Annotated in this window: 65 protein-coding genes and 1 pseudogene (2 of these 66 running past the window's edge); 52 read left to right on the forward strand and 14 right to left on the reverse strand. The window is 42.0% G+C overall.

Annotated elements, in window-relative coordinates; translation table 11 throughout:
* Together P0078_RS22245 and P0078_RS22250 are read left to right on the forward strand one after the other, a co-directional pair.
* Positions 1 to 18, forward strand: partial view of a serine/threonine protein kinase gene (locus P0078_RS22245; RefSeq protein WP_282932054.1) — the 3' portion only. It extends 909 nt beyond the left edge of the window; only the last 18 of its 927 coding nucleotides appear in the window; its start codon lies beyond the left edge, outside the window; its stop codon occupies positions 16 to 18.
* Positions 15 to 1,196, forward strand: coding sequence for a hypothetical protein (locus P0078_RS22250; protein WP_282932055.1), 1,182 nt, complete (start codon positions 15 to 17; stop codon positions 1,194 to 1,196). The genes P0078_RS22245 and P0078_RS22250 overlap by 4 nt, the downstream gene beginning before the upstream one ends.
* Here P0078_RS22250 and P0078_RS22255 read toward each other — a convergent pair.
* The 5 genes from P0078_RS22255 to P0078_RS22275 form a co-directional block, all read right to left on the reverse strand.
* Positions 1,193 to 1,867, reverse strand: a complete 675-nt coding sequence (locus P0078_RS22255; protein WP_282932056.1) for a hypothetical protein — start codon at positions 1,865 to 1,867, stop codon at positions 1,193 to 1,195. The two genes, P0078_RS22250 and P0078_RS22255, sit on opposite strands and share 4 nt — an antisense overlap.
* Positions 1,868 to 2,332: 465 nt before the next feature.
* Positions 2,333 to 2,716 (reverse strand): hypothetical protein, encoded by a 384-nt coding sequence (locus P0078_RS22260; RefSeq protein WP_282932057.1) that lies wholly within the window; start codon positions 2,714 to 2,716, stop codon positions 2,333 to 2,335.
* 338 nt (positions 2,717 to 3,054) lie between these two features.
* The gene (locus tag P0078_RS22265) at positions 3,055 to 3,840 is read right to left on the reverse strand and encodes a hypothetical protein (protein WP_282932058.1); all 786 of its coding nucleotides are present in this window, start codon (positions 3,838 to 3,840) and stop codon (positions 3,055 to 3,057) included.
* A gap of 660 nt (positions 3,841 to 4,500) precedes the next feature.
* Positions 4,501 to 4,722 carry a hypothetical protein gene (locus tag P0078_RS22270; protein ID WP_282932059.1) on the reverse strand — a complete coding sequence of 74 codons (222 nt, stop codon included), beginning with the start codon at positions 4,720 to 4,722 and terminating at the stop codon, positions 4,501 to 4,503.
* Between the two features lie 161 nt (positions 4,723 to 4,883).
* Positions 4,884 to 5,207: a hypothetical protein gene (locus P0078_RS22275; protein WP_282932060.1), complete on the reverse strand. Its 324-nt coding sequence runs from the start codon at positions 5,205 to 5,207 to the stop codon at positions 4,884 to 4,886.
* Between the two features lie 494 nt (positions 5,208 to 5,701).
* Here P0078_RS22275 and P0078_RS22280 point away from each other — a divergent pair, with 494 nt between their 5' ends.
* The 9 genes from P0078_RS22280 (at position 5,702) to P0078_RS22320 (ending at position 14,431) form a co-directional block, all read left to right on the forward strand.
* On the forward strand, positions 5,702 to 6,325 hold the full coding sequence (locus P0078_RS22280) for an IQM protein middle domain-containing protein (protein ID WP_282932061.1): 624 nt from the start codon (positions 5,702 to 5,704) through the stop codon (positions 6,323 to 6,325).
* A gap of 1,350 nt (positions 6,326 to 7,675) precedes the next feature.
* On the forward strand, positions 7,676 to 7,855 hold the full coding sequence (gene csrA / locus P0078_RS22285) for a carbon storage regulator CsrA (protein ID WP_282932062.1): 180 nt from the start codon (positions 7,676 to 7,678) through the stop codon (positions 7,853 to 7,855).
* Positions 7,856 to 9,010: 1,155 nt separating this feature from the next.
* Positions 9,011 to 9,313, forward strand: coding sequence for a hypothetical protein (locus P0078_RS22290; RefSeq protein ID WP_282932063.1), 303 nt, complete (start codon positions 9,011 to 9,013; stop codon positions 9,311 to 9,313).
* A gap of 104 nt (positions 9,314 to 9,417) precedes the next feature.
* Positions 9,418 to 9,825, forward strand: coding sequence for a hypothetical protein (locus P0078_RS22295; protein ID WP_282932064.1), 408 nt, complete (start codon positions 9,418 to 9,420; stop codon positions 9,823 to 9,825).
* A 114-nt stretch (positions 9,826 to 9,939) separates the two neighbouring features.
* Positions 9,940 to 10,458: a hypothetical protein gene (locus P0078_RS22300; protein ID WP_282932065.1), complete on the forward strand. Its 519-nt coding sequence runs from the start codon at positions 9,940 to 9,942 to the stop codon at positions 10,456 to 10,458.
* A 161-nt stretch (positions 10,459 to 10,619) separates the two neighbouring features.
* Entirely contained in the window at positions 10,620 to 10,910 is a 291-nt protein-coding gene (locus tag P0078_RS22305; protein WP_282932066.1) for a hypothetical protein, read from the forward strand.
* A 42-nt stretch (positions 10,911 to 10,952) separates the two neighbouring features.
* Positions 10,953 to 11,444: a hypothetical protein gene (locus P0078_RS22310; protein WP_282932067.1), complete on the forward strand. Its 492-nt coding sequence runs from the start codon at positions 10,953 to 10,955 to the stop codon at positions 11,442 to 11,444.
* Positions 11,445 to 13,382: 1,938 nt separating this feature from the next.
* A complete protein-coding gene (locus P0078_RS22315; protein WP_282932068.1) occupies positions 13,383 to 14,081 on the forward strand; it encodes a zinc metalloprotease in 699 nt (232 codons plus the stop codon).
* Between the two features lie 65 nt (positions 14,082 to 14,146).
* A complete protein-coding gene (locus P0078_RS22320; protein ID WP_282932069.1) occupies positions 14,147 to 14,431 on the forward strand; it encodes a hypothetical protein in 285 nt (94 codons plus the stop codon).
* 1,539 nt (positions 14,432 to 15,970) lie between these two features.
* Here P0078_RS22320 and ltrA read toward each other — a convergent pair.
* A complete protein-coding gene (ltrA, locus tag P0078_RS22325) occupies positions 15,971 to 17,269 on the reverse strand; it encodes a group II intron reverse transcriptase/maturase (RefSeq protein ID WP_282931929.1) in 1,299 nt (432 codons plus the stop codon).
* A 717-nt stretch (positions 17,270 to 17,986) separates the two neighbouring features.
* Between ltrA and csrA (P0078_RS22330) the strand changes: the two genes are divergently transcribed.
* From csrA (P0078_RS22330) to P0078_RS22500, 35 genes and pseudogenes are all read left to right on the forward strand, one after another.
* On the forward strand, positions 17,987 to 18,166 hold the full coding sequence (gene csrA, locus P0078_RS22330; protein WP_282932070.1) for a carbon storage regulator CsrA: 180 nt from the start codon (positions 17,987 to 17,989) through the stop codon (positions 18,164 to 18,166).
* Between the two features lie 1,149 nt (positions 18,167 to 19,315).
* Complete coding sequence (locus P0078_RS22335) at positions 19,316 to 19,813, forward strand: hypothetical protein (protein WP_282932071.1); 498 nt, start codon at positions 19,316 to 19,318, stop codon at positions 19,811 to 19,813.
* A gap of 188 nt (positions 19,814 to 20,001) precedes the next feature.
* Entirely contained in the window at positions 20,002 to 21,366 is a 1,365-nt protein-coding gene (locus tag P0078_RS22340; protein WP_502867289.1) for an IS4 family transposase, read from the forward strand.
* A gap of 391 nt (positions 21,367 to 21,757) precedes the next feature.
* On the forward strand, positions 21,758 to 22,012 hold the full coding sequence (locus P0078_RS22345) for a hypothetical protein (RefSeq protein ID WP_282932073.1): 255 nt from the start codon (positions 21,758 to 21,760) through the stop codon (positions 22,010 to 22,012).
* Between the two features lie 709 nt (positions 22,013 to 22,721).
* A complete protein-coding gene (locus tag P0078_RS22350; RefSeq protein WP_282932074.1) occupies positions 22,722 to 23,120 on the forward strand; it encodes an ankyrin repeat domain-containing protein in 399 nt (132 codons plus the stop codon).
* A 123-nt stretch (positions 23,121 to 23,243) separates the two neighbouring features.
* Positions 23,244 to 23,750 carry a DUF2199 domain-containing protein gene (locus P0078_RS22355; protein ID WP_282932075.1) on the forward strand — a complete coding sequence of 169 codons (507 nt, stop codon included), beginning with the start codon at positions 23,244 to 23,246 and terminating at the stop codon, positions 23,748 to 23,750.
* 83 nt (positions 23,751 to 23,833) lie between these two features.
* Positions 23,834 to 24,109 (forward strand): hypothetical protein, encoded by a 276-nt coding sequence (locus P0078_RS22360; protein ID WP_282932076.1) that lies wholly within the window; start codon positions 23,834 to 23,836, stop codon positions 24,107 to 24,109.
* A 102-nt stretch (positions 24,110 to 24,211) separates the two neighbouring features.
* Entirely contained in the window at positions 24,212 to 24,649 is a 438-nt protein-coding gene (locus tag P0078_RS22365; RefSeq protein ID WP_282932077.1) for a hypothetical protein, read from the forward strand.
* Between the two features lie 96 nt (positions 24,650 to 24,745).
* Positions 24,746 to 25,237: a YcxB family protein gene (locus P0078_RS22370; protein WP_282932078.1), complete on the forward strand. Its 492-nt coding sequence runs from the start codon at positions 24,746 to 24,748 to the stop codon at positions 25,235 to 25,237.
* A gap of 100 nt (positions 25,238 to 25,337) precedes the next feature.
* A complete protein-coding gene (locus P0078_RS22375; RefSeq protein ID WP_282932079.1) occupies positions 25,338 to 25,919 on the forward strand; it encodes a hypothetical protein in 582 nt (193 codons plus the stop codon).
* 429 nt (positions 25,920 to 26,348) lie between these two features.
* Positions 26,349 to 27,074, forward strand: coding sequence for a hypothetical protein (locus P0078_RS22380; protein WP_282932080.1), 726 nt, complete (start codon positions 26,349 to 26,351; stop codon positions 27,072 to 27,074).
* A 77-nt stretch (positions 27,075 to 27,151) separates the two neighbouring features.
* Entirely contained in the window at positions 27,152 to 27,496 is a 345-nt protein-coding gene (locus P0078_RS22385) for a hypothetical protein (RefSeq protein WP_282932081.1), read from the forward strand.
* An 803-nt stretch (positions 27,497 to 28,299) separates the two neighbouring features.
* Complete coding sequence (locus P0078_RS22390) at positions 28,300 to 28,644, forward strand: DUF1493 family protein (protein WP_282932082.1); 345 nt, start codon at positions 28,300 to 28,302, stop codon at positions 28,642 to 28,644.
* Positions 28,645 to 28,759: 115 nt separating this feature from the next.
* Positions 28,760 to 29,038 (forward strand): hypothetical protein, encoded by a 279-nt coding sequence (locus tag P0078_RS22395; protein ID WP_282932083.1) that lies wholly within the window; start codon positions 28,760 to 28,762, stop codon positions 29,036 to 29,038.
* 59 nt (positions 29,039 to 29,097) lie between these two features.
* Positions 29,098 to 29,487, forward strand: coding sequence for a hypothetical protein (locus tag P0078_RS22400; protein ID WP_282932084.1), 390 nt, complete (start codon positions 29,098 to 29,100; stop codon positions 29,485 to 29,487).
* A gap of 73 nt (positions 29,488 to 29,560) precedes the next feature.
* Complete coding sequence (locus P0078_RS22405) at positions 29,561 to 29,953, forward strand: hypothetical protein (RefSeq protein WP_282932085.1); 393 nt, start codon at positions 29,561 to 29,563, stop codon at positions 29,951 to 29,953.
* Between the two features lie 116 nt (positions 29,954 to 30,069).
* Positions 30,070 to 30,453 (forward strand): hypothetical protein, encoded by a 384-nt coding sequence (locus tag P0078_RS22410; RefSeq protein ID WP_282932086.1) that lies wholly within the window; start codon positions 30,070 to 30,072, stop codon positions 30,451 to 30,453.
* Positions 30,454 to 30,516: 63 nt separating this feature from the next.
* Positions 30,517 to 30,720 (forward strand): hypothetical protein, encoded by a 204-nt coding sequence (locus tag P0078_RS22415; RefSeq protein ID WP_282932087.1) that lies wholly within the window; start codon positions 30,517 to 30,519, stop codon positions 30,718 to 30,720.
* Between the two features lie 39 nt (positions 30,721 to 30,759).
* On the forward strand, positions 30,760 to 31,110 hold the full coding sequence (locus P0078_RS22420) for a hypothetical protein (RefSeq protein WP_282932088.1): 351 nt from the start codon (positions 30,760 to 30,762) through the stop codon (positions 31,108 to 31,110).
* A 119-nt stretch (positions 31,111 to 31,229) separates the two neighbouring features.
* Positions 31,230 to 31,727 (forward strand): barstar family protein, encoded by a 498-nt coding sequence (locus P0078_RS22425; protein ID WP_282932089.1) that lies wholly within the window; start codon positions 31,230 to 31,232, stop codon positions 31,725 to 31,727.
* A 426-nt stretch (positions 31,728 to 32,153) separates the two neighbouring features.
* Positions 32,154 to 32,579, forward strand: coding sequence for a hypothetical protein (locus P0078_RS22430; RefSeq protein WP_282932090.1), 426 nt, complete (start codon positions 32,154 to 32,156; stop codon positions 32,577 to 32,579).
* A 75-nt stretch (positions 32,580 to 32,654) separates the two neighbouring features.
* Positions 32,655 to 32,993, forward strand: coding sequence for a hypothetical protein (locus P0078_RS22435; protein ID WP_282932091.1), 339 nt, complete (start codon positions 32,655 to 32,657; stop codon positions 32,991 to 32,993).
* 92 nt (positions 32,994 to 33,085) lie between these two features.
* Complete coding sequence (locus tag P0078_RS22440; RefSeq protein WP_282932092.1) at positions 33,086 to 33,391, forward strand: hypothetical protein; 306 nt, start codon at positions 33,086 to 33,088, stop codon at positions 33,389 to 33,391.
* Positions 33,392 to 33,483: 92 nt separating this feature from the next.
* Positions 33,484 to 33,750, forward strand: a complete 267-nt coding sequence (locus P0078_RS22445; RefSeq protein ID WP_282932093.1) for a hypothetical protein — start codon at positions 33,484 to 33,486, stop codon at positions 33,748 to 33,750.
* A gap of 400 nt (positions 33,751 to 34,150) precedes the next feature.
* Positions 34,151 to 34,729: an HNH endonuclease gene (locus tag P0078_RS22450; RefSeq protein WP_282932094.1), complete on the forward strand. Its 579-nt coding sequence runs from the start codon at positions 34,151 to 34,153 to the stop codon at positions 34,727 to 34,729.
* Between the two features lie 702 nt (positions 34,730 to 35,431).
* Entirely contained in the window at positions 35,432 to 35,680 is a 249-nt protein-coding gene (locus tag P0078_RS22455; RefSeq protein ID WP_282932095.1) for a hypothetical protein, read from the forward strand.
* Between the two features lie 521 nt (positions 35,681 to 36,201).
* Positions 36,202 to 36,585, forward strand: coding sequence for a hypothetical protein (locus tag P0078_RS22460; RefSeq protein WP_282932096.1), 384 nt, complete (start codon positions 36,202 to 36,204; stop codon positions 36,583 to 36,585).
* Positions 36,586 to 36,690: 105 nt separating this feature from the next.
* Positions 36,691 to 36,993: a hypothetical protein gene (locus P0078_RS22465; RefSeq protein WP_282932097.1), complete on the forward strand. Its 303-nt coding sequence runs from the start codon at positions 36,691 to 36,693 to the stop codon at positions 36,991 to 36,993.
* Positions 36,994 to 37,268: 275 nt separating this feature from the next.
* Entirely contained in the window at positions 37,269 to 37,619 is a 351-nt protein-coding gene (locus tag P0078_RS22470) for a hypothetical protein (RefSeq protein WP_282932098.1), read from the forward strand.
* Positions 37,620 to 37,744: 125 nt separating this feature from the next.
* Positions 37,745 to 37,963, forward strand: a pseudogene (locus P0078_RS22475) (VF530 family protein); the annotation flags it as partial.
* A 159-nt stretch (positions 37,964 to 38,122) separates the two neighbouring features.
* Positions 38,123 to 38,425 carry a DUF6980 family protein gene (locus P0078_RS22480; RefSeq protein ID WP_444893327.1) on the forward strand — a complete coding sequence of 101 codons (303 nt, stop codon included), beginning with the start codon at positions 38,123 to 38,125 and terminating at the stop codon, positions 38,423 to 38,425.
* Between the two features lie 756 nt (positions 38,426 to 39,181).
* Positions 39,182 to 39,559 carry an SMI1/KNR4 family protein gene (locus P0078_RS22485; RefSeq protein ID WP_282932100.1) on the forward strand — a complete coding sequence of 126 codons (378 nt, stop codon included), beginning with the start codon at positions 39,182 to 39,184 and terminating at the stop codon, positions 39,557 to 39,559.
* Positions 39,560 to 39,640: 81 nt separating this feature from the next.
* Positions 39,641 to 40,039: a hypothetical protein gene (locus tag P0078_RS22490; protein ID WP_282932101.1), complete on the forward strand. Its 399-nt coding sequence runs from the start codon at positions 39,641 to 39,643 to the stop codon at positions 40,037 to 40,039.
* Between the two features lie 445 nt (positions 40,040 to 40,484).
* Positions 40,485 to 40,769 (forward strand): hypothetical protein, encoded by a 285-nt coding sequence (locus P0078_RS22495; RefSeq protein ID WP_282932102.1) that lies wholly within the window; start codon positions 40,485 to 40,487, stop codon positions 40,767 to 40,769.
* A gap of 967 nt (positions 40,770 to 41,736) precedes the next feature.
* Positions 41,737 to 42,054, forward strand: a complete 318-nt coding sequence (locus P0078_RS22500; RefSeq protein WP_282932103.1) for a hypothetical protein — start codon at positions 41,737 to 41,739, stop codon at positions 42,052 to 42,054.
* Between the two features lie 889 nt (positions 42,055 to 42,943).
* Here the strand turns inward: P0078_RS22500 and P0078_RS22505 are convergent.
* The 3 genes from P0078_RS22505 to P0078_RS22515 form a co-directional block, all read right to left on the reverse strand.
* Positions 42,944 to 44,026: a phytoene desaturase family protein gene (locus P0078_RS22505; RefSeq protein WP_282932104.1), complete on the reverse strand. Its 1,083-nt coding sequence runs from the start codon at positions 44,024 to 44,026 to the stop codon at positions 42,944 to 42,946.
* A 17-nt stretch (positions 44,027 to 44,043) separates the two neighbouring features.
* The gene (locus P0078_RS22510) at positions 44,044 to 44,364 is read right to left on the reverse strand and encodes a hypothetical protein (RefSeq protein ID WP_282932105.1); all 321 of its coding nucleotides are present in this window, start codon (positions 44,362 to 44,364) and stop codon (positions 44,044 to 44,046) included.
* Positions 44,365 to 44,438: 74 nt separating this feature from the next.
* Positions 44,439 to 44,519 (reverse strand): NAD(P)-binding protein, encoded by an 81-nt coding sequence (locus P0078_RS22515; protein WP_282934668.1) that lies wholly within the window; start codon positions 44,517 to 44,519, stop codon positions 44,439 to 44,441.
* A gap of 325 nt (positions 44,520 to 44,844) precedes the next feature.
* On the opposite strand from P0078_RS22515, the gene P0078_RS22520 reads away from it, so the two are divergent.
* Positions 44,845 to 45,201 (forward strand): hypothetical protein, encoded by a 357-nt coding sequence (locus P0078_RS22520; RefSeq protein ID WP_282932106.1) that lies wholly within the window; start codon positions 44,845 to 44,847, stop codon positions 45,199 to 45,201.
* Between the two features lie 150 nt (positions 45,202 to 45,351).
* On the opposite strand, the gene P0078_RS22525 is transcribed toward P0078_RS22520, so the two are convergent.
* Positions 45,352 to 47,385, reverse strand: a complete 2,034-nt coding sequence (locus P0078_RS22525) for a hypothetical protein (protein ID WP_282932107.1) — start codon at positions 47,383 to 47,385, stop codon at positions 45,352 to 45,354.
* A 575-nt stretch (positions 47,386 to 47,960) separates the two neighbouring features.
* On the opposite strand from P0078_RS22525, the gene P0078_RS22530 reads away from it, so the two are divergent.
* From P0078_RS22530 to P0078_RS22540, 3 genes are all read left to right on the forward strand, one after another.
* Positions 47,961 to 49,099 (forward strand): IS3 family transposase gene (locus P0078_RS22530; protein ID WP_282932108.1). Its coding sequence is split into 2 segments (ribosomal slippage): positions 47,961 to 48,210 and positions 48,210 to 49,099, totalling 1,140 coding nucleotides; the frame shifts between segments, so codons are not numbered across the junction.
* A 1,160-nt stretch (positions 49,100 to 50,259) separates the two neighbouring features.
* Positions 50,260 to 51,069, forward strand: a complete 810-nt coding sequence (locus tag P0078_RS22535) for a serine hydrolase domain-containing protein (protein WP_282932109.1) — start codon at positions 50,260 to 50,262, stop codon at positions 51,067 to 51,069.
* The gene (locus P0078_RS22540) at positions 51,066 to 51,491 is read left to right on the forward strand and encodes a serine hydrolase (protein WP_282932110.1); all 426 of its coding nucleotides are present in this window, start codon (positions 51,066 to 51,068) and stop codon (positions 51,489 to 51,491) included. Before P0078_RS22535 ends, P0078_RS22540 begins: the two co-directional genes overlap by 4 nt.
* A 213-nt stretch (positions 51,492 to 51,704) precedes the next feature.
* Here P0078_RS22540 and P0078_RS22545 read toward each other — a convergent pair whose 3' ends face one another.
* The 4 genes from P0078_RS22545 to P0078_RS22560 are packed head-to-tail and all read right to left on the reverse strand — an operon-like array spanning position 51,705 to position 54,309.
* Entirely contained in the window at positions 51,705 to 52,313 is a 609-nt protein-coding gene (locus P0078_RS22545; protein WP_282932111.1) for a DNA-3-methyladenine glycosylase I, read from the reverse strand.
* A gap of 1 nt (position 52,314) precedes the next feature.
* Positions 52,315 to 52,614: a YciI family protein gene (locus tag P0078_RS22550; RefSeq protein WP_282932112.1), complete on the reverse strand. Its 300-nt coding sequence runs from the start codon at positions 52,612 to 52,614 to the stop codon at positions 52,315 to 52,317.
* Positions 52,615 to 52,640: 26 nt separating this feature from the next.
* On the reverse strand, positions 52,641 to 53,213 hold the full coding sequence (locus tag P0078_RS22555; protein ID WP_282932113.1) for a TetR/AcrR family transcriptional regulator: 573 nt from the start codon (positions 53,211 to 53,213) through the stop codon (positions 52,641 to 52,643).
* A gap of 19 nt (positions 53,214 to 53,232) precedes the next feature.
* Positions 53,233 to 54,309, reverse strand: a complete 1,077-nt coding sequence (locus tag P0078_RS22560; protein ID WP_282932114.1) for an alkene reductase — start codon at positions 54,307 to 54,309, stop codon at positions 53,233 to 53,235.
* A gap of 172 nt (positions 54,310 to 54,481) precedes the next feature.
* On the opposite strand from P0078_RS22560, the gene P0078_RS22565 reads away from it, so the two are divergent.
* Both P0078_RS22565 and P0078_RS22570 read left to right on the forward strand, forming a co-directional pair.
* Complete coding sequence (locus P0078_RS22565; RefSeq protein ID WP_282932115.1) at positions 54,482 to 55,189, forward strand: alpha/beta fold hydrolase; 708 nt, start codon at positions 54,482 to 54,484, stop codon at positions 55,187 to 55,189.
* Between the two features lie 283 nt (positions 55,190 to 55,472).
* Positions 55,473 to 56,440, forward strand: the 5' portion of a protein-coding gene (locus tag P0078_RS22570; RefSeq protein WP_282934669.1) for a serine hydrolase domain-containing protein. Its footprint extends 202 nt past the window's final position; only the first 968 of its 1,170 coding nucleotides appear in the window; it begins with the start codon at positions 55,473 to 55,475; its stop codon lies beyond the right edge, outside the window.

Raw genomic sequence — 56,440 nt, forward strand, 5'->3', positions numbered from 1 at the left:
TTAAGGGAAATTTCATGACAATTAAGCTATATCATCAGGTTGGGCATAACGCAAATTGGAATATTGACTCTTTTCAGGATGATAATATTGGTGATGGCTTAATACTAAGCCCGGTACATCAGCCCATCAATCAAATCGAGAAATTGTCTTCTGAAACCAAAGGCTGTTCTTTCTTTGACCCTCAATTTTATTTACCTAATTCCCAAAAAAGTAAGCTTCAAACCTATGACTTCTTCCCGGAAGTGGTTAGTGGAGGTTTCTCAACAATTGATTTTTCGGCTAGTGCTCATGAATCTGCAGAGAGGTGTATAGCATTTCAGTTGGGACAAAATTTTGACCGTGTCATTATTCCTGCTCGATTTTATGATCAAATGATACCAAATTATGTAGAGCAGCAAGAAGCATATACGGTCTCCCCATTTCTACAGTGCTTGAAAGAAATTGATCTTAATAAACCTGTATATATGACCCTCCCAGTTACCGATCATATGATAAAAAATACAAGTTATAGAAGTATGATTTTGAATTGGGTCACAAGTCATCCGGAAGTTGATGGGGTATATGTATTTGTAGATATTGAAAGGCGTAGAAAGCAAATTCAGGATATCGATTCGATTTTCGAGATGTTACGGTTTTTAGCTGATTTAAAAAAGGCTGATCTTGATGTTGTTATTGGTTACTCTAATACAGAGAGTTTACTGTTTGGTCTGGTGGGAGAAATAAGTGTTACTTGCGGAACTTTTGAAAACACCCGCATGTTTTCAATTGATAAATTTTTGGAGTCTGATGACAGCCGAAGGGGGCCTAGGGCTAAGATGTACATCCCTGGGTTGTTGAATTGGGTTAGAATTAATGAGGCGAAAGAAATAAAGAGTGTTTCCTCGGCCTTATGGGCAGATATATATCAGCCAACTATATATGGGGATTTGGCGATGTCGGCTTCAAAAGAGCCCGCCTTTAATCAGCCAAATCTCTATAAGGATTATTTTATTAATTTTTCAAAGCAGATATGTGAGTTAAGTTCATGCAGCGAAATTGAACGATATGAATTACTTAGAAGTTGGCTGAAATCAGCTCAAGATTTTTATAATAAAATTGAAAGTGAAAGAATTGACTTAGATCTTCACAGTAATGGGGATCATATTAACCCATGGCTCTCTGCAATTAATAAGTATGCCAGAGAACATATTTCTTAAATGGCTTTATCAAGTGCTAGCTTCGTCAAGTTGGCACTTGCCTGCCAGGATGTAATATCGGATTTTGGGTCACGCATTTGTGGAGACCAAATTATATCAATTTTCCCACTTGTTGACATTGTTTTTAGACCAACGTTTAGGCGCTTAAACTCATTAAGATTGCGAAGTGCAGACGAGCTGTATTTTTCGTCGAGCAATACCCATGATTGATTTGCGTATTCTAAATACCTATACGCTTGCTTTAAGGCTCTTTGCCAGTTTTTGAGTTTTGCCTCAATTGCAACTATTTTTTTTGTGGGTCTAGTTGGTTGTTTAAATTTAACCCATAAATCTGACCTCCCAGTTACTTTTCGGCAGTAGCCAGCAGACTCATATTCTTTGAGTATTATCAACGCCGTCCTTTTGGTGGCCCCTGTTCTTTCAATAAAAAACTCTAAAGAAAATTGTTTTCTATATGGGAGGCTGAAGAGTGTAAATGCCCAGCGAGGAGCTATTCTTCCCAGTCCTGACTGTGCTTGCCAGTCTTTTCTGAGATTAAATAAGACTACATCAGCTATGCTACTTGCGCAGTCAAATTCTTGAGTCCAAGATTTAGTTTTGTCGTTCAGTTGAACAAGAGTCCCAGTATAGGTAGCAACTAAATCTTGTTCTGATTTGAAGCTACTGCCCATATTACTAGTCCTTAATCCATGATGCTGTGTGAAGATGGAATGCCTAGGCTGGCCGAATGTCCCTCACATAATTCTATGTATAATTCAGCTTTTTATCAATATAAAAGGCATCTTTTGTTTTCTTGATACTATTAGTTTTCTATGAAACTTTGCGGAAAACTAGAATGAGGATGATATTTTCTCCATACACTTATAGATTCTTTTATTGACTGGTAGCTGATCGTAAACAGTTGTTCCAGACATAGATAAGTATCTGAGGGAAGGTATAGTAAGGCGAGGGCATAATTCTGTTTGCATAAAGGAGTACTTTACGTTTGGCAAAGCAACCCTGGACACCCAAAGATTAGAGAGTGGGGTCAGCTGTTGCGTGACAGGCAGTCCATTAAGTACCCGCAGATCGGCCTGCGGAGTAGAAATGCTAAGAAATAAGTAAAATTTTTACGTCACCTTCCGGCAGATGGCATATCAATTCCGATACAGATGGAGATTCGGCGTAGATAGGCTGGGTTTGTGAATAATTGAGAAACAGGTGTGGAATACTGCCAGTCGCGCAATTGCTTTAGTGGTAGCTGAGAGGAAGCGCCGGCAGTCACCAATACCGTGTACCCAGCGTTTATTGAGGTGGCTACAGGCTTGCTGTACTACCTTCACTGATCCCACCAAGCCTTTAAAGCGACTTTCAAAATTCAGGTTGAGATAGAGCCAGTGCCTGGGTGAGATACCAAGCCGCTCCAGGATGGGAGGTGTGTTTTCGGCAATACAGCCTCGTTTTCTGGGATCTAAATGCCGGCCACTCCAGTCCACTAGCTCCAAATAGTGATCCAGCTGAAAAGGTAGCCCTTTCGGCATACTCAAACGCTCACCGCCGACAAACGGAAGTAGACTTTTGGACTGTTTACCTGAGGATACCGCACGAATACGCAGCTTCTTTTTTGCTGGGTGTCCAGAATTATCTCTATATATCTACACGACAGAAATGTCCCTCCTAAATAGTGAGGGCACAGCTAGGGACTTGCGTTAAAAGATATCTGGGTGCTTCACGGAAGAGTTATTGGCTACACAATATTCGTATGGATGATATACAGATTTTAGAGAGGTTGTGCTCTTTTGTTAATCGATATATTGACCTATATATTGTATTTGGAGGTTGTCCATAAATGCTGATCATGATTGCAAGCCCTATTATCTCATACTATTTGTTCTTCATTTTTTGGAGATGGGACCTTTTTCGGGGCGGGAAGGGGAGTTGCGTTGGTTGCTAGTTCAGTCTGGTACATAGTTAAAAAGTACCGTAATTCTTTTACCCTTTCGGGTGGAGCTGGAACTATGGATGCTATTTGATAGCATAGGTACCCTAGAATCCCGAGATAACTAATTGCAACAGCGGCTTGCTCAATAGTTGCTGTCTTTGCGATGGTGGCTAGTAAAGCTAATATCAAGGCGGCAAAATATTTAGCCAGAACTTTTCCATATACCCCTGATGAATCGGCCAGTTTTTCTCTAGCTTCGAGAGTATCCATAATGTTCTCAATATCCTCACGACTTATGTTCTCCTCTCTTAATTTTGAGCTGAATTTAAGATATCTGAGTATACCTTCGTCAAAGTTCTCTGGTCGTTCCTGAGGTGAGTTCAAAATTGATTGTGTTTTATTAATATAGTTCTCTTTCAGTACCTGTAGAACTATTATGGCTAAGAACTCAAATGATAATGTCAAAAATATGTAGAAACCGCCTGCATTTGGTAAACCGAAGTAAAAATTGGTTATTTCAAGGAGTGTTAGTATATATCCAGACAAGCTTAGCAAGAATAGTACAGAAAAAATGGTGAGTAGCGTGATGTAGCCTTTACCTGATGAGAGGATTATCTCCTTAAATATTTTTCTTCTCGTGCACTCCCTTGAGTGAGTCTTCCATATGAACTCCCAGGTTTTCATTTTATCTATTCCAGTGTTTTTAACCAATTCCTTCTCCAAAAACATACCATGAATTATTTACGCGATCGATCCATTTCTCTTTATTCTTGATATAACCAGATGCTTCCTTGGCATAATTGATACCCTCGCTCAGTTTAGCTGTAGAATAGCCATCGAGAGAGGCTCTGAATTGAGAGGCAATAAATTCACGTTTTCTTAGATAAGTAGTTATACGGGATTTAGCGTGCGAATATGCCAGCAATCCCGGACACCAAAAGATTAGAGAATGGAGTCAGTTGCGGGACAGGTAGCCCATTAAGCATCCGCAGATCAGCCCACGGAGTAGAAAACCAAGAAATGAATAAAATTTATACGTCATCATTAGGCAGATGGCACACTAACTCCAATACAAGAGGGAATTCAGCGCAGATAGGTTGGGTTTGTGAATAATTGATAAAGAGTAATCCAGGACACCCAAAGATTGGGGGAGTAGTGTCAGTTACGTGGCAAGCACCAGCTCTGGTAGCTTTTCCTCTCTGATTTAGTGGAAAAAGGGGGGATGCAGAGGGTCAGTGTTCAGTCTGTAGGTAGCGTAATTTTTGGATACAAAACCGGCAATCGTGCTATCGAATGTTTGGAGTAGGGCTAGATTAGTAGGGGGTAGCTGAGAGGAAGCGCCGGCAGTCACCAATACCGTGTACCCAGCGTTTATTGAGGTGACTACAGATGCTGTACCACCTTCACTGATCCCACCAAGCCTTTAAAGCGACTTTCAAAATTCCGGTTGAGATAGAGCCAGTGCCTGGGTGAGATACCAGGCCGCTCCAGGATAGGAGGTGTGTTTTCGGCAATACAGCCTCGTTTTCTGAGATCTAAATGTCGGCCACTCCAATCCTCGAGCTCCAAATAGCGATCCAATTGAAAGGGTAGCCCTTTCGGCATACTCAAATGTTCACCGCCGACAAACGGAGGTAGATTTTTGGGTTGTCTGCCTGAGACTACCGTATGAATACGTTGTCAAAGCTTGAGATTTGAATGCCCCTCCGAAAAGTGGCGACCTTACTTCTCCTCATAACAGTTAGGTGGAAGTTTGTTATGAAGCTCTACCCAGTATGGTATTTGTCATAGCCCTCTGACCACTCTTGCTGATAGCCTTGCTTTTTGAAGTAACCTCTAAATATATGAAGTGCTTTTTCTAGCCAAGACTGAATATCTGAAATACCCTCAATCATCTTGCAGTCTTTTTCGTCATCAACCGCTTGATCTGTCATTTTCCAGAAAAAGTAAGCCAAAGACTCTGCCACCTCTTTACTATCTAAATTGGAGTTTCCAGAAACAACCGATTGAGCAATTTCAGAGTTTAGTTGTTTCGCGTAATGCAGAACTAAAGTCTTCACTGATTGATTGTATTTATTGAAATTCATCATGCTTTATAGGCTCTAGTGGCAAGTCATTCATTATGGTTATTCATTAAGCTCGTGGAGCTTTTCTATTTCGCTAGAATCGAGAGTGTACCTTTGAAGATAGCGTTGAGTTAGTACGGAAGTTCTTAAAAGCTCTCATCAGGGAGTAAGGATCTCGGTATCGGACCAAGTTTTGGCGGCTTCTGCGCCGATATAGAGCGCAATACAGTAGTCCGTAGTGGTTGCTCATTACAGCATAGGCTGCAATATCGAACGCAAAGATGGCGACTAGCTTTTGCATTCTACCCTCAATACACTGACGCCGATGCTCAAAATCCTCTCCGGATTGGGTATCTTTCCCACAAAGAAAGGCCCTGCGTATGTAACCAGAAGTACAATGATTTACATTGGAGTCAAACTTACGAATGAAGATAGAAATAATCTTGAAATAGTTATCAATATGACTAGCTATTATTGATGGCTATCTATTAAGCGCATTTATAAAGGAGATAACTGCCATGCCATACAAAGAACTTGGAATGCTAAAAGATAGCGGTTTAAGTAAAGATACTTATAGTGGAGTTGTTGTGCCCTATATGAGTGAAGCTGAACGAGAAAAATATCAGGTTACGATACAAGATGGGCTTCTGTTTTGGCGCGGAGAGAGACTTAATACCAATCCTGGCGGATCTTGGGCATTCGTTATGGATAAAAATGGGCGTATCTTTTGTGGTAACAAAAATGGTGACATTCAGCACCATTCAGCATTTTTCTCGGGGCGACCAGTTGCTGCGGCTGGGCATATCTCGGTGGTAGGTGGAATAATAGAGCATATTAATAATTTCAGTGGCCACTATCAGCCCACTAGCGATTATATGGAGCAGTTTAAAGAAGAACTGGAAAAAAATAATGTTGACTTAAGTGAAACTGAAATGGATTTTGGGATTTCGTCAAAAACCTGTAAGTTGCGCTTAAAAAATTTTCAAGATCAGAATTATAGAGGCAAATGGTATCAACGTTTTCGCGGTACTGTTGTTAGAGAAACTGTCGATGGGAGCGAGGATACTTATACCGGCCGTACACATATTCAAGGGCAAAGGTTAAGGCTTTATCCTGATGGCCCCAGATGGCAGTGGCTCTGATGTAAATAGCCATAAAAGCTTTCTGCAGACTCTCCATCTCTGGCATAGAGGCAGGGGAAGTGAAGTACCAGAAATTGACGTTCAGCTTTTGGGGAAGGCTGATTATGGTGTTAGGCCAGATTATAAGGAGCGCTGAGAGGCAGCTGCCGGCAGCCAGCTACAGACTTTAATCTGCTTTCAAAATTCGGTAGCTACATAGCCAGTGGAGAGGTGGGGTATCAAGTCTCTCAGATAGGAGGGGGCGCACATACTACCTAGTTTTTAAGGATCTAAATACCGGCCACTCCAGTCACTGGCTCGGAATAGTGCTCCAATGGAAAGGGAAGTGCTTTAGGTTCTTTCAAGCGCTCACCACCAGTAATAAAGTAGAGTTTTGCGTTGCTCACTAGATACGACCGTGCGAATGCGCTGTTGAGTACAAGTGTAATCAGAGTCTTCAATATCTTGGCAATACTGGTAAGAATAGAGCTAAGCTTGGAATTTAAAATGACCTCACCAGCGGCTACTTGTACGGTTGGTTTTAACTAAAAATAACCAAGCAATAGCACTAATGTGGAGAGGTGACTTGCAAGGTGGTAACTCCATGCTGAACTCAATATTTATCCCTACAACGGAAACCCGTTCTTCCAGTATTTAACAAAGGAGTGTGGATACGAGTTTAAAACTAATGAGCCAATAAAATCATTAGTGGACTTTCACATTCCCCGGTTTTGCCTTTAGTTAGCCATGTGATTGAGAATGTTGCTCTTTAATCTTTTAAGGAAAGCATGGAGTGAATTTCAATGTGAATTGAGTTTGCCAATGGTTGATTGAGATTTCCTCAGCTGAAAATAACTAAAAATATAGGCGCGAAAATAATCCTATTGGAATTTATTCAGTTTGTTTCGCTCTCAAAGATGCGTAAAATCGATAGATATTTTGGGTATTTTGGCCGTAATTGAGCGAGCCAATTAAAAACGCCTCAGAAGTTTAAAGGATTTTGGAAGCTTCGATAGAGTCGAGAATTTTCTAAAAGACCCATCCCCTCAAAGGAGAACGGTAGCGTGACGTAAGAGTAAGTAAAAGGCGCTGACCCAAGGTGCTAGGAACACCCGGGGCCAGCTGACCAAATTGATAATCGCACTATCAAAATGGCTATATGGATAATACGCTAGAAACCCGCTCGTCTTCAATAAAGTGGAGTACATTCAGCAGGTTGGGGCCTGTTCCCAAGCTCTGGATGCCTAGCGCCCGCCTTTTTCTCTTCTCTGCCTACCGCCCCCGCGCACCACCCCGCATTTCCTCCAAACGTTAAGCCCAAGCTTCCCCACCCCGGAAGCGCCCAAACTTTGACCATCGAAGGAAATAAGTATGTTGATCTTAAAGCGACGGACAGGTGAACTTCTAAGGATTGGAGCAAATGTCTCAGTCACAGTGCTGGAGGTGAAAGGCAATCAAGTGAAGATAGGCATAAGCGCACCCAAATCACTCCCCATCCACCGTGAAGAAATCTATGTGCGGATCAAAAAGCAGCAGAGAGCAAATGCCTGAATATCCTAAAAAGGGTGGGGCAACTTGAGGCACCCAATACTTGAAAACGGGACTCCGAGCAGAATCATTGCTCCTCTGTTCCTTAGGCGATATACGGGCTCTACTTCGAATGCCACTTGGGTGCCAAAGATGATTAGGTAACGAATTCGGAGTGGCCATGCTGGTGTCTTGGAGATGTTTAACAAGCAGGCCCTCTTATCCGACAGGAGGAGAGGGTAGGCAAGCCTTGCCAGCGCCAAAAGACGTGTACTCAATGCTTGACTTGCTATACACAGATCCTCCACATGATTGTTTCCGGGTCCATCAGTTGCTTCAAGCAGCCTTAAGGATTGCGCTGAAAACAGATCCTACGCAAAGTGAAGATGCCTAGCCTTTTGATGAAGGAGGTATATTCCCGTCAATACACCCTGGCTCTTGTGTACTGAGTCAGTGATCAATCAAGCTGCCAGCAGATGAGGTTCCATTTTTGAAGGAATCTATGCTTTGGCTTTTCTGTTCCTCGCCTAACATACAAGGTGTCCCTCCACATCGCTAGATTTCAACTCGTCACGCTCTTCCGAACCTGTATAGCCAGCCCCGCAGAATCGTTACCGTCACGTATAAGAATGGTAGCAACGGAGAACCTGTTGACGCCGTGTGACAAAAATCAGGATATCAATAAGGTCAAGGAAGAGGGGGTCGACCTGTGTTTACAACACAGTGAAGTTTAGGCTTACAGCTTGGATGGGAGGCTATGCCTGATGATATGGAGCACACCGCGTGCAAACACATATCAGTGATGGGGTTGCTTAGAGGGCACAAGTGGCTAGCAAGCCATAACCCTCAGATTATCAGTTTTGGGCCATGTAAATTGGTTAGCGCTGGTCGAAAAGTGTACAGCTGTACTTTCAATAACAAAAGCCAGCAGAAGCTTCTCCTACTTCTAGTTGAAACTCAGTAACTCATTGATACTTAAAGGGTGCCAAAGGTGATGTAAAGCTGAGAAAATACAGAATTATAAAGGCGCTGCTTTGTATATATTCTTGCGTATTTACACAAAAATAAGGTAACTTATTGATTTTATTGAGATTTGAAAGAAAATCGGGCGTAGAAATATAAAGCGGGCTGATATAAAGAAGCTTCTTTTGAATTAACAGTTAGCTGTCTGGGGTAGTCATGAGCGAAGTCGCACAAGCTGGTGGGAAAGTACTGGCTTTGTGGCTAATTCTATTTTTGATGTTGGCCTACTTTGTTGTCGGAGCACTATCAAATGGAATAGTTATTCCCTGCCGAGATGGTACGTTGGCTTTAACAAGGCAAGCCGCGTGGGTAGCCTGTCTTTTCCCATTGTTTTGGTTGTCGGGTGATATTATTCGCCACTATCCGGGCATAACATTATCTAGCACTAAACGTAAAGTCGTTGCCTCAGCGCTTACCGTCACAGGGGTAGGGCTGTTTTCTATGCAATCTATCCAGTAATCAACAGTTAACAAGTACATCAATCTCGCCAGCAGAGCTGGCTGGACTACAACAAACTGCCGCGCCGTTTACGGCCGGTTATGTGAACGTTAGGTATACCATTCATGAATCCGTACAAAGCACCTGAATCAGATATTGAGCTAGAGAAACTAGCTACTCCTACAAGTATCAAGATGGTGTACCTCCTCATAGCCCTAAGCTTTCTAATCTTCTTGATTGAAGAGTTTATCTACGTGCTTAGCTCTGAAACAGGAATACTCGACCCCTTTAATTACATATTCATCCCTATATGGGGTGCCATTTTGCTATGGGTCTCTGGCATGATCAGAAAAAGGACCGAGAATCCTAAAAGTACCTTCCTGATCTTGGCTGTCGTAGTTTCCGGCATGAGCATTCTCACACCTCTGGGTGCTTACTCACTATATACGGGGATCGGCGAAGCTTCATGCTTTCTAGCGGTATACTATCTGCTAAACAAAAGAGCACCAGAACGCTGGTTTAAACCTGCCTAACAATCCAATGAAGTCTGACTACTAAGCGCCGCTGGGTTGGCACGAGGCCGTCCCTATTATAGGGGCCTCACTGGACAGTTTATTGGCGAGTTAGCCTCTACATGAGTTCAAGGAATGGAAGCAAGTATTTTAGATAGACCTCCATTGTCTGGAGAATTTGAAGAGCATTCATTCATAGAGTCAGGAAATAATACTCTGTGGGTTAAATTTTTGGATTCGGAATACTTGGAATGGGTTGGCGTCTTTAGCCAAGGCGATTGCGAATCAACAAATTTAGTGCTCCCGTTACAAGATAAACACCTATTTTTAATTGTTGCTGGTGGTCAAGGCTATCTTGTAGATCCAGATTCTAGAAAAGTAATGGCAAAAACAGATTGGGATATGATTGAAGCAGTCGCGTACAATGGCGAAACAAATTGCTTTGTTGCCACAGATGGACTGTGTTTGGCTGTTATCGAGGGAACTAACATGGTCTGGTCAGGTAATCGAGTATCCGCAGATGGTATTTCTATCGAAAAGCAAGTGGGTTCTACTGTGTATGGAAGAGTCAACGATCTTACAGCTGAGGGCTGTGAATATAGCTTTAATATAAAAACTAAAGAGTTCAACTGTAAGTGGGAATGTTTCTTCTAGTTCCAAAGACTAACAAGTTACTGTATTCAGGCACATACTACTACGCTCATTTTTATATCTGTCACTGTGCACCATTTTCACACAAAAATGCTCCCTGCAGTATGTCCCGGTGAGCAAGACATTTTCGCAAGGTATTAAGGTTAAGACCAGTATCCATCAGAATGAAATATCAAAGTATTGAACAACATTTGTCTTCGGAGTTTGGGTATGATCAATATCAGGTCTCTGATCATGCAGTAAATCACCGGGAAGAAATTCTACGAAGTGAAATTTGCGGGTGTTTTATGTGCGAGGAGAATTTTCCACCAAGTGAGATTGTTCGCTGGACTGACAATGAGCAAACAGCTTGTTGTCCAAAATGTGGGTTAGGCAGCGTTGTTGTTGGGGCCTCTTCAGGTATGCCAGTAACTAATAAAACATTTTTAAGTTTAGTTGGTTTACATTGGTCATAAAAAACTTAACAAGTTTAGGCGCCTGTATTACGAGATTATGATATGAATCGACTAGCAATATTAACATATTTTTTGTGTGCCTCAGCTTTTGGCTACGATACAACTTTATTACACGTTCACGAGCTAAAATTGAAGGGCGTTCTTCCTGAGCCTTATAAGGAATTTTTTCTCGAAATAGAGCTTGATGAAAATACGGATAATGTCAGAATTTTTAATCTTAGAGTAGGCGACGAACAAATTAAGATGCCCGCTGCTGAGATGAAGAAACTTAAGGACGTAAACTTGGGTAGCTTAAGAACAGAGTATGGTATGTTCGGGCATGTTTTTCCGGATGTTGGAGATCGAATTTATATTAGGATGTCAGTAGGAGACTCAAAATATATCGAATGTAAGGGAGCAGAGGGAGTTGATGGTAAACGGGCTTTCGATACAATATTGATTGATATCAAACCCGGCTCACCAATTGAGGTAACAAGTGAAACCAATTACATTCATTTTATTGGTTCGTATATCCCGTGCTATCGCAGCTCATAACAAAGCGTTACAGTACTTTGTCTAAAGTAGAGGGTCTTTTGTGATCGCAATGCCAATATCAAAAAAGTCACCCAGTTTTGGTCGCGGCTAAACGTGGTGTTGTATGCTTCAGCGGAGAGATATGAGTTTTGAGTAAGTGGCTTTATCTTTTAGTTATTTTTATACTAGCCGGCCTGCTTTATCCGGTAATCTACCTCCTCGGCCTGGAAAGGTTAGGGGGTGGAGCTTTACTGAGGGTCCCGGAGTTCATCATATATAGCGTATTGATAGGATTCCTATTGTATCCGTTCATAGAGGGCTACAGGTGCTATAAAACAGGTAGTCGCTCATTGGCTGCTATTTTTTTCATTTTCGGAATAATTTTACCAGTTATTAGTGGCGCTTTTTTAATACTTTTATTTGAATCTATGTTGAAGTCTATAAGCCATGAATAAAAAAGCGACGCATAACCAGGTCGAACAAGCTCGCCCAGCCATGTACATGTCATAGGGCATGCTGTTTTCATGTGTTATGTGGGTATGGTAGCTACTGCCGTCTTTTGATGGACGATTCGGTACTATGCCTAACGAGTAAAAGCACCGGACGCACCGGCGTGCGCTCGGTACATTTGCCCCCAATACTCTAAATAGTTGATAAGATAAATGAGAAAATCATCACCTGAAGCTTTACTTACAATCGGCACTATCATTCTGTTGACATTACTCCCACTTCTGGTTGGATGGCTGCTGGTAAAAACCTACAGACTTATAAAGCCAATTCAAGAGAAAGAGCTTACGGGCCTTGCAAGTATAGGGGCGCCAAGGCGGGATAGTTTTTTTAAATTTGCAGTCTCAGGGTGGGCTGTCTGCGGCCCAATCTACTATTGGGTTTTCAGTTCTGGGATTCTTGGTTAGCGCCATGTTATACAATCACAGGACATTTTCTATGGGCCCCATACTTCTATGAAGTACTTCATAATATTATATTTTTTAGTTGCTTGTATTGGATGTAATTCGACTTCTCCATATCGACAGGTTGCGAAGGAAATAGTGACCATAGATTTGGGAGATTTTGGTGTAGGGTTATCTGGTTGTTGGGTTGAGGACTACCGGAGTGAATGTGATTCATACGAATCAATGGAAATGTGACGTTCGAGCGGACAATTTTCGCTTGCATAGATTCTCTAGAAGAAATGAGTAGGGAAATATATGGCCCTAAATCATGGCCGAAGGACTCGATGGCTACAATCCAGCTTGTTGCGTGTATGAGAGAAAATGGCTGGAAAGTAGTTGTGATGGAAATCGTTTCTACTTAGTAAAATTATATCAAGCGGATGTTATCGCTCTTGTGGAATTGGGGCAGCCCTTGAGCTTTTCCAATTCAGCCCCAAAGACAAATGTTAAGTCAATTAAGTATCAGAGAAACGGCAATATTGCACACCCAAAGATTAGTGTAAGGGGTACCTGGGCACTCCAGGGTAAAGTCATTGGCCTATAGGTACTGCGGTGGACATATATAAGTAATTTTGCGGGGTTCCCACCTTTGTCAACAGGATTGTCGGATTATGAACCTTGTTTGGTGGGTGCATGGGATTGTGGTCGAAGATCAACCTATTAACACCGAAGATATCTGGACAGGTTATGATTGCATGTTCATAAGCTGGCTGCCCTCTCTAGCTTAGGCTAGGCCAATCGAACTGGCGGAAGGGCTCAAAAGCCTTTCCGTTGATCGCTATGATCTTTATTACACTATCTCTGAAACCAGTCTGATCTGGGTGAGAGCCCTCAAGGGCAACCGGGACAGCACCGCTATAATTCTGAGGCCGTAAGTATCAATGATTAGTTTAACTGTCTAAATCTGACTTCGTGTGAGGTAATATTTCAGATCTTCTCTTAAATTAGCCTTGAGTGCGATTACACTTCATTACCTGTAGTTGATATCTGAACTTCGGGGGGAATAATGATGCTCGTTGGTTTTTTTGTGAAATTGATATTTATTTTCTTAGGGGAACGCATGTCAGTGCTAAGGTCAGGAGAGACTGTTATAGCTTCAGAAACGGATGTTCGATCTGGAACTATAGGGTATGGTGGAGTCAATGATGCATTCGATTTATATCTGGTGAAGTTGGCTAGTGGAAATTATTTACTTATAGTTTTTATGAAGATCCAGTTCTTCTTTGAGGATGGAGAAGGTGGTAAGTGGAGTTCATCAGAAAAGTCACTTTTTGTTAGTCGGTGGAAGCTTGCTATACAGAACAAGTGGGGTGGAAGAATACTTAAATATCTGACATCTGGAAAAGCTATTGGTATAGATTTTAGGTTTGAGACGCAAATAGGTGGCTGGATGTTGGATCACTGGGAAATAACCGTAGAAAAGGTTAGCAAGTTTGCTGTAAGTAGTGTTAATCCTGTAATGGGAACCGTTGCACTGGATAGTCAAGACTTGAAGCTTGTAAGGAAGTCGGGTGGTCAACGGCAGCGTGGTGCAGTCCATGAGTTTGGTCACATGCTTGGCCTTGAAGATGAATATCATAAATCAAGTAAGCATAATGGGGACTATAGATCTGTTATGAATAGTGGCGAAACAGTACTTAAAAGGCATGACAGTACTCATATGAAATGGTTAGAAAGTAAATTAGCGAATCATGGTATTTCATAGTGCTTAAAAATTTATGCTTAATATTATTGGTTTTTAGCCTGGTATCCTGCGGCAGGGGAGATAGTATGGGTGATATAAAAGTCCTAGCATCAAAGGTCGTTTCGAGCTCTACGGCCCAGGAGGAAGAGCGAGCTTTAGAGAGTGTGTGGGAATATGTTTATAAAAATAGAATTTACGTTGAGATATTATCAGTGGATTCTGAAGGGGGTAAAGCTGATATCAATAATCTTGAAGGTTTGAGTGGAGTGGTTAAAGTTCAAGCTATATTTTCAAAGGGTGATCAGTCTTTTACTTTAGAGTGGGAGCCGCATGAGTTAGATAATGTGTTTATCCTATATAGAGAAAAATAGGTGGATTGATCTGATCTCGTAGATAGAAAATTCTTTTGCGATCGTCTTATGGTGTCAATTGTTTGGTCGAGACTGGGGCGCGAGAGAAGAGTATTTTTTACAGCTTTTGAGTTAGTGGGTGTCCGAGATGGCAATTCTGGACACTCAATGATCACGATTGAGAACATTTATCAATTGAAAAGCATTTAGGTGAAGAACCTGACTTCCATACTAGTTGGTGAACTTTCAGAGGTTTGGCGTTAAAACAGGCGGTATGCTAGTCCTGATAGCCGCTTATCGGGTCAATTAGCAAGAGATTGCGCAAAGAGCTGCACAGCGAGCTAGCCGGTCCAGGTGAATAGGCTGAATTTAGCAGGAGGTGGGAAGCAGAAAACGCTGGCAATCGCGTAACCCGTTCATCCAGCATTTGTTTTTCTGTGCACAGACTTGGCGCACCACTTCCGCTGAGCCCACTAATCGCTTAAGTGGCTTTCAAAGTTGAGGTAGAGCTAGTGCTTTGGAGAGATGCCCAGCTGTTTTCGGGTAGGTGGTGCATCCGCTCCAATGGCCCCGCGCCTTTTAGGGGGCAGCTGTCGGCCACTCCAATTTACCAGCTCTAAATAGTGGTCTACATCTGAAAAGGCAAGCCTTTGGGCATATTCCGGCGCCGCCCCGCCAGCCAGCGGTAAAAGATTTGTGGTTTGCTCACCTGAGATTGCAGTATGAATGCGTTGCTGGATTGAAGTGTAATCGAATTCCCCTGGAGCTTTAGCTATGCCAGAACAGACAAGGTTGAGGTCCACGTAACTGATAGAGCTAAGCCTAAAATCTAAAACGACCTTACCAGCGGCTACTTGTACGGTTGGTTTTAACCCAAAATAACCAAGCAATAGCGCTAATGTGGGGAGTTGACTTGCAAGATGGTAACTTCACGCCGAACTCAATATTTATCCCTACAATAGAATCCCGTTCATCTTGTATTTAACCAAGGGATGCGGCTACAAGCATAAAACTAATGAGCCATTTAAATCATTAGTGAACTTTCACAATCCACGATTTTGCCTTTAGTTAACTATATGAATAAGAGTATTACTCTTTAATCTTTTCAGAAAATCATGGGGTAAATTCCAATGTGAACTGAATTCTCCAATGGTTGACTGAGGCTTCCTTAGTCAAAAATGTATAAAAATATAGGCGCGAAAATAATCTTATTGGAATTTATTCAGTTTGTTTAAATCTCAAAGCTGCGTAAAATCGATAGATATTTCTGGTATTTTGGCCGTAATTGAGCGAGCCAATTAAAAACGCTTCAGAAGTTTAAATAGTATTGAAAGCTTCGAGAGAGTCGAGAATTTTCTAAAAGACCCATCCCCTCAAAGGAGAACGGTAGCGTGAAGTAAGAGTAAGTAAAAGGCGCTGACCCAAGGTGCTAGGAACACCCGGGGCCAGCTGACCAAATTGATATTCTACCTATCAAAAGTCGAGTAGACCAAAGGAACTTCCCCTTCGACCTCTCACAGAACCGTACGTGAACCTCTCAATTCATACGGCTCTTCGTATTCAGCACATTTTCAATCTTCCCATTCTCCAGTGTGCAAACAAGCCGCGCATTTGTTGACGAACTTTTCCAATAAAGGCCCAACTTTTGAAACAGCTTCGCTTCAGATGCTTAAACTTCTTCCTGGCCCAACGCATCAGCGTTTGGTCAAGATACTTCTGAAGTCGATAAACACCATATCTCCGCCCAAAGTGACCATAGTAGTTCAGCCAACCCTGTATTGCGGGATTAAGTACTTTTGCCATTTCAGATAGTGATCGATCCACCCAGTTTATTACTCGCCATTGCCTGACCTTATCCTTAATCCTCTTGAAGGCCTTAGGGCTCATTGAAGGACTAAATGCGGTGAAGATCTGTCCTTGGCGATTCCTTGCTTTTCTGGGACCAAATCGAAAGCCCAGAAAGTCAAAGTGGATCACTGGGTGGGAGTCTTTACGATTACTGTTCTTGCAATAGACCTTGCGCGTTTTCTCTGGATGAGCCTCAAGCCCGCAGGTAGTCAAGCGTGCTTTTAGAGCCGCCAGTAAGCGATCCGCCTCTCGAGGATTACGACAATGGTAAACAGCATCATCCGCGTAACGCTCAAAAGGAATATCTCTGTGCGTTCTCACCATCCAGGCGTCCAGCGCGTAGTGCAAAAACAAGTTTGCCAGTAGAGGGCTGATTACACCCCCTTGTGGAGTACCTTGTGTTCGCTCTTCAAGCTGTCCGTCCCGATGTTGTACTGGAGCCGTTAACCAGCGCTGTACATAGAGCCTGACCCACTGATGATTATTATGTTTATCTAATGCCTTCAGCAGGAGTTCGTGATTAATATTGTCAAAGAAACCCTTGATATCTAAATCAACTACCCAGATTCTATCCCAGCATCGTTGTCGAGCTCGGCGCACTGCGTCTATAGCAGATTTGCCTGGCCGATAGCCGTAGGAGTCAGGGTGAAATACCTTCTCCAATTCTGGCTCCAGCAGTTGCTTAGCCACCATTTGCGCAATGCGATCTTCGATTGTGGGGATACCCAGTGGTCGCAGGCTGCCATCGAGTTTCGGAATATCCACTCGTTTGACGGCTGATGGAAAATAGCTGCCAGATGACATCCGATTCCATAGCTTGTACAGGTTTTTGGCGAGATTCGATTCATATTGCTCTATCGTTATCTCATCAATCCCCGCTCCGCCGCCATTGGCCTTGATCTGCTTCCACGCTTCCCAAACCGCTCGCTTGGGAATATTGAATGGCTTTGCGCTAATCGTTAATTCCTCCCCATCTGGGTTGATTACACGGTTAGTCGCCGAATACGACAACCCCTTCGCTCCACGTCCATTACAGCCGCTTCTCCACTACTACGGGTTGTTCCGCCCCTGTGACCAGTCTTGGTACTCAACGTCTTGCAGGGCCTCTACTTGACGCTCTTCCTTAACACCTGGACGACAGGTTCTCCTGTTCCACCCAAAAGCCTGTTGTGTGTTCACGCCACCTCTATGCCGGATGCCACTCGGTCGGTAAACAGGTAACCTCCAAGCTTATCCCCGCACTTAGCCAGTGCACGGGTTTTGACATCATCTTGGTAATACGCTTTCGACACCTCATCAGTGGTTCATTTGCATTCGTCTCTACACAACATACCTGACGTATCTCGTACGCCTTTTCCTCAAGCGCTTCTAACCAAAGCTCTTTACTCCGATCACCTTGAGGGGGTTTGTTATCACTTCCTGCAAAGCGATAACGGAGGGCCGACCTCCATCTCCTGGATAGCACGTATTTTTTTTTTTATTTATAAAAAAAAAATACTCAGGACGCACTGGCTATATGGATAATACGCTAGAAACCCGCTCGTCTTCAATAAAGTGGAGTACATTCAGCGGCTTGGGGCCTGTTCCCAAGCTCTGGAAGCCTAGCGCCCGTCTTTTCCTCTTCTCTGCCTACCGCCCCCGCGCACCACCCCACATTTCCTCCAAACGTTAAACCCAAGCTTTCCCACCCCGGAAGCGCCCAAACTTTGACCATCGAAGGAAATAAGTATGTTGATCTTAAAGCGACGGACAGGTGAACTTCTAAGGATTGGAGCAAATGTCTCAGTCACAGTGCTGGAGGTGAAAGGTAATCAAGTGAAGATAGGCATAAGCGCACCCAAATCACTCCCCATCTACCGTGAAGAAATCTATGTGCGGATCAAAAAGCAGCAGAGAGCAAAGGCCTGAATATCCTAAAAAGGGTAGGGCAACTTAAGGCACCCAGTAATTAAAAGATGGGATTCCAAGTAGAATCATTGCGCCTCTGTTCGGTAGGGGATATACGCGCTCTGATTCGAATGCCTCTTGGATCCCAAAGGTGATTAGGTAGCGAACTCGGAGTGGCCATGCTGAAGTCTTGGAGGTGTTTAACAAGCAGACCCTCTTATCCGACAGGAAGAGAGGGTAGGCAAGCCTTGCCAGCGCCATAAGACGTGTACTCAATGCTTGGCTTGCTATACACAGACCCTCCAGATGAATGTTGACGAGCCCACCAGTTGTTTAAAGCGGCTTTCGGCGTTGTGCTAAAGCTAGAGCCCACGGCTGCCAAGATATCTAGCCTCATAGTGATGGAGGAATATTTCCGTCAGTGCTCCCTAGCTCTTGTGCGCCGAGTCAGCGATCAATCCAGCTGCCAGCAATGGAGGTTCCACTTTTGACGGAATCTGTGCTTCCCTTCATGCTTTCCCGAGCCTGTAGTCAGCCCCCCAGATTCGTTGTTGCCACGTATAAGGGTGGTAGCAGCGGAGAACCTGTTGACGCCGGGTGACAAAAATTAGGAGATCAATAAAGTAGGGGTAGAAAGGTGAGTGGAGGTACTGTATATCGACCTGTACTTACAAGAAAGTGAAGCTTGGGCTTACAGGTGGGGAGGAGGTCGCGCCTGATGATATGGAGTACACCGTGCGCAAGCGCCTGCGAGTGATGGGGCTGATTTTAGGGTATAAGTGGTAGGCTAGACATAACTCTCAGATCGTCGGTTTGTGGTTATATAGATAGGTTTTGACTGAAAAGTATACAGTTGTGCACTCTACAACAAAATCAGCAGCAGCTGCTCCTATTTCTAGGTGAAACTCCGTAACTCATTGATACTTAAAGGGTTCCAAAAATGATATAAAGCAGAGAATATACAGAATTATAAAGACGCTGCTTGGTATTTATTCTTGCATATTTGCGCCAAGTTACGATAATTCATTGATTTTATGAGCTTTTTTGAGTCCCCAAAGGAAGTGAGGCATAGAAATATAAAGCAGGGTGATATAAAGAAGCTTCTTTTGAATTAACTGTTAAGTCATAGTAGAAATGAGATACGTGGAATCAAGTTATTGGAGATTAACGGTGCTAGTACTGTCGGTTACGGCAGTTCTGATTTTTTTCCGATTTCATATTTTTATCACGGTAACTCCATTCGAATGCTGGAGTTTTGAGGAAGTATGGGATTACCGCCCGGATCCATTGAATCCTTTTTGGATGTATACGATAGTTTTCCTGTTGCTTGCTATCTGGTCACTTTTGGAGTTGGTACTTGGTATAGTTGCAAAATCCCAGCGATTTGTTCCTTTTTTCTCGCTCGTTTTAATGATATCTGTTTTCTTTGGGCATATGCATTTTTGGCAATCATTCCAAGTTATGCGTGGAGAACAAGAGTTTAGTTACTTTACTCTCAAGCTGGTTCACTTTAAGAAAATTGGGCCAGAGGTTAGGCTTTCAGGTTTCCCTCCGAGCTGGCAGGAGTATGTGATCGAAAATAGGTGCGCTAAAGGTTTGGCAATTTCAAACATGTCAGATCAAGAGCGGAAAGAGCTTCATAGCAAGTACTTGAAGCTCTGGCAGTAGGGATTTAACAAGTTGCTGAAGTACACTCCGGTCGCAAAGATCGCGGCCTCCGTGGGACAACCTACACTGCGTTTCGGTTGCCCCTTAGCAAAGCGCTAAGTTTTATACACAAGTTTTTCCGGTTTTATTATGTAAATCAATAAGTTACAGTTTGACCTGGCATGAATTACAGATTTGATTGGATAATTATGCAGGACTGGGTCATGGACGAAATAAAAAATCAGGTTATGGATGATACACGCTTGAATAAGCGCCTGTCTAATATTCTCAGTAATTTAAGTTCCGACCCAAAGAATAGTATTCCCTGCGCAAACAAAACTTGGGCAGAAACGTTTGCGGCTTATCGCTTTATCGAAAATGATAAAGTCAACTTTGACTCTATTATGAGCGGCCATAAATCAGCAACTCTTGAGAGAATCAAAGCGCAGCCCGTTGTTCTTATTCCTCAAGATACTACCTTTTTAAATTTTGCCACTGACCTAGAAAGTAAAGAGATGGGAACTCTTCGACGGAAAGAGACCAATCAGCAACTTTTGCACACCTCAATCGCTATAACGCCATCAAGGGTTAACTTGGGTGTTGTTGAGGGTAGTATGTGGCAGAGAGACAAGGTGTCAAGCTCTAATTCTCGCTATACCAAGTCGACAAAGGATAAGGAGAGTCGACGCTGGCTAGACCATTACGAAACGGCTTGTCAGATACAGGAGCGCTGCCCTGAAAGCACAATTGTGAGTATTGCTGATAGAGAGGGTGATATTCATGAGTGGTTTCAACGGGCTGAAGATCAAAGTGAACAGCGGCGGGCGAGCTATATCGTTCGAGCTAAGGCCAATCGCACTTTAGAGCTCGATGGAGAAGAAACAGTTTTGCTTTGGGATCATATGAATGAGCAGAAATCTGTTGGTCTATACACGGTAGATATTCCCAAACGGAATGGAGAACCTGGAAGAAAAGCCAAAGTCAGTGTATCCACTACTGAGATACGGCTACTTGGGAAAGGAAAATCTAAACGACCACTTTCTCTCTATGCTGTATTGGCTAAAGAATTAAACCCACCAGAGGGTGAAAAAGGCATTGAGTGGATGCTGTTAACTGATCTTCCAGTTGAAGACTTTAAGCAGGCAAGAGTTATCATTGAGTGGTATCGAAGCCGGTGGGAAATTGAAACCTATTTTCGGGTAGTAAAAGGCGGATGCCAGATAGAAAGTAATCGTTTTAGAGCAGAGCAGCGAATGTTGAATTGTATTGCGATCTATATGATTATTGGATGGCGACTACATTCGATAACTACACAAGCAAGAAGTCTTCCTGATGAACCATGTACGAGTGCTTACTCTGAAAAAGAATGGCGCATGGTATGGATGATGCGAGATAAAAGTTCCCCACCGAATATACCTCCAAGCATAAGAGATATAACGCGTATGTTGGCAGGCCTAGGGGGATTTCTAGGACGTAAAGGTGATGGCGAACCAGGGGTTAAAACTGTTTGGCAGGGATATACCAAACTGCTCCATTATATTGAAGCAGCAGAGGCTTTAAATGGGCTTAAATGATGTGTATAAAACATAGTGCAGGCGTTATGTGTCGTAGAGATATATGGGAATATTTGAAGTATTCATGATCGTTTTCATTCCAGCTGGCACTCTGTTGTTGAATGCCTGGCGGAAGAATATGAACGGTACAAAAAGGTGGCCGCAACTTGCATACCTATTTGTATCATTGGCGATGGCTGGTTCGCCTTTGATTTATGTACGCAGCATAGCGCCAAACCACACGGCACTTGCGGTTGTATTAGCTGGAGTAGCGTTTTTTTGATTCGCAATAGTTGGGGGGCGTAGTGCAAACACATAACAAGTTTGTCAACGATCGCCCTTCGGGCTGGACAGCATTAAGCGCTGCTTCGCAGCAAAGCTACCCGTTACAAAGGCGTAAAGGCAAGTAAACATGTACAAAGGCTTGTGCCATATATGTGATCGTCAGATTCAGAACACTGGATTTGATAAGTGTATGTATTGTGGTGCTGAGCTTTTAGAGAATCAGAAATTTACAGAGTCTGAGAAATCTGTAATCGAAGATAAGCGAAAAGTTGTAGAGAAAGAATTGCGGCAGAAGAAAGCAGCGCAAACAAGAGTGCCATCGTCAACTGATGGTTTTGGTGGTGGCATAGATTTTGGTTTCGGTGACTCAGGCTGCGATTAGTTGAGGCCTTAACAAACACAGGCAGTTTGCCACGGCCCTCCGGACCCCTGCGGGACGGCTTACCTTGTGCGCTTTTTTCGCAGGTCGCTCCGCTCCCATTTTTTCGCAAAACGTGCACAAAGTAAGCCGCCCTGCTGTGGATGTTTAGGCTGTAGAAAAACTAATTTATGTCTTTGCTTTCTTAGATGCGATCAAATATTGACCATAAATGGAGATTCTCCGTGAATTCTGATCTAGCTTTCACTGGTGAGTAGGCTGTTTTTTACGTAGAAGCACAGTACGAAAAGAGGGCTGAGTTTTTCTACACCCTCGTTATGTGAATCAGGCTGCTGAGATATAGGCATGGAAGATCTACTGGGGTTCGTGTTAATTGGCTTGCTCTTAGATGTCACATTTTGGGGGATTAGCTATGCTACTGGCGCTGTATTAACTCCAATAATCTCTTTAGGAAGATGGAGGCCCGAAAGTATTAGTCTCAATAGAGAGGGTGGGGGTAGGCGCAGTAAACAAAACGGATTCACTCTCATTGAAAGAGATGACCAAGTTTATCTCGGAGCATTAGCAGTTGCGTTTATCGGTCTGGTTTTTTGGGTGGTAGTTATAATTCTATTGTGTATCACATAACAAGTTTATGTTGTCGCCACTTCGTGGCTGGGACGTCTTACGCTACGCTCCAGCCGCCCCAAATAAAAGCGTTAGGTATACAGGCATGGACCAGCTACTCAGAAAGATTTTAGATGATATCCAATCGGTGCCGGATTTTTCCGGCACCGATCTTAAGGACATAAATGACACGAATGCATTTGGTGATAACGCTCTCCATTGTGTTTGCGTATGGGGTGACATAGATGCTGCAAAATTGCTTGTAGAAAATGGCATCAATATCGAGCAAAAAGGTGAAGGTGGATTTACACCTTTGAAAGTGGCTGATGATTTTGAGCACTTTGAAATTGTTCGCTATCTAATATCGAAGGGTGCCAATGTCGAAGCTCTTGAAGCGGAATTCCAGTTTGACCGTGAGGCTAACTCACAGCATATGAGCAATCTACAGGAAAGCATCAAAGAGCTTGAGCAAAAAGTTAAAAACGAGTGTGGTAAAAATTCCTAACAAACGTCAGAAATCCGACATTTATTCCGGTGCTTGTTTTGTGTTCGCTGCGCTCATAATACAAAACAATCCTCTCCAGAAATGCGGTTGTGGCGGACGTTAGCTGAATAAAGAATTAGAGATATGGCAGGAATATTTAGCTTTACATGTTCATGTTGCGGTGAAGTCCACGAAGGCTCTCCTAGCTTTGGTTTCAAAGCTCCTGATCCGTGGTTGTCACAACCAGATGAAGTAAAAGAGAAAGGAAAGATCAGTGATGACCTTTGCTATTACACAGATGAAGGTGGCACACATTATTTTGCAAGAGTAATAATAGAGATACCTATCCACGGTGTAACAGACCCATTCATGTGGGGTGTCTGGGTATCTTTAAGTGAACAAAGCTTCAAACATTATATCGAGAATTGGGACGAACCAGATACTGGCACAGGTTACTTTGGTTGGTTCTGCAGTGAACTTCCTTATTATAAAAGCACTCATTCTTTAGCAGCAGATGTAAACCCTCAAAGCGAAGGTTCAAGACCAACACTGTGCTTACATGAAACAGAGCATGAGTTTTATCATGACTTTATTAATGGTATAAGCATAGAAAAGGCGCAGAATATTGCAGAAATTTGCATGCATGGCTAACAAGTTGTCGCACAATCGTCCCTTCGGGGCTGGGCAGCCTACACTGCATTTCGGCTGCCTGTGGGCAAAGCGTTAAAGGTCTTATGCGAAACTTCGTGGTTTTAGTACAAGGTGAAAATTTCAACTTAGATGTTGAGGGGGCAATTCAACCTGCGGGATTTTTCGCTACTAGGCGTGCCGAGGCCGAAACCGAAGAGGAGGCGTCTAGCCAGGTAATTTCACAACTACTTACGGAACCAGAAATTAGTGGCAAAGGACTACCCGGCCACACCATACTTGTAAAAGTGGCTCATGAAATGCCCATAGAACACAAGAATACATATTCGGGTTTTACTTTCTACCCACTGGAGAAAGCATGACCTTTAACAAGTTTGTCAACGATCGGCCTTCGGGCTGGGCAGCCTTAAGTGTGGCTTCGCCACACAGCTGCTCGGTACAAAGGCGTTAGGCGATATTAAGTCATGGAGCAAATTCAGATAATCAAAGATAGGTCCAAGCTAGAAGGAACATGTTATATCGAGCTATGCTTAGGGAAGTACAAGGGTAAGCATTGGGACGAGAGTAGCCTGTTTTTCGATGAAGAGGTTTTTGGTCTTATCGAAGTAATATTTGAAAGGAATATTCCTAATTATAACCACTACTGTATGAATGATGCTGATTCAAACTCATGGGGTAAAATATTAACTGAGCTAAAAGAACTGAGTGAGTCACTAAGATCAGCAAATGACTTTAATGAAATCATCGGAAAAGTGAGTTTTGTATTCGGTGGTACTAGGGACTATTTTCAAAATCATTTCCAGTCTTGCAGAGGCCAGCTTCAAGAAATGATTTCACAATTGTCAGCTTGGGCAGAAACAAATATTAATAAATATGGGCACATTGCGGTATTGGGCATTTAGGCAAGATTCAGCGCCTAACAAGCGGCAGCAGTCGGATAGTTTTTCCACTCCTTCGTCGCTCCAAAACCCCCTCTGTGCCAAACGTTAGGTATAGGTATGAATCGAGATTACGTTCTAAAATATTCTCCGGCTTTACTACAGTCAGCTGCTCTTTCCTATATAAAACAACTAATCGGGCCAGTATTCCCAGTCGTTTTTATTGGTTTGTCGATATACTCCGGCATTCAAGTATATAATGAAGACTATTCTTGGAGGGTAGGCTTGGCGGGCGGCGGTGTATTTATTGTTGGTGCAATAATGATTTCATTATTTATCGGCCACTTGAAGCATGCTAAAACAACGGCCAATGAGCTGAGAAATGGAGAAACTATATTTGGTTTATCTGAATCTGGTATTAGTTTTAGTTCACCGCTAGGTTTCGCAGAAATACCATGGGGTCAGATATCTTCACTTCACCAGCATAAAGACTTTTTCATCCTTTTAGTTAACCGGGGTAATTATACATCGGTACCTCTTGCATCCATTGATGATGAGGCTATGGAATTTATAAGAAAATCTGTTCTCAAGCATGGTGGAAAAGTTGCTTAGCAAAAACCAGTATGACAGCCTTCGTAAACTTTGCTTGAAAAGCAGCAAAAAATTTCAATTCGATGTGTGTGGTTGGTGTTACGTGACTTTTGGTTCCTAGATGGATACGACAAGTTTAATGAATAACGCTCAGAGTCGGATTGAGTGTGCATTGTTAAATTTCAATGATCTTGAGGCGATCAATCGCGAGTTAGCGTCAATCTACAACCTAATACAATCTGATATTCCCTTAGCCATCCCAGTAAGTTTGGAAGTTGTTGAAACTAAGTCGCTGCAATATAGAATCTTTTATCAAGCTGGCTATGGAATGTCAGTTAATTCTATTTTGATTTCTCAAGGAGAATTTGAATCCTACCTCTGGTCTGATTGCGATGGTTGGTGTCTAGATGACGATTACTGGGATGTTAGAGAAATTGCCAGGCATCTATCCAAAATCCCTGTAATTGTTGATTATCCGAAAAATGTGGGTGAACTGTATAATAATTTTGTCCAAGGGCTTTGGGTATTTTCCCTTAGCAACGTGCCAAGCTTCGGTGGTGAGCCTCCAAGAGATTTGGAAGAAGTGATCTCATGGGATCAAAAAAATGTTCTTGTTGGAACTGAGGTTTCAAACATGGAAATCGTACCGAGGGAGACATGGGATAATATTTGCGAGCGTGAAAGTACATGGTTTAGTGGCTAGTACGTCGTACGTAACAAAACAATTAACTTCGCTCCAGCCACTGCGTGATTTCGGCCGGACCTCCGGCGCCTCCGGCCGGCTATTGCGGGCGTTAACTGTTGTAATGGGTAAATGTGATATCTGATAAATTCGAGAGAATTGAAAACCCAGACTGGGAGCCTGATGCCCTTATGCAAGTATATTTTTCTGATAAAGATACCACCGTAAAAAGTGGATACCGACCTCACTATAAGGTTAAAGCCGACTATCTTACAACTACGATTTATTGGTTTATTGATTCAGGGATTACGGAACCTAACAGGCGCGCTCTAGCGTTTGTCAAATTCACCACATCAGAGGCATATCCAAAATGCCTAAAGGTAGGTTCCAATCTAGAGGTTCGCGAAGGCTCAAGAGTAGTTGGCCATGCTAAGATACAGGAAATATATAATGACCGACCACGTAAAAGCAGCTAATAATCATAGGGAAGTTTCTATGGGCCTTCGCGGGACAGCCTACGCTTCGATCGCCCGCGCTGTGGACGTTAAAAGTATGAAGAAGGAATACGCACAATACATGATTTCATGGATTGAAAAGATTGAGTCACAATTTCAATCCCCCATTTCTGACTCCTATGAAGTAATGAAGGCTTATTGGTCAGGATCAGGTGTGGACTTCAATGAGGGTGAAATGAAGGGAAGATTGTGGGCATGGGTAGATGGTAATAGTGGGCCTAGGGAGCCTCTGAATAACTCCGTGATACCTCTGGCATGCAGAGCGGTTCACAATCAAGGCGCGGCTTCGCAGGAATGTCTAGACCTTTCAAGAAGTCGCAACGCGGAGTGTGAATCGCTCTGCAAGCCCCGAAGGGCGGGCCTTGAAGGCCACAGCTGCTGCGTTGCAGCTCTTGCAAAGGGCTACGGCCATTCGCGGCGAGCCGCGCCTAACATCTGCAGCCTTCAAGACCCGCAGAGGCATTACGGAGTTATTCAGAGGCTCCCTAGAATAACAAGTGACCAAGAAATGGCTGTGACACATATGGTTTTATGCCTTGCCTACAAAGACGAGGCAACTATGGATGAGATCAAAGATATAGGATTCTTCGAAGATCTATTAGAGCAGTATGGGTATTCTAGGTCAGAGATAAATCGTACCTATGATCAGCAAAATTTTTAAAAACTAAAGGCACCGGACGTAAAAATCGTCGCTTCGCTTTGGTATTGCCGCAGGTGCTCTAATCGTTAAGGTACTTCATGAGTAAGCTCGTCACTCTATTACTGCTAAGTAGCAATGCTTTTTTAGCTCAGGATCTAGAAGGCACTTGGGAGGATAGGAGTGGGGGCATATTTGGTGGTGAATCGGGATGGGATAAGTGTGAGTTTAGATATGACAACACTTTTCTGTGCACTAACTATCCAAAACTAGGCAGTTTGGTTTTACCCTTTGAAGGAACTTGGAAATTAATAGGGAGCACACTCACTCTTCGTTTAAATAGTTCTCATATAATAAAAACTCATATTGCCGAGATTGATCAGGATTTCTTTAGGGGGCTGGTAGAAGGTGGTAATAAATTTACGTTTAACAGGAAAAAACCTTAACAAGGCAATGCAGTTGACGTCTTACTTTGTGCGCTTTTTACATAGTCGCAGAACTCCAATATGCATGTAAAAAATGTACGCAAAGCAAGCCGCCATCGATTTCGACGTTATGTATTAGGAGAGTTCCGTGTCACCACTAGAAATTGAAAAAAAGGTACGTGACAAACTCAATAAACTCATTGGTACCACGGCAAAGAAGGAAATACTAAGTCTTTCTGAGGGGGGCCATCACACGAGTTTGATATTTTTGAGGAAGGTAAAATTATTGGTGGAGTCAGTACATCTCTATGGTTCAATAATCCTAATGCGAAAGGTAAGCAAACTGGCAATACTTCAGGTCAGGATCGTGCGGCAACTGAAATCCTGTGGCTCACTCTTTGGCAAGGTCCTGAACGAAGGCTTCATATCCTTACCGATAAAGAAATGGCAGATAGAATCTTCAAAAAATTTAATGGTGCAGTTTTCCCCAACAATGTCGAAATCCAGCACTTTGATCTAGGCTCGGGTAGCTTCAATCATGTTGGAACATTGTGAAAAACAAAACAAGTTGATACTGTTTGTTTCGGCGCTGCGAGCCTCTACCAGATAGTCCACGCTTAGCGTGGCCTACCGCAGATTAAGGTGCTCAGGCTGTAGAAAAACTAATGTGCATCTATGACCCTTTAAGTATGGTCAAATATTGACCGCATGTGATGGTTCTCTGTGAATTCTGATTTAGATTTCACTGATAAATAGGCTATTTTACACGTGAAGCGCAATACGAAAAGAGGAATGAGTTTTTCTCCACACTCGTTACATGCCTTATGGAAAATGACGTCATAGAGTTCGTATCGAACTTTACAGGGATAGCAGCAGAGAAGATCCACCTAGAAACCCTAGTGAACGACGACCTGGCTGTCGATGGTGATGATGGTGATGAGTTCCTCATCGAATTCTCTCATAAATTCAATGTAGACATCTCTGGTATCGATCGTGCGTACTTTGGCCCAGAAGGTATCTCTTTAAACCCATTTGAAGGCATCTGGGCCTTTTTAAAAGGATTTTTGTATGGATGTAAAGGAGTCACTAGAGAAAACTGGGATGACATCGCCCCTCTTCCTGTATTGGTTTTGGTTAACTCGGCTAAGTCCGGTACTTGGGAGGACTAGGCATATAATAGGGCGCTCAATGCAGCGCAGTGCTACAAAGGGCACGGACTCTAGCGGCTACGCAGCTTTCGCCGCGTTAGCGGGGGTTGCAAGTATCTAAAAAGTACGTATTTTCATGAATAAAGATAGAAATGCTGGGCCCTTGATTACGGCTCAAACAGGTTGGGAAGAAGCATACCTTATTGGTACTGAAGCTGAGCTTCTGGAATTTGCCGAAAACATCATTCAGGCAGTAAAATCTGCTAAAAGTGAAGACTTCTTTGGAGAGCCAGTTAGAGTTTCAGCTTTTGACGGAAAGGTTGGGCAATTCAGCGAGGTTTATTTCGACTGGCTTGTTGTAACCAAAGATCGAGAACAAACAATAGACCTTTCACGTAAGGTGTTGGGTTTGTAACAAGGCGCTGCACTCGACTCAGGTGCTATCGCAACTCCGCTTGGATACATAAAAGCCAAATGAATATTATCTACACAAAACTAATAGAACTGATAGGCTTAAATGAAGGAATTGTGTGGGGTGAAAGATCGTGCCATGACTCCCACTTCCGTTTACAATTTTACATTCATAATTCTAAAACCAGATTGTTGGCTCATTATGTAGCGGAGGCTTCAAATACGCCATTAAATGTTTATGCGAAAAGGCCCCTAGGAGAGCTTGATTGCGAGAATAACTTTGATAGTGAGCTTGTCCATGAATACAGGTCTGGTTTGGATGATGATACTTTGGATAAAGCATGTTGGCTAGGTTCGCATTTTACCTGGGCTATGTATAAAACTGGTATTATCAGCTCAAAAATGGAGCAAGAGTTTTGTGGTGTGTTTGGTGCGGTAAGTAGAAATGCATAGCAAGCGTATATTATTCGCCGCTGGACGGCTTTCGGTACGCTTCACCCGTCGCAAATACATACGTTAAGTTATTATGAAAATTGAGTGCTATCAATTATTCAAAGAATACAAAGATAAGGGTTTGAAGAAAAAATCTTCAAAGTCTATCCGTACCTTTATTTCACAATTTGAAAATGATGAAGAGATAAATAGCTGGGTATGGGAATGCTTGCCTAAATTGGAAACAAATAGGCACTCCAGAATTCGGTATGAGATATTTCGTGAGCTGGTATGTTCAATATTAAAGTGCGGCTCTAAAAACAACGATTTTTCCAGTACTCTTTGGCTAGGGAAGCTCGCTCAAATTATATATCAGGCTCAGCAACTAGATAAAGAGCACAAGTATAGTCAATCTATTAAAGAATACATTAAAAAGCTTAGCGAGTATCGAGATAAACTTAACAATCAAAGGCAAAGGATGCAGTAAACGGCACCCCGCTTTGGGTGCTATTAGCCAAATGGAGTGAAGCTATAAATATTTTTTTACGGATAATTGCAGTGTTTTCTGCGCTACTTTTTTGTTTGCTATCGTGGTTCGGCCCTATGGCTGAGACTTGTACTATGGGGGATACAGGTGGTTACGTTGGAAGTGTCATTCTATCTGTTCCTTTTGCATTACTTGCCTCCTTCATTATTTTTAAGGTCAAGCCGACAAATGTTTACTTTGAAAACATCTCAGCTAGTTTAATATTAATATTGTGTTTATTTGTAGGGTATATATGGTCTTTGCTTTTAGTAAACACTACTATTAGCGGCAATCACTTATGTGGCCCTGATTATAATAGTTATCTTAATGAGTACGGCACAAATTATTGGTATATTCCTTTAATACAATTAATTGCCTGCGCTCAATTGATGTTTTTTTCAATTAGGTCAGCACATAACAAATCAAGCAAGAAGAATACAGTAAATCGCACCCGTTCCTGAGGAGTTATGTGAATACACGTTATGAAACTTACTGACATAAGAACGGAGATTGGAAGCGACTTATTGAAGAAGTTGGTCAAGGAGCATGGCTGGCGGATTCAATCTGAATATAATTTAGATGCTTTCTATAAAGGAATAGACTACGATTGCTATATTCTCGAAAAGCATGGTGACGAAATACATATGGAGTGGACAAATTGGTTAGAGTGGGAAATATCTGGTGAGCAAAGTACCCTCAAAAGTTTGTCCATTACGTATGGTTTGTAGACTTCGCAACTTCAGAATTGGGCAAGAACAACCATACAAGTGCATCAACTTCGCTCCAGCCTCTACGAGGCTTCTGCCGGACAGCCCATGCTTCGCGCGGCCTGCCGGGCGTTAAATTCCAAGTCCATGTTTGAGGAATATTCAATAATTGAGAAATTTGAGGTTATAGACCGAGGTGTGGTTGTTGTGATTGCTGAAGTCACTGATAGAGCCCCTGGAGAGGTGTATAGAGTAAAAATAAGAAGTGCATCTGAAGAGTGTATCGAGGCGGAAGCTGTCAAGGAGTGGCTATTGTGTAAAGATCCAGTACCGATAGAAAAAGAAGCTTACGTACTCAAGGGAGTTCATGAATATGATCTGCAAGAAAATGCGGTTCTGGTTTTCTTCTAGAGCATCGAAATTTAATAAGCGGCTTTTGCCGCGCTCTCGGTTCTGGGACCTCCCTTCCGCTGCTTCGCATATCCTAGTCCGCCCCGAAGCCGGGCGTTAACTTTCAGCAGTAATCGAACATGGCTGAATTTAAATTAGATCTTAAAACCCTTGCGTATGGGCCCGTGGCCAAATACTTTGATTTAGCATTATTTGAGAAAGACATATCATGGTATGAAGACGCGGGATATAAAGTGTACTTCTTAGATGGAGGAAAATGGTACACAATGGAGAGCTTCCATAGTGATTGCCATGAAGTATTTTCTTTCCCTAGTTACTATGGACGCAATTGGGGAGCTTTTGACGATGTCATTTCTGAGATTGAGAGAGGTTCTCAAGGTGATGTATTAGTCTGCGTGAGAAATTTTGATTCTTGGAGTAAACGAGATATTTCCAACTCACAAGTGTTTCTAGAGATAATGTCTGATCAAACTTATTCCTATCTTGTTTACGGAAGAAAATTCGTTACGTTAATCCATAGTAACGATCCCAATCTCTCAATTAGGGAAGTGGGAGCAAAGAGTGTTCACTGGAATCAAAAAGAATGGAATGAAAGTGATCGGAGAGAGAAATGTTAACAAGACGTCGCACCCGACTCCGGCGCTGTGGCGCCTCTGCCGGTGAGATTGGCGTTAAATTACGAATATGAGGGCAAAGCTACTTTCCACAGAATCCAGAGGCATATACAGGTGTTATTCTATCAAACTTAGAAATGGAGACAGGCCAACATAGCCCAACATATGAGAACTTCACACAAAGAATTGATCGTGGTATTTATAGAATTCATTCTGATACAATCCGTGACAGGGAAGATGAGATCAACACTTAATAAGCATCTTCATTTCGATCCGGCCTGTGGCCTTTAGTGGACTTGCTGCGCTCGCCGATGAGCCGGGCGTTACATTTTGAGCATGATTAAGCACATAGATAATCCACATGTAGAATCGCTTCATGGCTACTTGAAATGTCTGTCGAAGCTTTGTGCGAATGGATATAGATTCGGAGTGGCAGCCTACGCAGCTGAGCAAGAAATTGATTTTTTCGTAAGTGAACTTGTTGCGCATTGGTCAGAAGGGGATGAATATCTCGCGGCGAAAGAATACCGTTTTAACGGTCGAGTAGAGGTCGAATCAGATTGGCTATTCAAAGAAATAGAAAGTTATATTTTCAATGGACTACTGAATAAACAGCTGATGCCAGATGAAGATGCAAGAGGGTATGCGTCGAAGATTTTGATTGAGGATATAAACGAGTATTACGGACTGCTTTCATCTTCACTAAATAAAGATGGCGTATTCCATCCCCTTTTGAGAAACCCCATTTACAAGCTTGATATAGAGGTAGAGAACGTCGAAAAATCTCTCTATTTCATTATTAAGATAGAAAATGTCTACGTATTGACATGCTTTATGAAGAGATCGCGCAGATAGAAATGTAACAAAGCGCTGTACTGGAATTCGGTGCTAACACGTCTCCGCATATGAGTTTGGAGTTATTTATAGGATATGAAAAGATCTCGCACTAAAAAAAATAGAAGGAAAAATCTAAATTCAGATCAGGGCTGTTTAAAAAGAAAATTTGAAGTTCTAGAAGATGTTACCTCTTTGGTATGTCAAAACTGGTTGTGGTTCTGCATTTTTATTTTTTCTGCAATTTGGTTGGGAGGCCATCTTTGGCAAGCCGTAACAGAGTTCGGAATTCCTAATGTCCGCACTACAGATATTATATGGTTGAAAATTCATCCATTTTTGTTTTTGGTAGTTTTTGTTCTTAAGTTGGCTTTTTGGTTTCTAAGTACAGCTTCAGTGATAGTCTTCCTTAAAAATATAGGACGTGCCAAGTAATGGATAACAATTGCAGGCATTCTATTCCGGTCCTGTGGTCCTCTACGGGACACCAAATGCTGCGGGCGTTCTAACTAAACAGTCGAGTAGAGATGGAAGTAAAATTAAAAATTTATAGGAATAGGATAGAGCTGTTTACTGGCTCTAAATTTCACTTTGAGACTCCTAAAGAGGCATTCTCAACTCAAAGACTTTTGGTTGGAGATTTTGATGCGGCGTGGAATTGCATCGTGAATGCTGAGAAAAAGTTATCTATAAAAGGACTCTTTAAACGGAAGCCCAAGGTAATTGTAGAGCCTAAAGAAATGGTTGAAGGTGGTATTTCCTCAGTAGAGGAACGTATATTCCGAGAACTAGCAATGGCTTTGAATCCTAAAAGTGTGGAAGTGCATGTGTAGTACACTAGTTATAAAAAATAAAGATATCCGACATCAAAACCATCGATTCGTTTTGGTTTTGAGGCAGGCGCTAAAAGGGTAATATTTAAAGCATGAATAATATTTTCCTGGCAATTTACAATCTAGCTGTGCTATTCGGTGTCCTTTTAATGGCGATAATGGCTGGCTTATGGTGGACCTTTGACGATGGCAAACTATCTGAAGGGGTCGTTTTTCTTGTTGGAACCTGGGTGTTGGCTTTTAACTTTCTTCCAGTCCAGGGGTTGAAGTGCTTAAAAGAGCCGGTGGTAAAATTTTACTACTTGCCGCTGGCAATACTTGGATTAATTGGTTTCATTTATGGTGTGGTGCAACATTAAAATAACAAGTTTACCAAACATCACTACGGCTAAAAAACGATCTTCACTGGGCGCTCAGAAAGCGCGCGCCGCTTATAAAATTGTTCAATTCCTCTTGGAGATTTGCAATGGATTTTGATTTCTTAAAGCCGAAGGAAAGGTTGCGACTCATGGACTTGCTCAAGCAAGTGGGTATTGATGTAAGTGATTGAGGTAACTATAAGCGAGGAGAAGAATACGCGGCTAGTAATCCAAAATACTGCTATGAGTGGACCTTTCAAGATCATGATAGCGAACTAATTGTGCTTAATTTATGGTACGAAAATATTAAGCTTCGCGAAGAAAGTATCATCCAACAATTGAACATGAGAACACTTGCAGAAGAAATGAGTTGCTCCCCCAAAGAAGAAGGGCATTCGAAATGGACTTTGCGCTTCAAAAAGCGGCACGACTTAATTGGCCTGTGAGAGTAATAATTTGTGATGGTACCCTTAGGGACGACACTCCAGATAGAAAGCGTTCGGAAACAGAAACAAGAATGCTTGATGATGAACCGTGGACATTAGAGAGTTACGATAGAGATTCAGGAGAGTGTATTTTAGTTAGAGGCATTGATGGTCCAGCGAAATATATAGATCAATTTGACGAATCAATTGTTAAATCAGCTCCGGTAGTGAGAGAAGAAGTAGCTAGCAACCAGTATTCTCGAAACCCTGACGTTAGACGGAGTGTACTGGAAAGAGCAAAAGGCTACTGCGAATTTTGTGGAGCTGAGGGGTTTAAAACCTTAGCAGGAGCTAGGTATCTCGAAACACACCATATAGTTCCATTGTCAGAGTTGGGGGAGGATTCAGCTAGCAATGTCATTGCCCTTTGCCCTAACCATCATCGCCAAGCTCATTATGGGGAAAATCGTGATTTGCTCAGAGAGAAATTTATGATTCACGTATCAAAATTGAACAAGTCAATACACTCGACCGCTGAGGCAGTGGCTGATTGAGGCATTATGTGTAGGCCGTTATGAGATCGATAGTTCTACTTCTATTTATAATTTCTAGTAACGTCATGGCATCTGGCACATGTATCTGTATAGGAGGAGCGACCGTGGTTAGTACTTCTGACGCAGCGGTTGAGGTTTCTATCTCTGAGGGGATAGCTTGTGAGGGTAATGGTTGTTGTATAACTGAGGGCTCAGATCACTCTGTCTTCTTTGAAAAAGAAAATAGCGTAGAACCTTTCCAACACTATATGTCAAAATCGGGGGCATACTTGAAAAACATGCCAAAATCATACGAATTTGGTTTCGTCTACTCGTGCCGTACAAGCGAAGAAGGTGGTTTTTCACAGTGGCTTATAGAACCACAGAAGTAAAAATACATACAAGCGCAAGTAGTTGGTACAGCCTTTCGGGCCTCCGAGGGACGCCCAACGCCATGTATGTTTTGCGCAGGTCGCTGCGCTCCCAGATTTGTACAAATCGGGCATAGTATTGAGTGCCCCTGTTGCGGGCGTTCCGGCTGTAGAAAAACTAATGTACATCTATGACTCTTCAAGTGTGATCAAATATTAACTGCATATGATGATTCTGCGTGAATTCTGATTTAGCTTTCACTGATGAGTAAGTTATTTTTCACTTAGAAGCACAATATGAAAAGAGGGCTGAGTTTTTCTACACTCTCGTTAAGTGACAAGGGGATAGTCAATGAAATCATTCATCATTAATCTTGTCGGTTTAGTTGGGTCTTGGTATATGATTGATCTTACTTCCGAAAACTCGCTTAATTCTGTTTTTGCTCCGTTATTATTTACAGCTTTCCTAATTTCTAGTGTACTGTGGTTTATTGTGAAGTTCGGGGTAACTCAGGGCTCTAGCTCTGGTGGTTACTATGGCAGTGGTGATTCTGGTAGTTTTGGAGGTGGAGATGGAGCGGGTAGTGATGGTGAGTGTTAAATCACTTAACAAGCGCATGTTGCTCGCCGTTATAGCGACCGGACAGCTTATACTACGCTTTACCAGCCGCAAATACGAATGTTATATTCACGAGGGAAATGAGTGAAGAAAGTCCCGATATTTATTTCAATATTCCTCATTCTTGTGCAAGCTGGTTGTACAACGCAGTCACAAATTAAGCTTCTACAGGGAAAGGATGAGTTTAGAGGGGAATTTCTTGTAGATTGCAAAGGTATAAAAACAATTTACGAGGGGCACAATAGCTCAGGCTACTATTTTGAGGGCTATAGCGGTGGAGCGTTCACAAAACACTCAATTAGCTTGTCAGAAATGACATCGTGGCTCAAAGAGTGTGGAGTTGATCTAAGTACCGTAAGCCAAATAATAGAGTAACAACAATACTAGCATTGCATAACTAGTAAAGCAGCACCGCCCACTACATGTGACTGAACAGTTTTAAGTAGCTGCGCTGCTCGAAATCTACCGCTGTTTGCGGTGTTTTGCAACATGAGTACTTAAGCATGAAAGAAGTTCAAGAAGTTGGCAGAAGCCTGGTTGCCGAAAAAGAAAGCAATGACTTTTGCTTTTCTCATGAAGGTCAGTTGTACAGATACAAGAAAGGCCAAGTTAAATTGCTGTGCAAGGCAAATCCTAAACTAAAGTACACAATTGATAAAGGGAAAAGCGGTAATAGATCTTACCACTATGTATTTGAGGTTATGTCGCCATTAAGAGCTGGGCCCACGGAAGTTGTGGTCCCATCAGTCAAAATGGCTTCTAAATCTGGTTTTTCGAGCACTTTAGCAACTTATGTTCCGTTTGCTCAGTTTGTTGGCAGCCAAGATGACTTCAAGTCTTACTGTTTCCAGATTTTTGAGAACGTGACAGAAAAAGAAAGTCCATAGAAATGTCAAGCACGAACGCAAGCAGAACTGGCTGGACTTACATTCCGCAGCTTCGCTGCTCCATTTCGGAACGTGTTGGCGGCATTATGCCTCAATAGCATGAATATGAAATTTGCAATGATTTTTAGCTTCACTCTGACTGGGTGTGTAAGCTTCAATATGGGCGATGGCATGTTCATTGTTCAAGGCTCTACAGCTGGAGATTGCCTCCTCTCAATATCAAAGCAAGATGACAGCCTTGTGAGTCACAATATTCGCGAGGTGGCCGGATTGTTTAGCCAAGATTTTGTGGTTTCACCTAACGAGGAAAAATATTCAGCGTCATTATTGTGCGATAATCAAGTTTTGCGACAGAAGACATTCGTATACCCAACTGAAATCAGGGTGGGTGGTGTACTTCATCTTTAACTGCGTAGTTCAGAGGCATGACAATATAGGCCGGGTGCTACGGCTCCTGTCAAAGCCTTCGCGGGGCAGCCTACGCTGCGGGTGTTTAGGCTGTAGAAAAATGAATGTGCATCTATGACTCTTCAAATATGATTAAGTATCGACCACAAGTGGTGATTTTACGTGAATTCTGATTTAGCTTTTACTTGTGAGTAGGCTATTTTTCACGTAGAGGCACAATACGAAAAGAGGGCTGAGTTTTTCTACATTCTCGTTAAGCATAAATAGGTGGGAAGATGTTACAGGCTGCAATAACTGCGTTGATACTGGTAGGTATCTACAAGTTAATTGATGGAAACAATGCCGAAAGTAGTGACTCTGATATTGATTGGTGGATTGCATTTGTCTTCGTTTTTGCACCAATGATTCTTATATTCATAATCAGTTTAGTAGTTGTAGGAAACGATTTTTCGGGGATTATTATTTTATCGGCATATTCCTTATATTTTATTATTCCGTTTATCTATTTAAAGAAAGTGCTAGGGTATTCATCAAAAAAATCTCTAAAGTGCTCTGTATGGATTCCGGTTACGGTGTTGGCTATAGAAATTCCATATACTTTGATTTTCGGCGTACACAATGCTTAACAAAGTTGTGTTGTCGCCTTCGGTTTGAATAACCTACTGCGTAGGTCGCCACATACAACGACGTAATGCGTTATAAAACATAGAGTATTGATTGAAGAATGAGCAAAGAGTAACCAAATAATCCGCTACATGGTATTACTCTTGAGAAAGTTGTTACCCGTTTGCAGGAGCACTATGGCTGGGATGGCTTGGCAGATAGGATTAATATCAGTTGCTTTAAGAGTGACCCATCAGTTAAGTCTTCGCTCAAGTTTTTACGCAAAACCCAGTGGGCGCGAGATAAAGTTGAGAATCTGTATATCTCAACTTTTGAAAAGAAATCGCCGTGGGCTAATCGTGAATAAGCACTATTTGGCAACGACATGGATGTCGCAGTGATTAGACAGGGACAGGCAGGTAGCAAGGGAATCAATGTGATTAACCAAGCCCGTTACTTTTTTCTGACCAAAAAATCGCCAGATTGGCCGGCCGGTTATTACGGGGGTTAAGTATCCAAGATAATTATGCATTGTTGTAAAGAAATGGGAAAAAGAGTCGAGCTTAACTGTAGGGATCACAAGAATAACTATGAGTGTCCAGACACCCTTGTTTCCTTTATCCCAAAGTTTGATGAATATGGTCTCATTATTCATGATGGTGGTAGTAGTTCTATTTCTATCAGGTTTTGTCCATGGTGTGGCCAGGAGCTACCGGGCTCAAAACGAGATAAATGGTTTGATAAGTTAGAGAGTATGGGATTTGATGATCCTACTGAACAAAATATACCCGAGGAATTCAATAGTGATGCTTGGTTCCGAAACACTTAAAAGCGCAGGTTGTTCGCCGCTATCGTAGCCGGACGACTTCCGCTATACTCCAGCCGCGAAAATTTCGAACATTAGCCTGTAAATAGAAATATATCAATCATGAAAAGTTGGATAGTATTTATAAGTACATTGGTATTAGCAGCAATTCACCTGCTTCTTGTAGTCATTGAGTATCCCAAATACTCAGTTAAAAGTACGTTTTCAGCTTGGCTGCATATAGAATATCTTGTTATTTTCACTCTTTCTTTTTTGTGCCTCTTTGCTTTATACAAGAAAAACTCCCTTTCATATAAAGGTGCAGTTGCATTTCTATCATTTGGGATTTTAATGCAACTGAAAAATACAGGTGTGTGGTTAATGCTTAGCTGTGGTATAGGTGTAATAAAATGCCCCGCTAATGCGGGTCCAATTAGTATATTTGTAGGTTGGGTTATGTTTGGGTACTTACTATTTCTTATATATTTACTAAATAGCTATATTAAATGCCCAAGGCTGAAGTCCTGGTACAAGCTAACAACTAATTCAAGAGGGGCGCCGCGAAGCGGAGCCCTTTAATTGGGTGTTCAGACTGTAGAAAAACTAATGTGCACCTATGACCCTTTAAGTTCACTTGGTTTCAACTATTAACCATAAATGGTGATTCTACGTGAATTCTTATTGAGCTTTCACTGATGAATAGGCTATTTTTCATGCAGATGCACAATGCAAAATAGGGGTGAGTTTTCTATACCCTCGTTATGTTGCTCCGAGAACATTATGAATTTTAAAGAAATAGAAGAATCCCTAGATATCGAACTTCCTCAAAGCTACAAGGAGTTCATTTCAAACTATCCAGATATGCTGTTAGCTGATGGTTTTTGGGCTGCGGAAGTAGAGCTTCTTAACAATCAAAATCGACTGGTAGAACTCAATCGGTTTGTAAGGTTGCACCTAGATATTGAACTTAGCTACTTTTTGATTGGAGGAAGTGGCTGTGGAGATTATTACTTTATCGACATAAGTGATGAAGAATCGCCCGTGTACTTTTGGAATCATGATATAGCAGGCTTCGACGATGATGAAGAATCGGTAAATCTGATTGAGCATGCAGGAAAGTTGCTCGAGTCTTATACTTATGTCATCAAAAACACATAACTAGTTTGGGCAGTACGGACTGTGTGGCCCAGACGTGATACATGTGCTGCAGCCAAAGGCATTATAAATTATGAGGACCTTGTGATTTACATAAAGTATTTGTTTGCAATCCTGCTTCCTTGGTTAGCGTTTTTTACAGGTGACAAGATCTATGGCTCCTCGCATTTGATGTTCCATCATCCCTGCGTTCAATCAGAGTATGGTTGCTGGTTAATGGATTTTATGAGCTTTGCCATAAAAGGGGCGTTGCTTGGCATCCTTTTAGGTTTGGCGAGATTTTCAGCCAGTCAGCTTAAAACCTCTGTAGTATCGGCGGTGGTATTGTTGACTATGGTTACTGTAAGGCTAGGCGCTGCTCGAATGGAAGGAGTCTTAACTGTCGTACTGGATTGGTACTATTGGCTAAGCTTGTTTGTCCCATTATTATTAGCTGCGGTGGTTTTTTACTTAGGTTCACGATATGTGGCAGAAAAGTTATAATAAATTGTGGAAGCACGGATGCTTTACGCAGGGCCTGTTTAACAGCAGCCCCCGCACTCCGTGTTAACTTCATGTGAATATAGAGAGAATTAAGCGAAAGAGGCAAAAGAATACTCAAGAGCAAAATTCTCTTGAAAAATATTCAATGAAAGAAGGAACCTTAGGCTTTCTAATTTCCATGGAAGGCTACAAATATTTTTTTGGATCTTTGATATCTATGGAATAGATATGAGAAGTGGCATTCTTATTTCTCTATATATTTGTCTTGAGCAAGGTTCAGTAAAAAAATGTAATGCAATATGACTAACTTCAGAATAAAATACTCAACTACACTCCGGCCGTAAGCGGCCTAATTATTCCTTGTCGATGAGTCGACTGTTTCACGTAGAAGCACTAAATAAAAATTGGGATGAGTGTGTCTAAGTCCCGTTATAAATAGGAGAAAATGATGAGCAGTGAACCAAAAGAAAAATCGAAAGCGATGAAGATTATCCAATCTATTTGCTCACTGTCTATAGTAGGTGTTATCTGTTATAGTCTAATCTATGGAGTAGAGTTAGTGTCTTCAGCTATCATTGTATCCTCAATAGCTGGCCTTGTAATACCGACGGTTATTTCTGAGTTTACAATGGGGGTCGTTGAGATTTTAACTGGCGTTTTGGAAGCCTTCATAGACGGTTTGGTTGACGCAGTTACGGGTGTGCTTGAGGCTATCGGCTCAATTTTTTAGTTAACGCTATAGGATTTTATAGGAAGTTTCTGCCCCCGATGGTCTTCACTCTGCTAGCATAATCGATTTGATTTCGGTTGTGGCGTAGCAAAGTATTATATGGGTTAAATAAGTAGATGAAAGATGAGTTTAAGAAGTTACGTAGAAAGCAAATTATGGGAAGCATTTTCTTTGCTCCTGCTCTTATCGGTCTTTTTGTCTCTCTAGAGGCTATGGAAAGTGGGGTGGAAACCTTTGCCGGTATACCTATAGTGGCCTGGATGATCGGATGCATTCTCGCTATAGTTGCATATTTAGTTTTCTCTAGATTCAATTGGCGGTGTCCTAAGTGCACAAATTATCTAGGTAAAGGTTTGAACCCGAAATTCTGCAAGAGTTGCGGCTTTGATTTGAGTTCATCCACATAACAAACAGTAGTACGATCGCCCGATAAATTTGACTGGCGGCCGACGTTATGTTTCGGTCGTCCATGTGCTGAGATCTGGCTGTATTAGGGAGCCTGGAGTATTTTTTAAAGGGAACTAATCTATTGATCTTAAAGCGAATGGCACTGTGTTCTGGAGTTCAATCTGCTGAATGGCCTGCTGTAAAAGAATTGAGTTTAATTTAAATGAGTTCAATGTAAGTTCTCATCCCAGACATTTGTTAATGTAGTTATCTCTACGCACTCGAATCACTGCTCCAGGCGAAATTCAAGGTATCTTTATGTATGCACTCTATCTTGGTCACTAGCGGTGAGCCCTTCAATGAAAGATTCGGATGATATTCTATGGCGGTAGATTGGTAGAGGCTAGGGAGCGATTAATCCTTACTCAGAAACTCTCATGATTTACTGCCAAAAAGAGGCGTGAGTTGAAGCCAGTGAACTGAATTTAGGGGGTTAGTTAACAAGTAAAGCTATCCGACGTCAAAACAGTCGTTTAGGTTTTGCCACCGGTGCTTTTATCGTTAGACATCTTAGGGAATTATGAATAAGCAAGAAAATAAAATTTTACGTTCTGTAGTCCGTTCCTACTCAAGAAATAGGATGCCAGTCTATGCTCGCATGCCCTTTGTTGTTATTAGCTCGATTGGCATGATTGTTTTATTGGTTGCTGTGAAACGATTATTGGTAGCTGGCGAAATTAATATTTACGTGACCTTTTCAATTTTGCTATTTTCAGGTGGTGCAATAGGATTTGTATCTATAGTTAGAGCAAGCTATAAATGTCAACCATTTATCAAGCCGTATTTGGATCTAAGTGCCATAGAGCAAAAATTAAGTGACGCAGACAAAAGAGAATAGTCTCCCATGGAAGTTGAGAAGTGTAAGTAAATAAGAGGTCGGTTTTACTGAATTAATAGGTGTATATTTATATTTGTTTTGGCTGTTTTCCAGGGTGAAGACTCAAATGATCTATTGATTTTAACGGTCAAGATATGAAATACCTTTGTATTTCGTAGGGGTTTTATCTATGGCCTTAATATGTCTAATAGTCTCTTCCATCTTCTTTATAGTGGGAGAGCCTGAAGTTATTTGGTATGGTTGATATTTTCAGTATTTTTTATACTGTTTCAATTATCAATTCTATTGGAAGGAATACATAGGAAGAGGGTTGAGTTACGGCGGGAGTATGTTGAATTTGACTCAGGAAGAATAAAAAGAGTTATTTTCGGCCAGTTGGAATAGTTGATAAATGGTTGGAGATTGTAGGGGTTGCTAAAGTAACTAGCAATGTGGGGTTCAGTGATGGTATCCACTGGATGATCATGAATTCTGAAACAATGTATCTAATGGCGCACTAGCTTCCCTTAAGCCAATTGAAAAATTACAGACATTACCTAACTCTAATGATGATGTGGTTAATTAAGGAGTGGGAAGTGTAGACAATAACTACGTTGTCGGTTGGAAGAGGTAGTTTTTAGTAGCTAAAACTCAGAATTATTTTAGAGCATTGCTGCGAAAGAAAAAGTACTCACAGCTTTGTGTGCGCCAGTTAGTAAGCAGTACCTGCGAATGAAAAGAGTTTCTTTGAGAGCCATTCTGACCGGGGGAGGTAAGTAAAAATCTTGAGTGGTGCTTGAAAACAAACTTCGCCTACTATTTAGCAATGACTGAGCCCAACAGGTATTAGTTTTTTCTCAGCCCGCTTTTCGAGCTCCAGGTATTTTTTATTATCGCCAATGGGGTACCCTTATCTATCCCTTAAAATCTCCATCGCAGCATTATGTCCTGGAATTCCAGTAACTCCACCTCCGGGGTGGCTACCAGAACCGCAGAGATACAACCCCCGAATCGGTGTGCGATAATCAGCAAAGCCCATAAAAGGGCGGTTGCTCCACAGTTGGTCCAGCCCCAAGGCGCCATGAAATATATCTCCCCCTATCAAGCCAAACTTGCGCTCTAAATCTAGCGGTGAATGAATTTGTTGGGCGATGATGGAGTCATGGAAATTGGGGGCATGTCTAGTGACAGTATCGATGATAGTTTGGGCTGCAAGCTCACGACAATCATCCCAGCTTTTGCCATCTGGCAGTTCTGGAGCGAATTGTTGGCAGAAAAGGCTGGCGACATGCTGACCTTGAGGAGTCAGGGAGGGGTCTATAGTAGAGGGAATCAACATCTCTACAATAGGTTGTGTTGACCAGCCGTGTTGGATTGCATCCATATAGGCCTGCTCCAAGTAGTTCATTGTGGGGCCGATGACAATTCCAGACTGGTGATGCGGTTGTAGATGAATTCCGGGCTTGCAGGTGAAGTCTGGCAGTTCAGACAGTGCCACGTTCATACGAAAAGTACCGGAACCTACTCTGAAAGCGCGCACGCGGCGACGGAATTCCGGTTCTAGATGTTGTTCATCAATCATTTGGGAGTAGAGCAGTTTAGGGCCGACATTGGCGATTACTTTTTTGGCTGTAATCGTCTCCCCGTTACTTAGCTGTACACCGCTAGTACTACCTCCTTTAACCAACACCTTGCTAACTTCAGTATCTGTACGAATAGTAATCCCGAGGAGTTCTGCTTCTTTAAGCATAGCTTGGGTGATAGCACCCATACCGCCCATGGCATGCCCCCAAGCACCTTTCTCACCGTTAGCCTCACCAAACACATGATGTAATAGTACATAAGCGGAGCCGGGGGTACTGGGAGCCGCATAGTTTCCGACAATAGAATCGAAGGCGAATGCTGCTTTGACATGGTCACTTTCAAACCAGGCATCCAATACACTCGTGGCGCTCTTGGTAAATAAGTCAAGCGCATCACGGCGTGATGCCATACTCAGTTTCTTTGCCCTTAAACCAAAGCCGCCTGCACGCACCAAGTCCGCAAAGCCGCCACCCACATTGGGGGAGAGCGCAATAGCTCCTCACGCAGAATATTAGCTACGGATTCCAGCATGGCATAAAAGTCAGGTAGGGTAGCTGCATCCCTCTCTGAGAAGCGAGCGACTTCTGCTTGTGTATCCAAAAGATTTTTATGGAAGGAGAGACTTTTTCTATCTGACAGCGGGAAAAAGTTAGATTGTGGCCGTAATTTGATTTCCAGGCCATGCTCATGCAAGTTCAGATCTTCGATGATTTTTGGGTTGAGTAAACTCACAGTGTAGCTTGCCACTGAGTTTCGGAAACCTGGATGAAACTCTTCAGTAACCGCAGCGCCGCCTACTATAGATCGGCGCTCAAGGATTGTTACTTTTTTCCCGCTTTTGCCAAGTAGCAAGCACACACTAGGCCATTATGACCTCCACCAATAATCAAAAAATCCTTCATTATTATTCTCTATGTAGATGAGGATTAGGTTAGATATATAAAAAAATACCAGAAAATAAGGGGGAAATAAATATTTCAAGCACGGTTTATGTGGCTCAAGATGATGCCTGACCATTTATCACAATAGATCTAAGATGGAGTTGGATTTCTGGATTTTTATTGTGATGGGATAGGCCAATTTACCGATATTGATATTACACAGTGATAGAGTGCCTTTCTTGTTATATGTTTCACTATGTCAGATGGGTAGAATGATAGAGCCTATTAAATCAACCTTGTATCTGACTATTAATGTTTTACGTTTCAATCACTGAAAGGAATTCTAATGAAAACTATACTGCTTGTTGTGTTGATGACTATGCTTATGCCCCTATCCGTATATGGAGACTGTGAAAGAGCATGGAATATTAGTGGTAATATTTATGTTGAAGGTGTTAGTTTTCAGAAAAAAGAGCATGCAGGCGAAATGTATTGCTATGCTGAATTTTACTATGATAATGGCGATTACCTGCTCGATAATTACACTCTCGAGGAGTGCTATATTGGTGAAACAATAGTAGACTGGCGGGGGAAAGAGATGGCAACCATTAAAATGACGATGATTGCCAAAGTGCCAGATATACATGGGGATTATGGGGTCAGTAATAAGATAACTCATACTTACTACAACTGTATCAATTGAATTTAGTTATCGTTGACGTAAGTTTATGATTGTTTATCCTGTTATATAAAGCTAATTTATTAAAGACGATTGTTGATTAAAATGTTCCATCAGGGCCTACCGATACGTTGGTTATTGTCAGTGGGCCCTGGGTTAATTGAAAGAAGCTAATTAATATACATACACTGCGCCGGCTAAAGGTGCATCATTGTTATCCTGCCCGACACCTTCAGTTCCATCAGAATTCCCATCTTCGAAAGGTGTTGCGATGACTAAGGTCTGCCCGTCAGATGATATTGCCAAATTGTGTCCAAACATATCACGAGAATCTGTATTACTGGCCTTGATATAGTTGCCTGTTTCCCATGTACCAGATAGAGCGTTATAGAGATAAATGTAGGCCGCACCAGAATTTAGCTTAGATTGATCTTCAATTAGTCCTCCCACACCTGTAGCCCCGCCATTATTGTTCGGAGCAGCGATAGCCAAAATGCCACCATCACCAGATAACTGAACTGATTGACCAAAATACTCGCTGCTCTGTGGAGAGAGAGACTTTATATAAACCGGATTCCCCGGCAGGTTACTATCATTGTATCCAGACCATGGGTCAACCTTTTCATTTGCATCAGGCTCTCGATATATATAAGTCGCACCAGCGTATAGATAGTCGTAGTCAAATTCTACTGGGGGGGTTGCAGTAACTCCGCTACCGGAGCCTACTTCTCTAGGCGCTCCGATAGCAAGTACTCGACCATTTTGGGAAAGAGAAACAGAGTAACCAAAATTTTGACCATAATCAGAGTCAGAACTCTTTAAGTAGGCGGCTTGCTCCCAGATTTGGGTATCAGTCTCTCGAAAAACAAAAACTGCACCGTAATCGAGATTATCAGAGCTTGATGGTGTATATTCCCTATCGCCTGGGTCAATCCAATCCATTGGTGCTCCAACAGCTAATATTTCACCATTTTTAGAAAAAGCAAGTGCTGCTCCAAATTTGGATTCATAGAGATATTCTTCTGGAAATTTCGTATCTGTATCTGAGCCGGTAAATTTTGGAGCCAATGTTTGTAAGTATTTTACCTCGGAACCTTCCTCTGCATAGATGTCAATCTCATAAATGGAAATGCCTTCCAAGGTTTTAGCCGCTAAGCGCTTACCATTTGAAGATAAGGCTAATGGACTTCTATATAGAAATTTATCATTCCAGTCATATGTGTGAGAAAACGTATTAAAAAGTTTCCAATCCGTATTTTCACGTTTAAATAGATGGAAAATAAAGTTTTTTGACATCACTGCTAGTATTTTTCCATCAGCTGAAAGTTGTAATTTCCGCCCAAAATAAGCTTTTTCCTGCGGGTTAGCTTCAATCAGCTTACTTCTCTGTTCCCATTCAAAATTCTCATTCCGTTCAAAGGTATATACTGCACCTTGAGAGTCCTCCTTACCGGAGTAACTGGATGCAGAAACTACCATAACCGTACCATCGTCAGAGATAGCCGTTGAGTATCCAAATAACTCCCAGTCAGTGGAATTATCTGACTTTAAATAGCTAATAAGATCTTTGGATTCATCTGTTTCCGGCGTATCCAGTGCTTGAGTTGAAGCTATAATTCCCCCCTCAGCATCGACGGCATGTAGTTGAAATTGGATATCTTTATTGGTGTTTGGCTGGAAAAGATGAAGCGGAACATGGAACTTAAAAGTATGTGCACCCTTGGAGATTGAATCAAAGAGAATCCTCGCGTCTGGGGTGCTGCCATCAGACCCTACGATACTGCCGAAGGAGCCATCAAGTTGAAAATGATTGAGTTGAAGTATGGCATTTACTTCATCATTTAAAACCCACTCAATTTGAAAGCTAGCCTGAGCATTCCCTATATTCTCGACTGCTTTAATAGTGGCAGTAGAGAATAGTTCGGGTTCGGGTTCGGGTTCGGGTTCGGGTTCGGGTTCGGGTTCGGGTTCGGGTTCGGGTTCGGGTTCGGGTTCGGGTTCGGGTTCGGGTTCGGGTTTAGGTTCAGGTTCAGGTTCAGGTTCAGGTTCAGGTTCAGGTTCGGGTCCAGATTCTGACACAGGAGCTGCTTGTGAGTCCGATACCGACTTTTCCGTGCTTTCACTACCGCCACCACCACATCCTGTTAAGATGGTGATTGCTGCTAAAATACTAAATAATATAGTTTTATTCATCGAATCAATATTCATCCAAGCTGAATTTAATCTTTAAGTGAGTATCTTCCAGATACTTAGCTTTTAACTAGGTTTACTTTGCCTTGCTAAAACATATGGTCTTCAAGTATATCAAGCACTTGTGTTTTCTAGCTACCTTCATTCATCAAATAGAAGAGAAGTTAATTGGTACATATGTGGAGTTATTGTCAGAAAAAATGGATTCTTCAATAGGGGCTAAGCTCTGACTTTTTTAATTTTAGATCGAAACTTGATTGGTAAACAGCTCGATTCTTGTTGGCTTGGCTCGACTGGCTGCGATATCTACCGATATCCCTATGGAGATCAGATCGAAGTGTAAAAAATATAGATGTTACTTAATGATAGAGCGAACTTAAATTGCATCTATCAAGCATAAGATTTACCAAAAACGACAGCTTAATCAGTTGGTGCAAATTAAGTTGAAGTCTTTGGTGGGAATATTTATGAGGGTTTTGATTGGGGGGAGTTATTTTTCCACTGCGCTCTGCGGTGGCGTTTCCAAGATCTGTAGTGGTCTAATCCTTCCGGACACTTCGTTAAGATGGTAAAACTACCTAGCGAGGTGAAGTATGACAACAAAAGGTACACGCCGGAAATTCAAGCCGGAGTTCAAGAAAGACGCCGTAGCTCTTGTCTCAGAACAAGGGTATTCGATTTCCAAGGCCGCAGAGGCTGTAGGAACCACTGCTAACAATCTGCGACGCTGGATAAAGGAGCTGGAGCAGGAAGAGAGCGGAGTAAGGTTGGATTCGGGCGAACGAGCTGAACTGGATCAACTGCGACGTGAAGTAAAGCAATTGCGGATGGAGAAGGAAATCCTAAAAAAGGCCAGCGCCTTCTTTGCGAAAGAAATGAAATAAAGTACGAATTTATTAAAAAGCAGCAAGGTAGCTTTCCAGTTAGAGTGCTCTGCCGAGTAATGCAAGTAAATAAGAGCAGCTATTACGAATGGTGTCGTCGTAGTGATAGCCCAATAGATGGCCAGATTTGGCAACTATGCCATCGATTGAAGGCCTTATTTGCAGAATCTCGTGAGAGTCTCGGAAGCCGTCGGTTAATGAAGCTGTTGCGCAAAGAAGGCTTTGAAATTGGGCGTTATCGAGTCCGCAAACTCATGAAAAAGCTCGGCTTGGTAGTAAAACAGAAGAAGCGATTTACACTAACCACAAATAGCAAGCACCAACTGCCAGTTGCTGAGAATCTTCTAAATAGGGATTTCTCACCGAGTGCTAAAAATCAAGTTTGGACTACGGATATTACCTATATCTGGACTTTGCAGGGTTGGTTATACCTAGCAGTGGTAATTGATCTTTATTCACGCCGGATTGTTGGCTGGCACTTAGACCGCCAGATGGAGACGGCCCTGGCAAGTCGTGCACTGGTTATGGCTATCAATTTGCGCACCCCAACAAAAGGTCTGCTGCATCACTCTGATCGAGGTAGCCAGTATGCCAGCCATAGCTACCAAGCGCTACTAAAGCAGCATGGAATGGTGTGCTCAATGAGCCGCAAGGGAAATTGTTGGGACAATGCACCTACTGAGCGTTTTTTTAGTAGCCTGAAGCGGGAATGGTTAACAGGAAACCTCTATCCGACAAGGGAGGGTGCGATAACAGACGTGAGGGCCTATATTGCGTATTACAATTCACGCAGGATACATACAACACTGGGGGACGTAACCCCTATCGAATTTGAAAAATGTGCTTAGGAAAGTGTCCGGTTGGAGTTGACCACAACAATCTTTCAAAACAACAAAAGTAGTCCTCCCAAGCATGCGGTAGGTTTGCGGGTTTTCTCCGGTCCCTAATTTTTATAAAAATTTCTAGTTCATTTTCAATGGAAGCATAGTATTGCTTCATTTCATTTTTGGTGTGAGGGTTTCGAAAGTAACGGTAGCTCACTTTGATCTCCATTAGCTGAGAGTTGCTAATGAAAACCAAAGCCGTTATATGCCAATATTAACTTGTGGCTCATGTTTTTTTTGCTCACTAAAATTATGTCCTCCGAAGTGAGGATTGTAGCAGGTTTATTCAGTTCTTAACAATCATAAAAATAATAGTGGCTGGTACGTAAACTGTCATTTGTAAGATTTGACAAGATATTTTAGTAAGGTGCAAATTGATGTGGTGTTGTAATTATAGCCTAAATGCTATTTGTAAATTCTAATAATTTAACTTTTAAATATGGCACTTTGTATTAATCCTAGGTTTTGTGAGTGGCGGTGGTTAAAAGTTAACTTTGTGGGGCGGCGCATTGTTTGAGCTCTATTAGTACATTGGTGGTAAGCTTGAACAGATGTTCCACTATAGTGAGTACTTTCAAAGCTTAGTCCAGCTATATTTATGGATTAACTATTAGATCTTTAGGTTAATTCTTATCCTATCCAACTATATTCATACTGTGGAGTAGGGGCAACGAAAAATCCTAGGGGATGTGTTTGAAGGCATCGTTAAAGGATACCGATTTTGATAAAGAAATGGATGTTTGTAAGTGGTCGTCTGGAAAGTAGGCGTGGATGAGATATTGTCGGAAGAATTGTTTTTGAAGTTGCCGGGCAATTTTATCGCAACTACTACTAGAACTTAGAGGTTACTTTACGGAAATAGAGAGTAGCTATATAAGTGAGTTTTATATTAACGTCTCATCTGTTGTTGGTACTAAGGGATGTAATTGAGGCTGGATATTGCATAGCGCTTAATTTCGTATTTCTACGTGGTGATGAAGGCTATGTAAGAGCTTACCGGTAAGTAGGGATCTGTCCGTTTAGTAGCTTAAATACAGTTACAAAATAAGGAAATCTTATGTTTTTGTGGATTTTTATCAGTCATTACTGATTATCACAAATAAAAATGAGCTATCTATTGTGGTATGAGTAACTTCCATTTGTTTGTATTCTGTTTGATTGATACAGTCATCAAAGTATTTTCACGTAGTTTATACACTTCAAAAGGATTTAATAATATGTACAAACGTTTTACTTTTAGTACAGCGCTTTTATTGTGCGCTTTATTTCAGTCTGCAAATGCAGAATCTCATGTAGATAACTTGGATGATCTTTTTGATAGCGTGATTTCTGAGGATTCAGTGCCAGGAGTTAGTGTTGCTATAGGAGAAAATGGGCATGTTAGTTGGGCAAAAGGCTATGGCTATGCTGATTTGGAATCTCATGTTCCAATGACAAGAAGGACAAAGTTGAGGATAGCAAGTATATCAAAGGTTGTTACAGCAGCTGCTTTAATGAGATTAAAAGATCGGGGAGTCATTGAGTTGGATTCCTATGTTGGTCCATTGGTGGAAGCGTGGCCTGGATCACATGCAGATATTAGCTTTAGGCAGATAACAAATCACACTTCTGGCATACGCTACTATAGCTCTATGGAGGAAATACTATCTAATGTGGAATATAGCTCTACGATAGATGCATTAGATATTTTTAAAGATGATGATTTACTTTTCTATCCTGGAACAGACTTCCAATATTCAACCTATGCCTGGACACTACTTGCTGCAGCGATGGAGTCCGCATCAGGAGTTGAATTTAAGGAGTTAGTGCAAGAGGAAGTATTTGATTCCCTAAATCTAAAAAATAGTACCTTTGATGAGAATTCTCCTATCATATCTCATAGGCAGAGGGCCTATTCTTATTGGGGGAGAGTCTTAGCAATTCACCTGAGGTGAATAGCAGCTATAAATACGCCGGCGGCGGTATGCTCTCAACACCAAGTGATCTGGTTAGGTTTGCATTATCTCATCTTGATAGCCGCTACTTGAGTGATGAATCGATTTCTGAGCTTTTTACTCCAGGTACTCTAACGAGTGGCGATGAACTGGACTTTGGTGTGGGCTGGGTCGTTGCTTTCAATACCTTGCTAGATCGGTATAATTCAGAAGAGGATGTAGACCTGATTAGAGTTATTCAGGAGCACCCAAATGTTAAGATGATTGATGGTGCGAGTGTTGGCGCTACTAGTGTCCTGATGCTTTGCCCCGACCATGCCCGTTCTGTAAGTATTATAAAGAATGTAGATAGTGAACAAACGGCGGACTTAACTGCGTTGTCGTTAAAGGTGTTGGATTTTTTTCACACAAGAAGTAGGTAGTTTTAATTGGTAAAGAGTTAAAGCTGCGGGTTATAAAATTGTCTTTCCCTTCCTCAATTTCACCGTATGAAATCATAGGTGAGGGAAAGCGGTTTGATCTCTTTGCTTTGACTTTAATTTGTAGCGTGCTAAATTTTTGTCTCATGTTCAGATTTATATTTCTGAGATAAAGCAAGGTTGTTTTAGCCTTAGTGGTAAGCATGTTGTCTGACATCAGGGTATTATAAAGTTACTTCTAGCCCTCTGTATTTTTGATCGGGTTATGCACCCCTCCAGGTGATCATTAACCAGTCCCATTGCTTGCATAAAGGCATATACTGTCGTTGGACCTACAAATTTCCAGCCTAGCTTCTTTAAGTCTTTCGATAATGCAATTGATTCACTTGAAGTAGACTTAGATTGAGGTTTTGCAAGTACTTTATCTTCAGGTTCATATTTCCAAACAAATGATGCAAGAGAGCCCTCACTCTTAACGATTTCTTTGGCACATTTTGCATTGTTAATAACTGCTTCAATTTTTCCTCGATGTCGAACTATCCCTTTATTTGTGATTAATTGCTCGATACTTTTCCTGTTAAAGTGAGCCACTTTATTAAAGTTAAAGTCGTGAAATGCCTCCCGAAAATTTTCCCTTTTTGAGAGGATAGTTCGCCAGCTTAGACCGGCTTGAAAACCCTCCAGGCATAATTTTTCAAATAGTCGGAAATCATTATCAACTGGATATCCCCACTCATTATCATGGTACTGCAGAAAGTCTGGTGCAGAGAAACACCAGCTACAGCGGTAGTTACCGTCAGAACCTTGAGTAAGTTGTGTAGTCATATTAATTTCTCTCAGCATTTAATAGAAATTTAAGCGATTGGTTAGCTTTCGATGAATTAATCTCTATGACTTCAGCGCTAACGATACTTTCAGAGACAAAAGGATCTTGGTTGATACGTACTAGTAGATCTTCATGGGTGGTGTTGAATGCTAAAATGCCCCCGCCGATTCCAGGCTTAATACTGCCCGATAATAGAAATACTCCATCATCGAAACCTTTCTGAAGCCACGCTTTGTGGTCTGGCATATATTTTGCCGCGTGTGCTTTTTTCTCTGAAAATTTCAACAAGATAATAAACATATACTTGCTCTTCCTTACAGATGATATTATTTTTCCATTCTATATGTATCGACCCAATGGCACATTTTACTGATTTCTTGCTCGGCGTAGCTCTTGTCTTGAAAAGCGGTTGCCATGGTTGCAATTCCCTGACTCCAAGAGAGTACTTGTAGCGCAAGATTATCTGCATCAATATTGTGGGAAATTTGTGTGAATTGTTTTCTCAGCCATTCTCGGAATAAGGTGAAAACTTTAGTGGCATCTTTGCGATTCAAATGATTCAACTTGGCAAGTTCATTGGATAGCGTGCCTACGGGACAGCCGAAATCCTTAATTTTATCCCAGTTAGCATCCACAATACGGATATAACACTTGATTCTTTGGTTGGGTGTGTCTCCTTGTTTTTCCCATTCTTCAAGCATTGCTTTGGTTTTTTTTAGTCTTCTTTCTATAACGCCAGATAAGATTTGGTCTTTTGTTTTAAAATGGTGGTAGAAGTTTCCTCTGGATATATTTAATAGATTTGCGATATCCTTGAACGAAGTGTGTTCAAAACCCTGCTGATAGAATAAGTCATCTGCTATGGCGATGATTCGGTCTCGGGTGTCTATTTTTTCCATAGGGATCACATTATTGAGTTTATACTTGAGTTGCGAAAAATGGATAGTCGGTGTAGCCTTTTTCATTTCCACCGTAAAAAGTCGAGTGGTCGGCCTGGTTGAGTGGTATGCCTTTTTTAAGTCGGTATACTAAATCAGGGTTAGCTAAAAATGGTGTTCCAAATGCAATTAGGTCGGCACTATTATTTTTTAGGGATTTTTGAGCTCGTTCAAGATTGTAGCTATTATTGGCAATGTAAACACCCTTGAAACTTTCGCGTAGAGCTTGATAGTTTAAAGTCCTTTTATTCTTTATCATGTCGCCTTCCAAAATATGCACGTAGGAAATATTTCGATAATTTAGCTGCTGTAATACATACTCGAAATTTTCTTGTGGATTGGAGTCGTACATTGAATTAAAACTGTTCTCTGGTGTGAGACGTATGCCAATGCGATTTGAAGGCCAAGTTTCCAATATGGAATCAATGACTTCGTTTAAGAGGCGCATCCGGCTTTCTATATTCCCGCCATAGACATCATTGCGCTGATTAGTTCCGTCACGCAGAAATTGATCAATTAGATAACCGTTAGCACCGTGAACTTCAACTCCATCAAAGCCAGCTTCTTTCGCCATTTGTGCTGCAAAACCAAATTGCTCCACGACTTCTGGAATCTCACAAGTTTCTAATGCGCGGGGATAGACAAAATCCTTTTTGCCCTCGTAGGTAACAGCTTGTCCAGTTGGCTTGATTGCCGATGCACTAACGGGAACCTCTCCACTTGGCTGTAGAGTGGGATGGGATATCCGACCGCAGTGTTGCAGCTGTATATAGATTTTCCCATCAGCCTGATGTACTGCATGGGTTAACTTTTTCCAGCTATCAACTTGCTCAGTAGTGTATATACCTGGTGTATAGGGATATCCAATGCCTTGGGTAGAGACAGGAGATGATTCAGCGATAATTAGGCCAGCGCTTGCCCGCTGTTGGTAGTGAGTAACCATTATAGGGGTTACGACTCCATTTTTGTCCGCCCGATTTCGCGTCATCGGTGCCATAACCATTCGGTTTGTAAGTTGAAGACCGGATAAGTCGAAGGGGTGAAATAGACTTGCCATGCTGTATCTCCTTTTGACCTGGCATTAATACGACTAGGACGGGCGACCTAGACACATTAATGCTAGGTCAATCGTCCTAGATGTGTCAACTGTTTGTTTATTTCTATACTTGTGAGAACTCAAGCGGTGACAATTTATACAGTCGGCATGTCCGGCTAATGGTGATGCCAATATGGCAACATTTGTCCTGGTTCATGGTGCTTGGCAGGGTGGCTGGTGTTGGAAGCGGGTCTCAGCGTTACTTAGGCAATATGGCCATGAGGTATATTGTCCGACTTTGACTGGCCTTGGGGAGAGGGCACACCTACTATGTGAGTCGATAGACCTAGATACGCATATTCAAGATATCCTCGGTGTTGTTGCCTGTGAAGAGTTAACAGATATTGTTCTGTGCGGCCATAGCTATGGCGGAGTGGTAATAACAGGTGTTGCTGACAAATTGCATCAATATATTCGCTCACTAGTCTATCTCGATGCCTTGGTCCCAGAAAATGGACAAAATGTCATCGATCTTTTGCCCGCTGATATCGGCATGGAGCTTCAGAAAGCTGCTAGAACCAAGGGGGATGGCTATCGTGTAGCGCCAACTCCGGCTATAGCTTTTGGGGTCGGCATGCAAGATCAGGGTTGGGTGGATCGACACTGTGTCGATCATCCGTTGGGGTCTTTTGTACAAGCAATAGAGCTGCAAGGATTGTGGAAGCAGGTAGCTCGATATCGATATATCTACGCGACTGGGTGGACGCCAGGTATTGGCGGGCCGTTCTTCAAAAAAGCTCAGAGAGAAGTTGGTTGGGAAGCGATGACCATTCCCTGTGGCCATGATGTGATGATAGATATGCCCAAGGAACTTGCACAAATTTTGGTGGCTTCGATTTAACGCTTGTCGTCACTTAAGGTAAATACTGAGCATCCACTTATACGAGCTTTGATAAGTGTTAAACCGGAAATATTGCAGTGTACTGTAGGTTTACGACCGGTAATAAAAAAGTTTGCCTTGCTGAATCCATTTTTAGCATTAGATGCGTCTAATAAATTTGTTGTTGCTTCAATATGGCTCACCTCGGTTTGGGAATATTTGCAAACTTTAGTAGTTGATAAGCGAGTGTGCCTCATTGGGTAAAGAGTTCCGGTGTGACTATGGTAAGTTCGAAGTGAAAAAAATGTTAAAAAATTATTTATTATTTGGTTTGGTAGCGTTATTTGCTGGCTTGAGTTTGAGAGCCTATGCTGCTGATGATAAATTTTATAGCGCGGAACAGAAGATTGTAGAGCTAAAGGAAGAGTTTAATTTACCATCACTATCTGTTGCAATTGGACTTAACAATAGACTAACTTTTGCCCAAGCAGTAGGATATTCCGATATTGAAAAGGATCTGGAAGCTAATACGGATACCCAATATTCGGTTGGCAGCTTGTCTAAACCAATGACTGGCTTGGCTGTGGCCCGGTTAGTTGCTACTGGGAAACTGGACTTGCGACAGCCAGTAAGTGATTATCTGGAGCGTCCTCAATATACGTCGAAATTTAGTATTGCTGAGCTTGCGGCACACACTGCTGGAGTGCCACACGATACTCCTGAGAGAGATTTAGCTGAGTTCATTGATGTAAAGGATCATCAACGTCCTATGGATGCGTTTTACGTATTCGATAAACATCCTCTTTTATTTGAACCTGGAACCGGGCAGCACTATTCATCAAATGGATACATATTGCTATCTGCTGTTATCGAGGAGGCATCTTCAAAAGGATATGTCGATTATCTTAGCTCTGAGGTCTGGGATCGTTTGGGAATGAAGGCTACTGAACTGGATACCTCTTTTGCCGGACAGGAGAGTGAAGCAACTTACTATTCCAGTGTGAACAAAGAAGGATTACATGTTCGCTCGCTCGACAAGCGAGATAGGAGTTTCCTTTTTGGTGGTGGAGGTTTTATTTCAACACCAACTGATCTAGTGCGAATGGCTCAAGCCACCTATGGAGTAGGGTATCTGTCAGTAGAGGCCCTACAAGCGCTTTCAATGCCGGTAAAATTGCGTAGTGGCGAGATCAATGAGGAAAAATACTCACTTGGTTGGAGGGTGGCTAGTGTCAAGCTAGGAAAGGATGATAAGTCATGGTTAGCGCTGCA

It is taken from the genome of Microbulbifer sp. VAAF005 (assembly GCF_030012985.1).
Taxonomy (GTDB): domain Bacteria; phylum Pseudomonadota; class Gammaproteobacteria; order Pseudomonadales; family Cellvibrionaceae; genus Microbulbifer.

Bases quoted from the DNA above. Each gene is read 5' to 3' on its own strand.
- P0078_RS22250 (WP_282932055.1), top strand. From the start codon at position 15: ATGACAATTAAGCTATATCATCAGGTTGGGCATAACGCAAATTGGAAT.
- P0078_RS22255 (WP_282932056.1), bottom strand. From the start codon at position 1,867: ATGGGCAGTAGCTTCAAATCAGAACAAGATTTAGTTGCTACCTATACT.
- P0078_RS22260 (WP_282932057.1), bottom strand. From the start codon at position 2,716: ATGCCGAAAGGGCTACCTTTTCAGCTGGATCACTATTTGGAGCTAGTG.
- P0078_RS22270 (WP_282932059.1), bottom strand. From the start codon at position 4,722: ATGCCGAAAGGGCTACCCTTTCAATTGGATCGCTATTTGGAGCTCGAG.
- P0078_RS22275 (WP_282932060.1), bottom strand. From the start codon at position 5,207: ATGATGAATTTCAATAAATACAATCAATCAGTGAAGACTTTAGTTCTG.
- P0078_RS22280 (WP_282932061.1), top strand. From the start codon at position 5,702: ATGCCATACAAAGAACTTGGAATGCTAAAAGATAGCGGTTTAAGTAAA.
- csrA (WP_282932062.1), top strand. From the start codon at position 7,676: ATGTTGATCTTAAAGCGACGGACAGGTGAACTTCTAAGGATTGGAGCA.
- P0078_RS22290 (WP_282932063.1), top strand. From the start codon at position 9,011: ATGAGCGAAGTCGCACAAGCTGGTGGGAAAGTACTGGCTTTGTGGCTA.
- P0078_RS22295 (WP_282932064.1), top strand. From the start codon at position 9,418: ATGAATCCGTACAAAGCACCTGAATCAGATATTGAGCTAGAGAAACTA.
- P0078_RS22300 (WP_282932065.1), top strand. From the start codon at position 9,940: ATGGAAGCAAGTATTTTAGATAGACCTCCATTGTCTGGAGAATTTGAA.
- P0078_RS22305 (WP_282932066.1), top strand. From the start codon at position 10,620: ATGAAATATCAAAGTATTGAACAACATTTGTCTTCGGAGTTTGGGTAT.
- P0078_RS22310 (WP_282932067.1), top strand. From the start codon at position 10,953: ATGAATCGACTAGCAATATTAACATATTTTTTGTGTGCCTCAGCTTTT.
- P0078_RS22315 (WP_282932068.1), top strand. From the start codon at position 13,383: ATGATGCTCGTTGGTTTTTTTGTGAAATTGATATTTATTTTCTTAGGG.
- P0078_RS22320 (WP_282932069.1), top strand. From the start codon at position 14,147: ATGGGTGATATAAAAGTCCTAGCATCAAAGGTCGTTTCGAGCTCTACG.
- csrA (WP_282932070.1), top strand. From the start codon at position 17,987: ATGTTGATCTTAAAGCGACGGACAGGTGAACTTCTAAGGATTGGAGCA.
- P0078_RS22340 (WP_502867289.1), top strand. From the start codon at position 20,002: ATGCAGGACTGGGTCATGGACGAAATAAAAAATCAGGTTATGGATGAT.
- P0078_RS22345 (WP_282932073.1), top strand. From the start codon at position 21,758: ATGTACAAAGGCTTGTGCCATATATGTGATCGTCAGATTCAGAACACT.
- P0078_RS22350 (WP_282932074.1), top strand. From the start codon at position 22,722: ATGGACCAGCTACTCAGAAAGATTTTAGATGATATCCAATCGGTGCCG.
- P0078_RS22355 (WP_282932075.1), top strand. From the start codon at position 23,244: ATGGCAGGAATATTTAGCTTTACATGTTCATGTTGCGGTGAAGTCCAC.
- P0078_RS22360 (WP_282932076.1), top strand. From the start codon at position 23,834: ATGCGAAACTTCGTGGTTTTAGTACAAGGTGAAAATTTCAACTTAGAT.
- P0078_RS22365 (WP_282932077.1), top strand. From the start codon at position 24,212: ATGGAGCAAATTCAGATAATCAAAGATAGGTCCAAGCTAGAAGGAACA.
- P0078_RS22370 (WP_282932078.1), top strand. From the start codon at position 24,746: ATGAATCGAGATTACGTTCTAAAATATTCTCCGGCTTTACTACAGTCA.
- P0078_RS22375 (WP_282932079.1), top strand. From the start codon at position 25,338: ATGGATACGACAAGTTTAATGAATAACGCTCAGAGTCGGATTGAGTGT.
- P0078_RS22380 (WP_282932080.1), top strand. From the start codon at position 26,349: ATGACCGACCACGTAAAAGCAGCTAATAATCATAGGGAAGTTTCTATG.
- P0078_RS22385 (WP_282932081.1), top strand. From the start codon at position 27,152: ATGAGTAAGCTCGTCACTCTATTACTGCTAAGTAGCAATGCTTTTTTA.
- P0078_RS22390 (WP_282932082.1), top strand. From the start codon at position 28,300: ATGGAAAATGACGTCATAGAGTTCGTATCGAACTTTACAGGGATAGCA.
- P0078_RS22395 (WP_282932083.1), top strand. From the start codon at position 28,760: ATGAATAAAGATAGAAATGCTGGGCCCTTGATTACGGCTCAAACAGGT.
- P0078_RS22400 (WP_282932084.1), top strand. From the start codon at position 29,098: ATGAATATTATCTACACAAAACTAATAGAACTGATAGGCTTAAATGAA.
- P0078_RS22405 (WP_282932085.1), top strand. From the start codon at position 29,561: ATGAAAATTGAGTGCTATCAATTATTCAAAGAATACAAAGATAAGGGT.
- P0078_RS22410 (WP_282932086.1), top strand. From the start codon at position 30,070: ATGGCTGAGACTTGTACTATGGGGGATACAGGTGGTTACGTTGGAAGT.
- P0078_RS22425 (WP_282932089.1), top strand. From the start codon at position 31,230: ATGGCTGAATTTAAATTAGATCTTAAAACCCTTGCGTATGGGCCCGTG.
- P0078_RS22435 (WP_282932091.1), top strand. From the start codon at position 32,655: ATGAAAAGATCTCGCACTAAAAAAAATAGAAGGAAAAATCTAAATTCA.
- P0078_RS22440 (WP_282932092.1), top strand. From the start codon at position 33,086: ATGGAAGTAAAATTAAAAATTTATAGGAATAGGATAGAGCTGTTTACT.
- P0078_RS22445 (WP_282932093.1), top strand. From the start codon at position 33,484: ATGAATAATATTTTCCTGGCAATTTACAATCTAGCTGTGCTATTCGGT.
- P0078_RS22450 (WP_282932094.1), top strand. From the start codon at position 34,151: ATGGACTTTGCGCTTCAAAAAGCGGCACGACTTAATTGGCCTGTGAGA.
- P0078_RS22455 (WP_282932095.1), top strand. From the start codon at position 35,432: ATGAAATCATTCATCATTAATCTTGTCGGTTTAGTTGGGTCTTGGTAT.
- P0078_RS22460 (WP_282932096.1), top strand. From the start codon at position 36,202: ATGAAAGAAGTTCAAGAAGTTGGCAGAAGCCTGGTTGCCGAAAAAGAA.
- P0078_RS22465 (WP_282932097.1), top strand. From the start codon at position 36,691: ATGAAATTTGCAATGATTTTTAGCTTCACTCTGACTGGGTGTGTAAGC.
- P0078_RS22470 (WP_282932098.1), top strand. From the start codon at position 37,269: ATGTTACAGGCTGCAATAACTGCGTTGATACTGGTAGGTATCTACAAG.
- P0078_RS22480 (WP_444893327.1), top strand. From the start codon at position 38,123: ATGCATTGTTGTAAAGAAATGGGAAAAAGAGTCGAGCTTAACTGTAGG.
- P0078_RS22485 (WP_282932100.1), top strand. From the start codon at position 39,182: ATGAATTTTAAAGAAATAGAAGAATCCCTAGATATCGAACTTCCTCAA.
- P0078_RS22495 (WP_282932102.1), top strand. From the start codon at position 40,485: ATGATGAGCAGTGAACCAAAAGAAAAATCGAAAGCGATGAAGATTATC.
- P0078_RS22500 (WP_282932103.1), top strand. From the start codon at position 41,737: ATGAATAAGCAAGAAAATAAAATTTTACGTTCTGTAGTCCGTTCCTAC.
- P0078_RS22505 (WP_282932104.1), bottom strand. From the start codon at position 44,026: ATGGCATCACGCCGTGATGCGCTTGACTTATTTACCAAGAGCGCCACG.
- P0078_RS22515 (WP_282934668.1), bottom strand. From the start codon at position 44,519: ATGAAGGATTTTTTGATTATTGGTGGAGGTCATAATGGCCTAGTGTGT.
- P0078_RS22520 (WP_282932106.1), top strand. From the start codon at position 44,845: ATGAAAACTATACTGCTTGTTGTGTTGATGACTATGCTTATGCCCCTA.
- P0078_RS22525 (WP_282932107.1), bottom strand. From the start codon at position 47,385: ATGAATATTGATTCGATGAATAAAACTATATTATTTAGTATTTTAGCA.
- P0078_RS22535 (WP_282932109.1), top strand. From the start codon at position 50,260: ATGAGTAACTTCCATTTGTTTGTATTCTGTTTGATTGATACAGTCATC.
- P0078_RS22545 (WP_282932111.1), bottom strand. From the start codon at position 52,313: ATGACTACACAACTTACTCAAGGTTCTGACGGTAACTACCGCTGTAGC.
- P0078_RS22550 (WP_282932112.1), bottom strand. From the start codon at position 52,614: ATGTTTATTATCTTGTTGAAATTTTCAGAGAAAAAAGCACACGCGGCA.
- P0078_RS22555 (WP_282932113.1), bottom strand. From the start codon at position 53,213: ATGGAAAAAATAGACACCCGAGACCGAATCATCGCCATAGCAGATGAC.
- P0078_RS22560 (WP_282932114.1), bottom strand. From the start codon at position 54,309: ATGGCAAGTCTATTTCACCCCTTCGACTTATCCGGTCTTCAACTTACA.
- P0078_RS22565 (WP_282932115.1), top strand. From the start codon at position 54,482: ATGGCAACATTTGTCCTGGTTCATGGTGCTTGGCAGGGTGGCTGGTGT.